A 56,416-nucleotide genomic window follows, 5' to 3' on the forward strand; every position below is an offset into this window, starting at 1 on the left:
AATCTCCTCTTTCACGCTCGGCCGTTCAGTGCGCCTCCGAGAGGAACCGCCGTCCTTCAGAGCGTCTCCATCGGGTATTGGGCTGCAGATCGCCGATGCCTTCGTCGAAACTCCGGTAGGTCTTCAAGGGCACGGGTTTCAGCGCACACTCTTGATGTCGGCGCTCACGGTTCTCTCTGCTCGTACGCGAAGCACCGACGGTAGCCAGATGTTTCTCGCGATCGAAGAGCCCGAGTTGTTCCAGCATCCGACGCAGGCGAGGGCATTTGCCTCCGTATTGCGGAAACTCGCCGAAACTCCCGAGAACCTCACTCAAGTCGCCTATGCCACTCACAGTGCCTACTTCGTGGAGCCTCGATTCTTCGACCAGATTCGGCGCGTTTCTGCGACGACTCCGGACGGTCAACGCTGTATGTCGACGCGCATCGCCGCTGCAAACCTGGATGCTGTGGAAGCGAGGCTTGCGGGCTACGTAACCTCCGACGCCCTCAGGAGACGTCTCGAACAAGTTTGTCTCAAGCGTCTTCCAGACGCACTTTTCGCCGAATCCGTGATTCTGGTTGAGGGCGACGAGGACGCGGCAGTCCTTGAAGGCATCGCCGGGGAGGTGAACGAATTGGCAGTCGCAGGGATCTGCGTTGCTCCTGTGGCGGGCAAGAGCAACATGATGATCCCATTTGCGATATTGGAGCTCCTGGGCGTGCCTGCGTTGATGGTCGTCGACAATGATTCCGGAGCGGGCGGCAGGATGCGACTACAGGGCAAGACTTCTGAACTGATCACTCAGGCCGAGGAGAAGAACAAGAAGGACAATCGTGCGTTTTGTCGTTTCGTCGGCGCGACCGAGGTCGACTATCCCGTGGGTGCGATCCATAGATCGTTGGCCTTCGTACCAGACACGATGGAAACTCTGCTTGCGAGCGATCTTCCCGGTTGGGACCTCACTCGACGTCGGCTGATCGACGAAGGGCGCGGCGTAGATGGTAAGAACGCTGCTACGTACGAGATTGCCGCTCGCGAATGCGAAGATCAGCCAGGCGAGAACCTGAGCACGCTCCTCAACCTGATCGCTGGTGCCGCCGCCTGAGGCTGGTCAGCGAACGAGAGTACCGACGGCACCCGCCTTATGCTGGGCTCGTGAGCCCGTTCCAGCCTCCTCGTCCATGGGTCGCCAGCTACGCCGCCGGTGTTCCCGAAGACCTCGCTCCCGTCGAGGGATCGCTGATCGACATCGTCGCGGCATCCGCCAGGGACTACCCCGAGGCCCCTGCTCTGCAGTTCTTCGGCAGAGAGACGACGTACGCCGAGCTGCAGGATGCGATCGACAGAGCCGCAGCCGGGCTTCGCGATCTGGGCGTGCGGGCCGGCGATCCGGTCGCGATCGTGCTACCCAACTGCCCGCAGCACATCGTCGCCTTCTATGCGGTGCTCCGCCTCGGTGCCGTGGTGGTCGAGCACAACCCGCTCTACACCCCGCGGGAGCTGCGCAAGCAGTTCGAGGACCACGGCGCGAAGCATGCGATCGTCTGGAACAAGGTCGTCGCCACGGTCCAGGAGTTCCCCACCGACCTCGCCGTCACGAACCTCATCTCGGTCGACGTGACACGGGCGATGCCGTTCCTCACCCGCTTCGCCCTGCGACTGCCGGTCGCGAAAGCGCGGGAGTCCCGCGCCGCGCTCACCGAGAAGGTACGCGGCACCGTCACCTGGGACTCGCTGGTGGCCTCCGCGCCCGTCCCCGCGTCGCACCCGAAGCCGTCCACCGACGACCTGGCCATCATCCAGTACACGTCCGGGACCACCGGCACGCCCAAGGGCGCCTCGCTCACCCACCGGAATCTGCTCGCGAACGCGGCGCAGGCGCAGGCGTGGGTCCCGTCGATCCAGCGCGGCAAGGGCTGCGTCGTGTACGCGGTGCTGCCGATGTTCCACGCGTACGGCCTCACGCTCTGCCTGACCTTCGCGATGTCGATGGGTGCCCGGCTCGTGCTCTTCCCCAAGTTCGATCCCGACCTCGTACTCGATGTGGTCAAGAAGCACCCCGCGACCTTCCTGCCGCTGGTGCCGCCGATCGCCGACCGCCTCCTCACGGCCGCGAAGGAGAAGGGTGTCTCCCTCGAAGGTATCGAGGTGGCGATCTCCGGCGCGATGGCGCTGCCGCATGAACTCGTCGTCCCGTTCGAGAAGGCCACGCACGGCTATCTGGTCGAGGGCTACGGCCTCAGCGAGTGCTCTCCGGTGCTGATGGCCAACCCCGTCGCCGAGCACCGGGTGCCCGGGACTGTCGGGCTCCCCCTGCCCGGGACCGAATGCCGCGTCGTCGATCCGGAGAACCCGACCGTCGACGTCCCCGATGGGACCGCCGGTGAGCTCGTCGTCCGCGGACCGCAGGTCTTCTCCGGGTACTACGGCAAGCCCGAGGAGACCGAGGCGGTCTTCGTCGACGGCTGGTTCCGCACCGGCGACATCGTCACGATCGACGACGCAGGTTTCATCCGCATCGTCGACCGCATCAAGGAGCTCATCATCACCGGCGGGTTCAACGTCGCGCCCACCGAGGTGGAGAACGCGTTGCGACAGCATCCTCAGGTGGCGGATGCCGCGGTGGTCGGACTCGCGAGCGAGCACTCCGGCGAAGAGGTCGTCGCGGCGATCGTCGTCGACAGCGGAGCGGACGTGGATGTCGAGGCGATCCGCGAGTTCGCCCGCGGCATCCTCACCCCCTACAAGGTGCCACGACGCATCTTCGTGGTCGACGAGCTCCCGAAGTCGCTCATCGGAAAGGTGCTCCGCCGGCAGGTGAAGGAGAAGCTCGTCGCGCTGACGACGGGCTCCTGAGGACGCCCTCACAGGCGCCGACATCTTCGGGGCGCTACCCTTGGGAAGTGACTCCTGAAGATGCAGTGCTGACCGACGCCCCCGAGGACTCCCCCGCGACCCCCGGATTCGAGGAACTCGGCATCACCGGGCCCGTCCTCAAAGCCATCAAGGATCTCGGATACGAGACCCCTTCTCCGATCCAGGCCGCGACGATCCCGACCCTGTTGTCGGGACGCGATGTCGTCGGCATGGCGCAGACCGGAACCGGCAAGACCGCCGCGTTCGCGCTGCCCGTGCTGGAGCGACTCGACGTGTCGCAGAAGATCCCCCAGGCCCTGGTGCTGGCCCCGACGCGAGAGCTCGCGCTGCAGGTCTGCGAAGCCTTCGAGTCCTACGCCTCGAAGATGAAGGGCGTCCACGTCCTCCCCGTCTACGGCGGTCAGGGCTACGGCGTGCAGCTGTCCGCGCTCCGCCGCGGTGTGCACGTGATCGTCGGCACGCCCGGCCGCATCATGGACCACCTCGCCAAGGGAACCCTCGATCTGTCCGAGCTGAAGTACCTCGTGCTCGACGAGGCCGACGAGATGCTGAAGATGGGCTTCGCGGAAGACGTGGAGCAGATCCTCGCTCAGACGCCCGCCGAGAAGCAGGTCGCCCTCTTCTCGGCGACGATGCCGCCCCAGATCCGTCGCCTCGCGCAGAAGTACCTGCAGGACGCCGAGGAGATCAGCATCACCTCGAAGACCGCGACCGGCACCAACATCACGCAGCGCTACCTCGTGGTGTCGTACGCGCAGAAGGTCGATGCGCTCACGCGCATCCTCGAGGTCGAGAACTTCGACGGCATGATCGTCTTCGTCCGCACGAAGAACGAGACCGAGACCCTCGCCGAGAAGCTGCGAGCCCGTGGATACTCCGCCGCCGCGATCAACGGCGACGTGCCGCAGGTGCAGCGCGAACGCAGCGTGAACCAGCTGAAGGACGGCAAGCTCGACATCCTCGTCGCCACCGACGTCGCCGCCCGCGGGCTCGACGTGGAGCGCATCAGCCACGTCATCAACTTCGACATCCCCACCGACACCGAGTCGTACGTGCACCGCATCGGCCGCACCGGACGCGCAGGCCGCTCGGGCGATGCGATCAGCTTCATCACCCCGCGCGAGCGCTACCTGCTCAAGCACATCGAGAAGGCCACCCGTCAGCAGCCGGCGCAGATGCAGCTGCCGAGCACCGAGGACGTGAACACCACGCGCCTCAACCGCTTCGACGACGCGATCACCACGGCGCTGTCCGAGACCGGTCGCATCGAGGCCTTCCGCGACATCGTCGCGCACTACGTGCGCCATCACGATGTTCCCGAGGGCGACGTCGCAGCGGCACTCGCGGTCGTGGCGCAGGGCGACAAGCCGCTGCTGCTCGACCCGGCCAACGACCCGCTGACGCGGGCGGTGGAGGCCGACAACCGTCCGCCGCGCGAGCGCGCCGGACGCGATGCCCGGGAGCCGCGCACCGAGCGTCGCGGTCGCGGGGACTACACCGCGTATCGCATCGAGGTGGGCCGACGTCATCGGGTCGAGCCGCGTCAGATCGTCGGCGCGCTCGCGAACGAGGGCGGCCTCGGTCGTGACGACTTCGGCGTGATCAACATCCGCCCCGACTTCTCGACGGTCGAACTGCCTTCCAACCTCAGCCCCGCCGTGCTGGAGAAGCTGCGCGACACGCGCATCTCGGGACGCCTGATCGAGATCAAGCCCGATCGGGGCCCCGCGGGCCGTCGCAACAGCGGTCCTCGCGAGGGCGGTTACGAGCGCCGTGATCGCGACGACCGCCCCGCGCGCAGCGACCGCGAGGACAAGCCGTTCCGCAAGCCGCGCCACAAGGGCTGAGCGACGGTACCTCTCAGCATCGCCCGAGAACGCCGCACGGATCACGCCGATCCGTGCGGCGTTCCGGCGTCCGGTCGATACCGGCACCGCCGGCGCTACACCGATTCGCGGGCGAGCTGTGCGGCGATGTCGATCAGCGGCTCAGGATGCGCGAGCAGGGCACGCTGCTCCGGATTCGCGATCAGATGCGCGAGCAGACGATGCGCGCCGTCGACCGTGGGCGCCCAGTAACCTCCGACGTGGTGGCGACTCAGCGGCATGACCTGCTCTTCTCCGTCGACGGTCAGCGTCAGGGCTCCATCATCGGGGTCGACTCCGAGGTCGGAGAGCGCGACCGCGGTCAGCGCCCCGAGCACGATCGTGCCGACGAGACCGGGGAGCCGGAATCGCGTGGTCGGCACATCCAGCTCGATACGCTCCACCCGCGACCACGGCACGATGCCCCGACTGTCGACCCCCTCCCGGAGGATCACCGCATCCGGCGTGAGTCGCAGGTGGTTCCGCCCGGGGTCGCCGACGGCCAGCGCATCGGGGACGGCGATCAACGGTCCGTAGCGCTTCATACGAGGGCGTCAGGACCCTCGGTCACGAGGATGTGGAACTGCGCCGCGTCGAGGATGCGGATGCCGAGCTCCTCGGCCTTCCCGAGCTTCGAGCCGGCGCCGGGGCCGGCCGCGACGAAGTCGGTCTTCTTCGAGACGCTCGAGGCGGCCTTGCCGCCCGCGTTGATGATGGCCTCCTGGGCGCCGTCGCGCGTGTAGCCGTCGAGGGAACCCGTCGCGACGATCGTGAGCCCTTCGAGCACACCGCCGGCAGCGACCGCAGCGCCGGGACCAGGATGCCCGGGAGTCGCCCACTGCACACCCGCCTCGGCCCACTGCCGCACGATCTCCTGGTGCCAGTCCACATCGAACCAGGCGAGCAGCGAATCCGCGATGATCCCGCCCACTCCCTCGACCGATGCCAGCTCATCGCGGGAGGCGGCGCGGATCGCATCGAGTGAGCCGAACCACTGCGCCAGCGCCCGTGCGGCGACAGGACCGACGTGACGGATGTTCAGCGAGACGAGCAGCCGCCAGAGTTCCTTCGTCTTGGCCTTCTCGAGCTCAGCCAGCAGGGTGACGGCCTGCGACGACGGCTGCGGACCCTCGGCTCCGGCCTTCTTCTCGGCCGCGGTGGGGTTGCGCCGGAACGGCGAGCGGGTCTTGACGAGGCCGTCGTCGTCTTCCTTCGGGAGCCCGGTCTCGGCGTCGCGGACGAAGAGCTCGATGGGCACGAGCTGGTCGATCGTGAGAGCGAACAGCCCTGCCTCGGTCTCGAGAGGAGGCACGGCAGGCGACGTGGGTTGCGTCAGCGCGGCGGCGGTCACCTCGCCGAGCGCCTCGACGTCGAGCGCGCCGCGAGACCCGATGTGCTCGACACGACCGCGCACCTGCGCAGGGCAGGAGCGCGCGTTCGGGCAGCGGAGGTCGATGTCGCCCTCCTTCATCGCCCGCAGCGGTGTTCCGCACTCCGGGCACTCGACCGGCATCACGAACTCGCGCTCGGTCCCGTCGCGCTTCTCGACCACCGGTCCGAGCACCTCGGGGATCACGTCGCCGGCCTTGCGCAGCACGACCGTGTCGCCGATCAGCACGCCCTTGGCCTTCACCACATCCTTGTTGTGCAGCGTCGCCTGGCGCACCACGGAACCGGCGACCTGCGCCGGGGCCATCACGGCGAACGGCGTCGCACGACCGGTGCGGCCGACCGAGACGACGATGTCGAGAAGCTTCGTCTGCACCTCCTCGGGCGGGTACTTGTACGCGATCGCCCAGCGCGGCGCACGGCTCGTGGCGCCGAGTTCGTCGTGCAGCTCGAGCTCGTCGACCTTCACGACGATGCCGTCGAGCTCGTGCTCGATGTCGTGCCGGTGCTCTCCGAAGTACTCGACGAACGAGGCGACCTCGTCGATCGAGGCGCACACCTTCGTGTGCGGGCTCGTCGGCAGGCCCCACCCGGCCAGCAGGTCGTAGACCTCGCTCTGCGCCCCGACCGGCGGATTCGCCCAGGCGCCGACGCCGTGCACGTAGAGGGCGAGCGACTCGATGCGCAGGAGCCCGGCCTCGAGCTCGAGCCCGTCCTTCTTGTCGATCTGCTGCCGGAGGCCGCCGCTCGCCGCGTTCCGCGGGTTCGCGAAGGACGGGAACCGCCGTGCGGCCGCGGTGCGGGCCTTCTCCTCATCGAAGGGCTTCTTGGCGCCGCCACGCGCCTCCCAGCGCGCGAGCGCGTCGCCGTACGCCCGGTCGCGGAACGCCGCCTGCGCGGCGTTGAGTCGCTCGAACGCCGCGACGGGGATGAAGACCTCACCGCGCACCTCGACGATCTCCGGGTGCCCCTCCCCGCTGAGCCGCTCGGGGATCTCGGGAAGCCGGAGCGCGTTCTCGGTGACGATCTCGCCCACGCGCCCGTCTCCTCGCGTCGCCGCAGAGGTGAGCACGCCGTTCTCGTAGCGCAGGTTGATGGCGAGCCCGTCGATCTTCAGCTCGGTGAGCCAGGCGACCTTCCGTCCCGCAGAGGCCTGGGTCTTGGCCGCCCACTCGCGCAGCTCTTCGATCGAGAAGACGTTGTCGAGGCTCAGCATGCGCTCGGCATGCTCGATCGTGGCGAGGCCCGTCGCCTCGGCGGCGCCGACCATCTGCGTCGGAGAGTCCTGCCCCTGCAGCTCGGGATGCAGTCGCTCGAGCTCCTCGAGGCGATGCATCCAGCCGTCGTACGTGAAGTCGTCGACGACGGAGGTGTCTCGCCCGTAATAGGCGTCTTTCGCCTCGAGGATGCGAGTGGTCAGCTCTTCGGCTTCGGTTCGGGCGTCTTCCAGCGAGATGTTCTCCGGCACCCCGTCAGTCTACGAGCGGGCGCCGACATCCAGCGAGAGCTACGCGCCGACGGGAACAGCCGACACCGTGGTGTCGATCGTGAACTGACCGAGCACGCGGGTCCCCACGTAGAGCACCGCGGTCTGCCCCGGCGCGACGCCGTCGAGCGGGATCTCCGGCACGACGCGCACGCCGTCGTCCGACACGGTGGCGACGGCCGCGACGGGCTCGGAATGCGCCCGGATCTGCACGTGGCAGTCGAAAGACGACTCGACGGGCCCCGCACCTGCCCAGCTGAACCGCTCCCCTGCGATCTCCGCGATCGCGAGGGCCTCCTTCGGGCCGACGACGACCGTGTTCGACACCGGGCGCACCTCCAGCACGAACCGCGGCTTGCCGTCGGCTGCCGGCACGCCGAGCTTGAGTCCTCGGCGCTGTCCGACCGTGAAGCCGTGCGCCCCCTCGTGCGAACCCACGACGGCGCCGGAGCGGTCGACGATCTCACCGGTGGCGGTGCCGACCTTCTCGGCCAGCCAGCCCCGGGTGTCGCCGTCGGGGATGAAGCAGATGTCGTGGCTGTCGGGCTTCTGCGCCACCGTGAGGCCGCGGGTCTCCGCTTCGGCGCGCACGATCGCCTTCGAGGGGGTCGTGCCGAGCGGGAAGTAGGTGTGCGCGAGCTGCTCGGCCGTCAGCACCCCCAGCACATAGGACTGATCCTTCGCGTTGTCCGAGGCCCGATGCAGCTCCAGTCCCTGCTCGCCGTCGATCAGGGTGGCGTAGTGCCCGGTGCACACCGCGTCGAAGCCGAGCTCGATGGCCCGCTCCAGAAGAGCGGCGAACTTGATCTTCTCGTTGCAGCGCATGCAGGGGTTCGGGGTGCGTCCGGCCTGGTACTCGGCGATGAAGTCATCGATCACGTCGTCGCGGAAGCGCTCCGAGAAGTCCCAGACGTAGAACGGGATGCCCAGCAGGTCGGCGGCGCGGCGCGCGTCCAGGGCGTCCTCGATCGTGCAGCATCCGCGGCTTCCGGTGCGCAGGGTGCCGCCGGCTCGCGAGAGCGCCAGGTGCACGCCCACGACGTCGTGCCCCGCCTCCACGGCACGTGCGGCCGCGACGGCGGAGTCCACTCCACCGCTCATGGCTGCAAGGATCCGCATGAGACCAGTCTACGAGCGCGCGCCTGTGCCGGACCCGGATGCCCGATCGTAGGCATCGGCGATCGCGGCGAGCACCGCGTCGACATCGGCATCCGTCGACGTCCGCCCGAGCGAGAACCGCAGCACGCTGCGCGCATCGCGCTCGCTCCGCCCCATGGCCATCACCACGTGCGACGGCTCCGCGACTCCCGCCTGGCAGGCGGAGCCGGTGGATGCCGCGACACCCGCGACGTCGAGGAGGAACAGCAGACTCTCCCCCACGGCTCCGGGGAACAGGATGTGCGCGTTGCCCGGAAGCCGGCGGACCGGATCGCCGAGGAGCTCGGCTGCGGGGACGGCCGAGCGGATGCCCGCGACGAGACGGTCGCGCAGTGCCGACAGCCGGACGGCCTCGCCGGCGCGCTCCGTCTCGGCGAGCTCCAGGGCGGTCGTGAAGGCCGCTGCCCCGGCCACGTCCTGCGTCCCGGCACGGAGTCCGCGCTGCTGCGCGCCACCGCGGAGCATCGCCGTCAGCCGGGCCGTCCTCGCCGCGACCAGGATGCCGACGCCGACCGGCGCGCCGATCTTGTGACCGGCCAGGCTCAGTGCGACGAGCCCGACGCCGGGGGCCGCATCCGCCCGCAGCCCACGGAAGGAGAGGGGAAGATGGCCGAGGGCGGCGACCGCGTCGAGATGGAGCGGCACTCCGGCGGACGCGCTCGACGAGGAGAGCACCGCCGCATCGTTGACGGTGCCCGCCTCGTTGTTCGCGACGAGGGCCGTGGCGAGGGCTGCTCCGGGGAGCTGCTGAGCGAACGCGTCGACGTCGATGCCGGCCAGCGCGGTCACGCCGACGCTCCGCACCCGCGCGCCCTCGTCGATCAGGGCAGCGACGGTGTCCATCGTGGCGTGGTGCTCGGCATCCGGCAGCACGATCGCCTCCGTGCCGTCGAGACGCGAACGCCACAGTCCCTGCAGCGCGAGGTTGATCGACTCGGTGCCGCCCGAGGTGAAGACGATCTCGATCGGATCGGCATCCAGGACGGCGGCCACGCGCTCGCGCGACTCCTCGAGCAGACGCCGGGCGTCCTGCCCCGCGCCGTGCGTCGACGACGCGTTGCCGACCGTCTCGGTGGCAGCCAGCCACGCATCGCGCGCCTCAGGCCGCAGAGGCGCGGTCGCCGCGTGGTCCAGGTAGTGCCGCATCCCTCGATTCTCTCGCGAATCGGCGCGGCAGAGGCGACTGCGCGATGGAACCGACTGCGATCTGTCATGGGACTGCAACACATCCCGCCTATGGTGTACTCATGCCCGAGTCCCGAGACTTCACCGCGCCCGGCGGTCCAGCCCTCGACAACCTCGGCGTCCGTCTGCACGACGGCGTCGGGACCCTCCGTATCTGGTCGCAGAACGCCTCCTCCGTGGAGCTGGTCGTCTTCGACGCGACCGACCTCGACTGGGCGACCGACGAGGTCCCGCTCGAGCGACACCCCGGCGGCATCTGGGAGGTCACCACGCCGCTCCTGCAGCCCGGCGTCCGCTACGCGATCCGCGTCGGCGGTCCGCACGGCCCCGGCAACACGTTCAACCCGGAGAGCCTGCTGCTCGATCCCTACGCGCGGGGCCTCGCCCAGGGCGACGGCTACGAGGAATGGCGCTCTGTCGTCATCGTCGACGGCTTCGACTGGGGCGACTCGCAGAAGCCGCGCGTCCCCCTCGACCGGACCGTGATCTACGAAGGCCACCTCAAGGGCCTCACCAAGAGGCACCCCGACGTGCCTCCGGCTCTGCACGGGACGTATGCCGGACTCGCCCACCCGGCGATGATCGAGCACCTCCACTCGCTCGGGGTCACCTCGGTCGAGCTCCTCCCCGTGCACGCGTTCGTCCCCGAGCCGCGCCTGCTGGAGCGCGGCCTGACCAACTACTGGGGCTACAACACCCTCAACTTCTTCACCCCCCACACCGCGTACGCCACCGAGGAGGCCCGCAAGGAGGGCCCTGAGGCCGTGCTCGCCGAGTTCAAGGGCATGGTGCGCCTGCTGCACGAGGCCGGGCTCGAGGTGATCCTCGACGTCGTGTACAACCACACCTCGGAGGAGGGCATCGGCGGTCCCCGTTCGAGCCTGCGCGGCATCGACAACGCGAGCTACTACCGTCAGGACGAGACGGGCAGGTACATCGACACGACCGGCTGCGGCAACACGCTGAACACCTCGACGGATGCCGGGGCGCGGCTGGTCCTCGACTCGCTCCGCTACTGGGCTCAGGAGATGCAGATCGACGGCTTCCGCTTCGATCTGGCCGCCGCGATCGCCCGGGACGGCGCGCACACCTACACGCCGGAGCATCCGCTCCTGACGGCGATCGCCAACGACCCGGTCCTCGCCGAGACGAAGCTGATCGCCGAGCCGTGGGACGTCGGAATGGGCGGCTGGCAGACCGGGAACTTCCCGGCGGGGTGGCATGAGTGGAACGATCGCTACCGCGACCGGGTCCGCAACTTCTGGCTCAGCGACATCGACTACGCGCGGCGGGCCTCCGCCCCTGTCGGCATCGGCGGCTTCGCCACCCGGCTCGCCGGGTCGTCCAACACCTTCAGCGAGGCGCGTGGTCCCCTGGCCAGCGTGAACTTCGTCACCGCCCATGACGGTTTCACCCTGCATGACCTCGTCGCCTACGACGTCAAGCACAACGAGGCGAACGGCGAGCAGAACCGCGACGGCGCCGACATGAACCGTGCCTTCAACCACGGTGTCGAAGGGCCCACCGACGATCCGACCATCCTGGCGGCCCGCCGCAAGGCGATGCGCAACCTCCTCGGCACCCTGCTCCTCTCCGCGGGCATCCCGATGCTCACCGCCGGGGACGAGGTCGGACGGACACAGCGCGGCAACAACAACGCCTACGCGCAGGACTCCGCCATGACTTGGCTCGCCTGGGAGTTCGAACCCTGGCAGAAGGATCTCCGCGCGCACGTGGCGCGGTTGATCAGCCTGCGCGCCGAGAACCCCGCGCTGCGCCCGAGCAAGTACGCGCGGCTCGGCGAGCACATCCCGAACGCCTCCGTCATGGACTGGTTCGATCAGAACGGCGAGACGATGGAGAGCGCCCAGTGGGCGGACCCGCGGAACCGCACGCTCCAGTACGTCGCGGCTTCCACGCCCGACAAGGAGGCGGCCAACCGGATCCTGCTGATCGTCCATGGAACCGAATCGCCCATCGATGTGCGTCTCCCCGACGAGATCGAGGACGCGACGCGTTTCGTCTCGCTGTGGTCGAGCGCCGAGGAGCGCCCGTCGGATGCCGCGGAGGTGTTCGCCCCTGGTGACGTCCTGCCCATCCCCGGCACCTCCATGCGCCTGTTCCGGGTCGAATGACATCGGTCTCCGACCCACCCCGGTGATCGCTTCCCGCGACTACCGCTGGGCGGTACGTTGAGGGGGTGGCTGCACGTGGTGGTACTCGGTCCTCGGCTCTCCGGAGCCCCGCTCAGATCCCGACGCGCCCCGGTGACGCCGTCACGATCGCGGAGGACACGCGCACGCCGCGCCTCCCGCTCCTGAACGGCTCGCCCGCGGTGCCTGGCGGGTTCCCCGCGAAGGCGTTCGTCGGCGAGGTGGTCCCGTTCAGCGTGGTGTCGTTCCGCGAGGGACACGACATCATCGGCGTGCATGTGCGGCTGACTGCTCCCGACGGGGAGGAGACCCTGCATCGGCTGTCCCCGCGGCTCGACGGCACCGATATCTGGTCCACCGAGATCGCACTCGATCTCCAGGGTCGGTGGAGCTATCGGTTCGAGGCCTTCTCCGACGACTTCGCCACCTGGGCCCATGCCGCAGAGCTGAAGGTCGCCGCCGGCGTGGACGTGCCGATCATGGCGGCCCTCGGAGCACAGCTCCTCACGAGGGCGGCGGCAGAGAAGGATCGACCCGCCGCGCAGCGCAAGCGACTGCAGGCCGACGCCGCGTCGCTGGGCGGTGGCGACGCCGCGACGACGATCGCGCTGTCGACGGATGCCGCTCTCGCGCAGATCTTCGCGGATCGGCCACTCGCGAGCCTCCGCTCCGTCTCGGCACCGCAGACCCTGCTCGTCGATCGCGTCACCGCGGGCGTCGGCGCCTGGTACGAGTTCTTCCCCCGCTCGGAGGGCGCGCGCCGTCTGAAGGACGGCAGCGTCAGGACCGGCACGTTCCGCACGGCTGCGAAGAGACTTCCGGGCGTCGCGCAGATGGGTTTCGACGTCCTCTACCTGGTCCCCATCCATCCGATCGGGACGACGAACCGCAAGGGGCGCAACAACACCCTGGTCGCGGAGCCGTCCGACCCCGGATCGCCCTATGCGATCGGCGCCGCGGAAGGCGGGCACGACGCGATCCACCCGGATCTGGGCACGGCCCAGGACTTCCGCGCATTCGTCCGCGCCGCCCGGAAGGAAGGGCTCGAGGTCGCGCTCGATCTCGCCCTGCAGGCGTCGCCGGACCACCCGTGGGTCGCCGAGCATCCCGAGTGGTTCACCACGCTCCCCGACGGCACCATCGCCTACGCCGAGAACCCCCCGAAGAAGTACCAGGACATCTACCCGCTGAACTTCGACAACGATCCGGCCGGCATCTACGCCGAGATGCTGCGCATCGTCCGGCACTGGGTCGCGCAGGGCGTGAAGATCTTCCGGGTCGACAACCCGCACACCAAGCCGCTGCAGTTCTGGGAATGGCTCATCGGGACCGTGAACGCCGAGGACCCCGACGTCATCTTCCTGGCCGAGGCGTTCACCCGCCCGGCGGTCATGCGCGCGCTCGCCGCCGTCGGCTTCCAGCAGAGCTACAGCTACTTCACATGGCGGAACACCAAGGCGGAGCTGGAGGAGTTCCTCACCTCGGTGTCGCACGAGACCAGCGACTACATGCGCCCGAACCTCTTCGTGAACACGCATGACATCCTCACCGAGTACCTGCAGTTCGGCGGCAGGGCCGCATACCGGATCCGCGCGTGCATCGCGGCCACGGCAGCGCCGATCTACGGCGTGTACGCCGGGTACGAGCTGTTCGAGAACGTCGCTCGACCGGGCTCAGAGGAGAACATCGACAACGAGAAGTACGAGTTCAAGGTGCGGGACTGGGCGGGTGCGGAGGCGCGCGGCGAGTCGCTCGCCCCGCTGCTGCGTCGACTCAACGAGATCCGGTCCGCTCATCCTGCGCTGCGGCAGCTCCGCAACTTCGAGACGCACTGGAGCGACGACGACTCTGTCCTCGTCTACAGCAAGCACCTGGACGCGGCGTTCACCGGCACAGGCGCGGCCGACACGATCATCGTCGTGGCCAACGTCGATCCGCACTCGGTGCGTGAGACGACCGTCCATCTCGACACGACGCGCTGGGGCGTGCCCCTCGGCGAGTCCTTCGAGGTGGAGGACCTGCTGACGGGGGCCGTCTGGACGTGGAGCGATCACAACTACGTGCGGCTCGACGCCTTCGCCGAACCGGTGCACATCCTGAAGGTGAAGGAGCGATCATGAGCTACGTGGAAGACGCGACAGCGTCCGCCGACTGGGAGGCCATCGCCTCGGCAGAGCACCACGATCCGCACTCCGTGCTCGGCGCGCATCCGGTCAAGGATGCCGCCGACCGCACGGTCACCGTCGTGCGCGCCCGCCGTCCCCTCGCCGCATCCGTCGACGCGGTGTTCGGCGACGGGAGCCGCCTCGCGCTCTCGCACGTGGCCCACGGCATCTGGGAGGCCCAGCACGCCGGCCCGCCGCTCTCCTACCGCCTCGCCACCGCCTACGGCGACGACGAGGAAACCGTCCAGGGCGATCCGTACCGGCACTCCCCCGCGCTCGGAGACATCGACCTGCACCTGATCGCGGAGGGGCGCCACGAGCGGCTGTGGGAGGTTCTCGGCGCCCATCCCCGCACTCTCGACGGCGAGCAGGGCGTCTCCTTCGCCGTCTGGGCGCCGAACGCCTCGGCCGTCCGCGTCGTGGGAGACCACAACGGCTGGAACGGCGAGACGCACGCGATGCGTTCCATGGGCGTCAGCGGCGTCTGGGAGTTGTTCATCCCGGATCTTCCCGAGGGCACGAAGTACAAGTACCAGATCCGCACCCGGGACGGCGCCTGGATCCTCAAGGCCGACCCGATGGCGCTCGCCGCCGAGGTGCCGCCCAACACGGCATCCGTCGTCACGTCGTCGTCGTACGTCTGGACGGACGGCGCATGGATGACCCGACGGGCGGCGACGCACGCGGTCGCGCAGCCGCTGTCGGTCTACGAGGTGCATCTCGGGTCCTGGCGACATGGTCTGGGCTATCGCGACATCGCCGAACCGCTCATCCGGCACGTCACGGATGCCGGCTTCACGCACGTCGAGTTCATGCCGCTCGCCGAGCATCCCTTCGGGGGCTCCTGGGGCTACCAGGTCAGCGGGTACTACGCGCCGACCAGCCGATTCGGATCCCCCGACGACCTGCGATACCTGATCGACCGGCTGCACCAGGCGGGCATCGGCGTGATCATGGACTGGGTGCCCGGCCATTTCCCCAAGGACGCCTTCGCGCTCGCGCGATTCGACGGGCAGCCTCTGTACGAGCACCCCGACCCTCGGCGCGGCGAGCACCAGGACTGGGGCACGCTCATCTTCGACTACGGCCGGAACGAGGTGCGCAACTTCCTGGTCGCGAACGCCCTCTACTGGTTCAGCGAGTTCCACGTCGACGGTCTGCGTGTCGACGCGGTCGCCTCGATGCTGTACCTGGACTATTCGCGGAACGCCGGCGAGTGGGAGCCGAACATCCATGGCGGTCGAGAGAACCTCGAGGCCATCCGCTTCCTGCAGGAGGTCAACGCGACCGCCTATCGTCTGCACCCGGGCATCCTGATGATCGCCGAGGAGTCGACGAGCTTCCCCGGCGTGACGGCGCCCACCGACCACGCCGGTCTCGGCTTCGGCTTCAAGTGGAACATGGGGTGGATGAACGACTCCCTCCAGTACATCGAGCGCGACCCGATGTACCGCTCCCACCACGAGGGCGAGATGACGTTCTCGTTCGTGTACGCCTTCGGCGAGAACTATCTGCTGCCGATCAGCCATGACGAGGTCGTGCACGGCAAGGGCAGCCTGCTGGCGAAGATGCCGGGCGACCACTGGCACAAGCTCGCCAACGTCCGCGCCTACCTCGCGTACATGTGGGGGCACCCGGGCAAGAAGCTGCTGTTCATGGGACAGGAGTTCGGGCAGATCGCCGAGTGGTCCGAGGGCCGCGAGCTCGACTGGTGGCTGCTGGACCAGCCCTCGCACGTGCAGCTGCAGAGCTTCGTCGGGGCGCTCAACCACACCTACCGGGCCCAGGCGCCGTTGTGGGAGCGGGACAACGACGGATCGTCGTTCTCGCGGCTCGGTGCACCGGCGTGGGAGCCGACGGTGATCGCGTTCGAGCGTCGCGACGCGCATGGCGGCAGGCTCGTCGTCGTCAGCAATTTCGCCGGCGTCGAGCGCACCGGCCACCGCCTGGTGCTGCCGCGCGAGGGCGTCTGGCAGGAGATCCTCAACACGGATGCCGCGGACTACGGCGGCCGAGGCTCAGGGAACCTCGGCATGGTCATCGCCCACGCCGAGGGCGACGGTGCGCCGACGGCCACGATCACGCTCCCGGCGCTGTCGACGCTCTGGCTGCGTCACCAGCCGGAGCCTCACGTGCCGACGATCACGAACGGCTGAGCGAGGGAGCGCTCCTTCCGATCGGGATCGTCCCGGTCGTGACTCAGCCGCTCAGAAGAGCAGCGACGACAGGCGGTTGCGCGCGGTGATCACCCGCGGGTCTGCCGCGCCGATCAGCCCGAACAGCTCGACCAGACGCTCCCGCACGGGCGTACGCTCGTCGGAGGGAAGCTGCGCGAAAAGATCGAGCAGACGACCGAACGCGTCCTCGACGTGGCCTCCGGCGAGATCGAGATCCGCGACCGCGAACTGCGCCTGGACGTCCAAGGGCGCATCGGCGGCAGCGGCACGCGCCGCCTGGAGATCGAGGCCCTGCACACGATCGAGCAGGCGGACCTGTCCCAGACCTGCCAGCGCATCCTCGTCGCGCGGGTTCTCCGCGAGCGCCTGCTCGTAGGCGCGGATGGCGGCTGCGTAGTCCCCCGTCTCGATCGCCGCGAACGCCTCGGCGTGCAGCGGAGGCAGCGGCGGCTCCTCGGCCGGTTCCGCGTCTCCGGCGTCTTCTCCGACGGAGAGCGAACCCGTCACGCCGTTCTGGGCGGCGACCTGGAGCAGCTGGGCGAAGACGTCGCGCACCTGCTGCTCGGGGACGGCACCGGTGAACATCGGGACCGGCTGACCGGCGATGAGCGCGACCACCATCGGGATCGACTGCGCCCGGAAGCTCTGCGCGAGCTGCGGGTTGGCATCGACGTCGACCTTGGCGAGCAGCACGCGGCCGCCGAGCTCCCTGGTCACCTTCTCGATGATGGGACTCAGCTGCTTGCAGGGTCCGCACCACTCGGCCCAGAGGTCCACGACGACGGGCACCGTGCGGGAGAGCTCGAGGATCTGGCCGAAAGTCTCGTCGGTGGCATCCACGACGACGTCGACGACAGCGGGTGCCGGAGCGCCGGCCGGCGCAGGAGCCGGTCGGTTGCGGAGGCTGGACAGGTCGACGGCGCCGCGCAGGGCGGCGGGCGAGATCTCACTCATTCGATCACCTTCACGGACAGCAGGTCCTGGCGGACGGCCAGAAGCTTGATCTGCTCCGTCGATCCCTGCGCCGGGACCGAGAAGAACAGCTGGAACTCGTACGTCGTCTCGACGCCTTTCGCGGACTCCGACACACCGGTCAGCGCCTTGGCCTGGGCGTTCTCGCCGAAGCGGATGACGGCATCCGTCGTTGTCGGCGTGACGCTCTCGGTATCGGTCAGGGACACGGCCACGATCGCGCCGCTGTCGAGCGTCGTCATCGACACGGGCACCGAGGTGGTCGGCGCCATGTCGAACGCCGCCTGCGACGTCGCGGACGCCCCGTTGTCGGCGAGCGTCTGCACGACCGCCTGACGGCTGTCGACGATGGACTTCGCCAGGTTCAGCGACAGGTCGTCGAAGAGGCCGTAGGAGGCGCTCTTGTCACCGGAGTCGACGACGTCGGCGAAGGCGGCGGACAGCTCGCCGGGCGCGACGCGCAGGAACGCGGAGTCCTGCGGGACGAGAGAGGTGCCCAGCCACGCGGCTGCCACGTCCGGGAAGACGGCGTCGGCCGACATCTCCGCCATATCGGTGACCTTGTAGTTCGACCACGGGTCGGCCTGGGTCATCGTGAGGATGACGGGCGGGACGGTGTCGTCGCTCGCTCCCTTGGAGAGCATGAGAACCGTGCGGGGCCAGCGGTCGGTCGCTTCGGGGAGCACGACCTCGACCTCGTCGGTCGGGATGACGGACGGGAGCGGCGAGTCGGTGATCTGCGTGCGCAGCGCGTACTCCGTGGTCCGCGCCGCGAGGGCCGGTCCGTCCAGACGGGTCGACGCCAGATCGATGTCGAGAGCGGTGTCGGCCTCTTCGAGTGTGCCGGAGATCGTCTGCAGGATCCGTGTGGCCTGCGCCTCTGTGACGGCGGGCGGCTTCTGATTCTCCGGCGCGATCACGGTCGGGCTCGGCGACGGCGACGGCGCGCCCTCGTCGAACTGCGGCCACGAATCCGAAGAGCAGCCCGCGACGAGTAGAGCCGTCACACCGAGAGCCGGGAGCGCCAGCATGCGGCGCCGACGGGCAGGGCGTGCGGCGCGCATCTGGTTCCTCGCACCCGGATCCTTGCCTTCGTCCACGATCTCCGCGTCTTCGATCTTCTTCTCCTCGGACGCGTCCGTCGGCGCAGCGGGCTCGGTCGACTCGATCGCCTCCCGCTCGGCCGGAGGCAGCGCGGCGACATCGATCGGCTGCGTGACCGGAAGCGGGCCGGGGCCCTTGCGACGGGGACCGCGCCCGCGACGCTGGTGCCGGATCCCGAGAACGTAGAGGATGAGCCCGACCAGGAGCACGGCACCGCCGGCGGCCATGAGCGGTCCGGCCCACGGCGTGGAGGTGTCGAGCGGCCAGGAGACCGCGATGTCGTCGGGTGCGTCCTTCGTGCCGTCGTAGGCGATCAGGACGCTGGTGCCCTCCGGGAGCTGCATGTTGTCCGCGATGAGCGCGTTCTCGTCGCCGAAGGAGTCCAGCCAGAGATCGGATCCCGCCGGGTTGCGGCCCGAGGACTCCTCGGTCGTCGCGTCGGAGCCATCCGTCCCCGCCTCGGGAGCGGTGGTCTCCTCGGGCACGGGCGTCTCCTCGGGCGCAGGGGTGGCATCCGAGTCATCCGATGCGGCCGCTGCCTCGACGTGCTCGACGTCGAGCGTGCCGTCCTTCGCCACCGTGACGTGGTTGTAGTCCGAGTCGGCCAGCCACGCCTCCATGTCGGGCGTGCGCCCGTAGCTCGCGAAGATCTCTCCCTCGCCCCGGACGAGCAGCGTCTGGGCACCGGGGTTGGTCCGGAGCACATCGCCGTCGAGGAGCACGAACGGCGCCGGTTCCGCGATCTCCACCTGGGTCTGCTGCGACGGCGGTCCCAGGAAGATGGTTCGCTGGGCGATCCCTGCCCCGATCAGCACCGCGGCCAGCACGAAGGCCACGACGGCCCATACGAAACGCACGAATAGTCTCCTCACGCATCCCGGATATCCACCCGAGACGCAACACTCGACATTTCAGACTAGCGAAACCTCCTGTGTGTTGCCCACGAGCAGCTCCGCTCCATGTCCGACCGGCACGTCGCACGGTCCGCCGAGACGCGGCTCGATAATCTGAGGCCACACGTTCCGAGGAGCCGAGATGAAGATCCACAATCCCTTCCGCACCGCCCTGGTGGCGACGCTCGGCGTGGGGCTCGGCATCCTGCTGATCGGCAGCGTCGAGACGCTGTCGACCGTGCTCCTGTATCTCGGCACCGCCCTGTTCCTCAGCCTCGGCCTCGATCCTCTCGTGTCGTATCTCGAGCGCCGTCGACTCCCCCGCTGGCTTGCCGTGCTGGTCACGATCCTCGCGGTGCTCGCGATCTTCGTCGGCATCGTGCTCATCGTCCTTCCTGTGCTCGTGAACCAGATCTCCCAGCTGATCGCCCAGATCTCGGCGATCGTCCAGCGGGGAACCGCGATCGACGATCTGAAGGACTGGATGAAGGGCGCCTTCCCGAACCTTCGCGTCGACGACGTCTTCAGCTACGTAGAGGAGTGGCTCAACACGAACCTCACGGAGATCGGCGGCTCGATCGGTCAGGGAGTCCTCGTGGCGAGCGGCGCCGTGCTCAGCGGCCTCTTCGGCGCGTTCATCGTGCTCATCCTCACGATCTACCTCACGGCCTCCACGCCCTCCCTCAAGCGCGCCGTCTACCAGCTGGCCCCGGCGTCGAAGCGCGACCGATTCATCGACCTGGCCGACCAGATCACCGACTCGGTCGGCTACTACGTCATGGGGCAGGTCACCCAGGGCGTTATCAACGGCGTGCTCAGCGCGGTGTATCTGTCGATCATCAAGGCGCCGTTCCCCGCCGTGCTCGCCGTGGTCGCCTTCTTCTTCTCGCTGATCCCGCTCGTGGGCACGCTGACGGGCTCGACGATCATCGTGCTGGCGTGCCTGATCCCGGGACTGGGCTCGCCCGCCACGGCGATAGCCGCGGGCATCTACTACCTGATCTACATGCAGATCGAGGCGTACATCATCTCGCCGCGCATCATGAGCCGAGCCGTGTCCGTGCCCGGCGCCGTGGTCGTGGTCGCGGCTCTCGCCGGCGGCAGCCTGCTGGGCCTGCTCGGCGCACTCATCGCGATCCCCGTCGCGGCGAGCATCCTGATCATCTACCGACAGGTGCTCATCCCGCGCATGAACGAGCTCTGACGTCCGCTCAGGCCGGCGGCCAGTGGGTCGCCAGAGGCAGTGCGGACGCGTTCACCGCGGCCACGATCTCCGTGAGGACGCGTCGCGTCTGCGTCTCGCCGACCCAGAGGTGCTTGCCCCCGTCCACGGCGATGAGCTGCGCCTGCGGGATCGATGCGAAACGCTGTCGGGCTTCTTCCGGGCGGAGGTAGTCGTCCAGCTCGGGCACCAGGACGACGACGGGCAGATCCGTGCTCGCCCAGGCCGCCACTTCCTCTTCGGTCGCGCGGTGCAACGGGGGCGAGAGCAGGATGATGCCCTCGATCTCGTGCTCACGGCCGTACTTCAGCGCCAGCTCGGTCCCGAACGACCACCCCAGCAGCCAGGGGCGGGGAAGGCCGCGTTCGTGGACGAAGTCCATGGCGGCAGCCACATCGAACTGCTCGGCGGCGCCGCCGTCGAACCCGCCCTCGCTCGTGCCGCGGGGGGAGGTCGTGCCGCGGGTGTTGAACCGCAGCACGGCCAGGTCCGCGAGAGCCGGGAGGCGGGCTGCGGCCTTGCGAAGGATGTGGGAGTCCATGAACCCCCCGGCGGTGGGAAGCGGGTGCAGCGTCACGAGAGTGGCGACCGGTGCGGTGTGCTCCGGTTGGGAGAGCTCCCCCACGAGCGTCAGCCCGTCGGCCGTCTGCAGCTCGATCTCGTCACGTCGGGCGGGGAGCTCCAGCGGCCCCCGGATCTCGATGCTCAAGCGACCCTCCAGCAATGCGTGTGCCAATGACGTCGTGCCGCGAGGTCCGCGGCATCTCCCAGAACTCCGTCAGCGCGCCACGCCACCAGGTGCGGCGTGCCGGGCTCGATGTCCTGCGCGCACCCGGGGCAGCGATAGGCCTTCTGCGCCTGGGGGGCGGAGACGGGCTGCACCGTCCACTCGCTGCCGCGTCGGACTTCCGTGCGCTTCCAGCCGGCGAGCAGGCGCTCGAGGGAATCCTCGGCGTCAGGGCGCGCCGGACGGCGGCGGTGGGAGCGTGGCACGATGCCGGCTCACCACCAGTGGTTGTTCGTCCAGAAGGCGTGCGCGCCGGCCCAGCTGCCGTAGCGCCCCGTCGCGTAGCCGTTGGCCCAGCGCAGATTGTCCACGGGGTCGTAGCCGTTGCCCGGCACCTTGCTGCACGGCAGCGCCTGAACGAGACCGCAGGCCCCCGACGACGAGTTCGTCGCGTTGGGGTTCCAGCCGCTCTCCTTGGACACGATGTAGTCGACGTAGCCCCAGTCGCTCTCGGCGATGCCTGCGGCGGCCATCCACTCGGCCGGTGCTCCCCCGCCGGTGTAGTACAGGGGCCCGCTGCCCGACGACTCGTCACTCGAACCGGATGCCGCGGCGGGCACCGGGACGGGGACCGGCTTGGGCTTGACGTACACCTCGAACGTGCCGCGCACGGCCGGGGTGATGGGCGTTCCCTCGACCGTGACGGTGAGGTTCTGCGTGTCGGCGAGGGCGACGGAGTATGCCGAGTCCGGGGTCTCCTCCTGCACCGGCTCAGCCAGTGCCACTCCCGTGGGAGCGACCAGCGCGCCGGCGAATGCGACGACGGCGAGAGCACTGAAGACGCCGACGACCCCGCGGCGGCGTGACCACCGACGAGTGCCCTTGCGCGCGGAATTGACCGTCGCTGCGGGCACCAGCGACGAGTCGTTTCGTTCGAGTGTCATGTCGTTTCGGGAGTTCACGATGAGTGACAGTCTACGCAGACCTTGCTGAGACGGCCATCAGAAACGTCAACGAACGGCGAGGATGACGTCGATCGCCGCGTCGAGGAGGGCATCGACCTGCTCTTCGCGGTATCCCCCGCGCTGCATACGGAACGCGGCCGACCTGAGCTGCTCAGCGGTCAGACCCTCGCCGTCGCGGAGGTAGCGCACGATCCTCGTGGTCACGTGATCGACCTCGTCGATCCGGTAGCCGAAGGTGAGCAGACCGGTGCGCGCGAAGCGGTGACGACGGGGGCGAGCGAGATGATCCAGGATGAGCTGGGCGTCTTCTCGTGCCTGCTCCACCCACGCCCCCGCTCCGCGCGAGCGCACGACCTGCTCGCGCTCGCGCGCGGCGAACGCGTCCTCGACACGGCCCAGCGCGGCGTCCACGTCGGCGACGACGTACCCGCCCTTCACGAGCGGGAAGGACACGGTGCGCACGTCGACTGCGCCCATCTCGTCACGACCCGTCTCGAAGGCGCGTCGAGCCGATGCGAGGAAGGTGTCGACCGCCACGCGGTGATAGCCGCGCGTGCGACCCGTCGTCAGAGCGAACGCCGGCGGCGCCTGCGGCGCCGTCTGCTCGTCGATCCGGTCTTCAGTCATCAGAGAACCACCCAGGGAGAGAGAAGGAAGTACAGGCCCAGCGCGGGGATGGTCGACGGCAGGATGCTGTCCAGCCGGTCGAGCAGGCCGCCGTGCCCCGGCAGCCACGAGCTCATGTCCTTGATGCCGAGGTCCCGCTTGAGCATGGATTCGCCGAGGTCGCCGAGCGTCGCCGTGAGCAGGATCGATGCTCCGAAGATCAGCCCGGCCCACCACGGGAGGTCGAGGAGGAAGATCGCCAGCAGGACACCGGCGGCGAGAGAGGCGAGCACGGCGCCTCCGAAACCCTCCCACGTCTTCTTCGGGCTGATCTTGGGCGCCATCGGGTGACGACCGAACGCCAACCCCGCCGCGTACGCGCCCGTGTCGGCGGCGACCGCGATCGCGATGAAGCTCAGGACCCACCACTGGCCGCCCTCCTGCTCGAGCAGGATGAGAGCGACACCCGCGAGGAACGGCACGTAGATCTGCACGAAGCCGCTGATGACGGCATCCGCCAGCACTTCGCCGTAGGTGCGGCCGTCCTTCACGACCATCTGGCCGACGAGGCGCCACACGATCACGAACGCCACCGCGACGAAGACCATCACCCAGCAGAGCCAGGGCTCGGCGAAGTACGCGGAGAGCACGAGGAACGTCGCCGCGATCAGCTGCGGCACGACGTCGACGCGGCGACCGGAGGCGCGCAACGCGCGCGACAGCTCGTACACGCCGAGGAGAGCCGCGGCCAGAGCGAAAGGCACGAAGAGAGCCTTGATGAACAGCAGCGAGCCTAGCAGTGCGGCACCGAACGCGAGTCCGATCAGGGTCGCCAGGATCAGGTCCCGACCGGTGCGCTCCTTGATGCGCTCGTTCGCCTGGTCGATCTGATCCCGCGCGTGGGAGACGTGGCTGTTCAGCTCGTCTCTCCGCACGCGCCACTGCTCCCTGATCGCGTTGTGATCCGCGGTGTCCAGGGGGCCTGCGCCGGCGAGAGCCGCCTCGACGGGCGGCAGCGGCGGACGCGGCGGGACGGTCGCGGCGTCGAACGACGGGAAGGCCGCGTCGACGAGCGGAACGCCGTCGTCGGGGGTCACCGCATCGCCTGTCTCACCGTGCGTCGGCGATCGCCCCTCCTCGCCGCGTCTCGTGTCGTCGGACATCCGGACTACACCTCGAGGAGTTCGGCCTCTTTGCGCTTGAGAGCGTCGTCGATGAGGTCGACGTGCTGACGAGTCAGAGCATCGAGCTCCTTCTCGCCCCGCGCGAGTTCGTCCTCGCCGATCTCGCTCTTCAGCGCGTCGAGCTCGTCCTTCGCCTTGCGACGGATGCCGCGGACGTGCACCTTCGCGTCCTCGCCTTTGGACTTGACGAGCTTGACGTACTCCTTGCGGCGCTCCGCAGTCAGCTCCGGCATCGTGACGCGGACCAGGTTGCCGTCGTTCGTCGGGTTCGCGCCCAGATTCGGCATGTCGCGAACAGCCTGCTCGATCGCCTTGAGGGCCGACTTGTCATAGGGGGTGATGATGAGGGTGCGCGCCTCCTGGTTGGCCAGCGATGCGAGCTGGGCCAGCGGGGTCGGCGTTCCGTAGTAGTCCACGAGCAGCTTCTGGAACAGCTGCGGGTTCGCACGGCCGGTGCGCACCGTGGAGAAGTCCTCCTTGGCAGCCTCGACCGCCCGCGACATACGGGAGGTGGTTTCAGCGAGGACATCCGCGATCACGGTGACTCCTATCGTCGGGGTGTTCTGGAAATTCTATCGGGCGAAGGCCACTCCACCCGCTCTGGCACTCAGGCGGTGACGAGTGTCCCGATGGGCTCGCCCAGCAGCGCCCGTGTGACGTTGCCTGCGGGCTCCATCCCGAAGACGCGCATGTCCATGCTGTTGTCCATGCAGAGGCTGAACGCGGTCGAGTCGACGACCTTGAGGCCGCGCTGCAGGGCGTCGCGGTAGGTGACCCGCTCGATGCGCTCGGCGTCGGCGTGCTTGTTGGGGTCGGCCGTGTAGATGGCGTCGACGCCGTTCTTGGCGACGAGCACCTCCTGCGCGCCGATCTCCAGCGCGCGCTGGGCGGCGACGGTGTCCGTCGAGAAGTACGGGAGGCCGGCACCCGCTCCGAAGATCACGACGCGCCCCTTCTCGAGGTGGCGCTCCGCACGACGCGGGATGTACGGCTCCGCGACCTGCGTCATCGAGATGGCGGACTGCACGCGCGTCGCGGCCCCTGCCTGCTCGAGGAAGTCCTGCAGGGCGAGCGCGTTCATGACGGTGCCCAGCATGCCCATGTAGTCGGCACGGCCGCGGTCCATGCCGCGCTGGCTGAGCTCGGCGCCGCGGAAGAAGTTCCCTCCACCGACGACGATGGCGACCTCGACGCGATCGACGGCAGCGGCGATGTCGCGCGCGATCTGCGAGACCACATCGGGGCTGACGCCCAGCTGACCGGCCCCGAAAGCCTCACCGGAGAGCTTGAGAAGGACGCGGCGGCGTCCAGTGCGTTCAGTCATGTGTGGGGTGTCCTCTCGTCCCGATTCAAGATAGTGCCTCGTGGGCACGAAGAAGGGGTTCGGATCGCGATGATCCGAACCCCTTCGACAGTGTTACGCGCCGACCTTGAAGCGCGCGAAGTCGGTCACCGTGATACCGGCGTCCTTCGCGACCTGGGCGACGGAGAGCTTGTTGTCCTTCGCGTAGTCCTGCTCGAGCAGGGCGACCTGCTTGATGAACGCGGACACACGGCCCTCGACGATCTTGGGCAGCGCCGCTTCCGGCTTGCCCTCGTTGCGGGAGATCTCGGTGACGATCTCGCGCTCCTTCTCGACCGCGTCAGCCGGGACGTCCTCGCGAGCGAGGTACGACGGGTTGGCGAACGAGATGTGCTGGGCGATGCTGCGCGCGGTCTCGGCGTCGTCACCCGAGTAGGCGACGACGACGCCGATCTGCGGCGGCAGGTCCTTGCTGGTGCGGTGCAGGTAGACCTCGACCTTGTCGCCCGAGATCGTGCGCACGCGACGCAGTTCGACCTTCTCGCCGATGATCGCCGCCTCTTCCGAGATCAGCTGCTCGACGGTCTGCGATCCCGCAGCGGCAGCGAGGCCGGCCTCGACCGAGTCGGCCTTGACCGCTGCGACAGCGTCCGCGACCTTGTCGGCGAGCGTGATGAAGCGGTCGTTCTTGGCGACGAAGTCGGTCTCGCAGGCGAGCTCGATGAGCGTCACGGCGCCGTCCTGCTCGCGAGCGACGATCAGTCCCTCGCTGGTGGAACGGTCGGCGCGCTTCGCGTTGCCCTTCGCACCCTTCAGACGCAGGATCTCGGTGGCCTTCTCGACGTCTCCGTCAGCCTCCTCGAGCGCCTTCTTGGTGTCGACCATTCCCGTGCCGAGCTGCTCGCGCAGCGCCTTGAGGTCGGCGATGGTGAAGTTGGCCATGTGTGGTGGCTCCTTGCTTCGTTATGTATGTGTGTGAACGAGGGGATTACTTGGCGTCTGCGGCCTCGGCTGCGGCGACCTCAGCGGTCTCCTCACCGGAAGCGGCGGCGATCGCCTCGTCGTGCGCCTCGGCACCGGCCTCGTCGGCCGCGGTCTCGTCAGCAGCGGGCGTCTCGACGACAGCAGCCTCATCGGCGGTCGGCTCGACCGCAGCCGCGTCAGCGGACTCCTCGACGACGGGAGCGTCGGCGGGGGTCTCGAGAAGCTCCTTCTCCCACTCAGCCAGCGGCTCAGCGTCGCCCGACTCCGGGTTGTGCTTCTGCTGCAGGCCCTCGGCCGCGGCGTCGGCGATGATACGCGTCAGCAGCGAGACGGAGCGGATCGCGTCGTCGTTGCCGGGGATCGGGTACTGGAAGTCGTCCGGGTCGGCGTTGGTGTCGAGGATGCCGATCACCGGGATGCCGAGCTTCTTGGCCTCGTCGATGGCGAGGTGCTCGCGCTTGGCGTCGACGACCCAGATCGCCGACGGCGTCTTCGTGAGGTTGCGGATACCGCCGAGCGACTTGTGCAGCTTGTCGAGCTCGCGCTTCTTGAGAAGGAGCTCCTTCTTCGTGAAGCCGCTGTTCGCTGGGACCTCGTAGTCGAGCTCCTCGAGTTCCTTCATGCGAGCGAGACGCTTGGAGATCGTCTGGAAGTTGGTGAGGAGTCCACCGAGCCAGCGCTGGTTCACGAAGGGCTGGCCGACGCGCGTGGCCTGCTCGGCGAGGATCTCCTGCGCCTGCTTCTTGGTGCCGACGAAGAGGATCGTGCCGCCGTGGGCGACGGTCTCCTTGACGAAGTCGTAGGCCTTGTCGATGTAGCCGAGCGACTGCTGGAGGTCGATGATGTGGATGCCGCTGCGCTCGGTGAGGATGAAGCGCTTCACCTTCGGGTTCCACCGACGGGTCTGGTGTCCGAAGTGCACGCCGCTGTCGAGCAGCTGGCGGATGGTGACCACAGCCATGGTCGTCTCCTGGTTCTGACGCGATTCTGCGCCGTTGAGGTTGTCTGCCGATCTTCTGATCGGACTTCCTGGTGCCCGGCGCACTCCCGCCCGCTCGTGGAGCGGGACCTGTGGGAATGGATGCCGCGACCTCTGTCTCTGCAGACGCCGGTCGCTGTGGGCACGCGTAGTCACCCCGATATCGAGGTGCTCCTCCAGCATACAGGATGCGGCGGTCCGACTCGCGCTGCACCCCGCGGGGCTCGCACCTGCTTCTCCCCCATGACCGCGCCTCCGGCGCAGGACAGGAGCGGACCCCGCCGCCGTCGACCAGGATGCCGGGAATGCGCACCTCATCACGACTCGTGTCCGGGATCGCCCTGATCCTCCTCTCGCTGCTGTTCTCCCCTGCGCAGGTCGCAGCCGTCCCGCCTCCCGGAGCCGACGAAGTCCAGTGGCTCTGGCCGCTCGACGGCGTCCGCCAGGTGGTCGAGCCGTATCGCGCCCCCGCGCACGCCTACGGAGCGGGTCACCGCGGTGTCGATCTGGCAGCGCCCGCGGGAACGGTCGTCCTCGCTCCCGCCGCCGGGGTGATCGCGTTCCAGGGCACCGTCGTCGACCGCCCGCTGCTCACGATCGAGCATCACGGGGGCCTCGTCTCGACATTCGAGCCTCTTCAGTCGACGCTCCGGCCGGGCGATGCGGTCTCGGCCGGCGATGCGATCGGGGTGGTCGCCGTCGGCGGACACGCGACACCCGGGACGCTCCATCTGGGCGTGCGGCTCGACGGGGCCTACATCAACCCGATGATCCTGTTCGGCGATGTGCCGCGCGCGGTGCTGCTGCCGTGCTGCGACCCGGTCTGAGAACGTGCGGGCGCGCCGCAGCGAAGGTCATGCGCGCGGATGCGCCAGCCGGTAGGTCGCGGTCAGACGCTCGGCCGACACGTGGGTGTAGATCTGGGTGGTGCCGAGGCTGGCGTGGCCGAGGATCTCCTGCACGGCGCGCAGATCGGCGCCGCCGTCGAGGAGGTGGGTCGCCGCCGTATGCCGCAGAGCATGCGGGCCGACCGTCTCCGCTCCGACGATCGGCGCGAGCACGCGCGCGACGAGTGTGTAGACCGTGCGGGGTCCGATGCGCGCACCACGGCTGCCCAGCATCACGGCCGGGGTGGCCGCCACGGCGCGGACCATCAGCGCCGGTCTCCCCCTGGTCAGATAGGCGCGCACGGCATCGCGTGCCGGTGCACCGAAGGGGACGACGCGCTCCTTGGAGCCCTTGCCGAGGACCCGAGCCGTGCCACGGTCCAGATCGAGGTCGTCGATGTCCAAGCCGCAGAGCTCCGAGACGCGGATGCCTGATCCGTACAGCAGCTCGAGGATCGCATGGTCCCGCAGCGCGAGAGGGTCCCCGGAGTCCGCGGCGGTGCGGTGGGCGTCGAGAAGCTCCGACATCGAATCGCGCGAGGCCACCGTCGGCAGCGTGCGTCCCCTCTTCGGGGCGATCAGCCGCAGACTCGGGTCGTGCGCAACGAATCCCTGCTCCTGGGCCCAACTGAAGAACGACCGGGCGGCGGCGGCTCGTCGCGCCAGGGTCGACCTCGCGTCCCCGCGTTGCGTCGCCCGCCAGAGCCAGTCCCGCAGCACTTCGAGGTCGACATCTTCCAGAGCGATCGGGCCCGCTGATGCTCCGAGATCCCGCAGGTCCGAGCGATACGCCTTGACCGTCGCCGGCGACAGCCGACGCACCCGCTCGAGGTGATCGGCGAACGCCTCGGCAGCGACCGCGAGTTCCATGGACCCAGTCTGCCCGCGTTCTCGCGGCGGTGGCCGAAGCCCCGCCGTGACGGCGACGACGCGCGTCTCATGCGGGGGCTGTCGCCCGCAGGCGTCGCCAGCCCCTGTCATCGCGACGGACCTCCTCCTCGAGCTCGAGCAGGCCGAGCTGCGCGCGGACGCGGTCGGGCGGCAGCCCCGACCGGCGTACGAGCTCGTCGACGGATACGCGTGCCCTCGTGCTCATCGCGTCGAGCAGACGGATCCGATCCGGATCGACGGCTGGCACGTGCGACGATGTTCCGACGCCCATCCCCCAGAGCTCCCGCACCTCCGCAGCCGATGTCACGCACTGCGCGTCGTACTCGCGCAGCAGTCGATGACAGCCCGCGGATGCCGCCGAGGTCACCGGGCCCGGCACGGCACCGAGCGGACGCCCGAGCGCGGCGGCGTGCCCCGCCGTGTTCAGCGAACCGCTGCGCCACCCTGCTTCGATCACCACCGTCGCGTGCCCGAGCGCTGCGATCAGGCGATTGCGCGCGAGGAACCGCCACTTGGTGGGCGCCGCGCCGCAGGGCGGCTCGCTGACCACAGCACCTCGAGCGGCGATCTGCCCGATCAGATGCTGGTGACCTGCCGGGTAGGCACGATCGACGCCGCCGGCCAGGAACGCGACCGTCGCGCCGCTCACGCCGAGTGCCGCCCGATGCGCCGCCCCGTCGATGCCGTAGGCGCCTCCCGACACGATGACCGTGCCGGTGGCGGCGAGATCTCCCGCGAGCTCCGCCGCCACGTGTTCGCCATACCCGCTGGAGGCCCGCGCCCCGACGAGAGATGCCCGAGGCTCGGCGACCAGAAGCTCCGCCCTGCCCCGCACCCAGAGCGCCGTCGGCGCATTGGCTCCGAGGTCGTCGAGCGACGCCGGCCAGCACGCATCACCGGGGAGCAGCAGCGTCGCGTCGATGTCGTGCGCGCCCCGCAGCGCATCACGCACGGCGCGCGGATCGGCGCGCGGCATCCACCGCTTGCGCGCCTCGCTCAGAGCGCGCTGTCCGGTGCCGGCGACGTCCAGGAGCGCGAACGCGCCCTGCCGCGAGCCTCCGACGGCGACGGCCAGCGCATCGACCGCTCCGAGCTCGCCGATCAGCGTCCCCGCCACGGCATCGCCGGGCTCCGCGACGACGCTCCAGGCGACCCGCGCCAGAGCCTCGGCGACCTCATCCTCCCGTCGCAGCCGACGTGCGGCATCGACGATCTCGGCATCGCCGAGCAGCCTCTCGATCATGGAGTCAGTCCTCTCTTCAGGTGCAGCGCCCGGCCGATCTCGTCGAGGCCCGGACTCTCGAGATCCGCGAGGTCGGCCATCGTCCAGGCCAGCCGGAGCACGCGGTCGTATCCGCGCAGCGTGAGAGAGCCGCGTTCGAGTGCACGGTCCAGCGCGGCGCGGGTCGCCGGCGGAAGCCGCAGCGCGCCCTGACGCAGCCAGGTCCCCGGAACGTCGGCGTTGCGTCGCCACGGTGTGCTCCGCCATCGATCGGCCGCGCGTGCGCGCGCCGTCTCCACGCGCTCCCGGGCTCGCGCCGTCGTCACCTCGGAGCGGCCGCCGGCCGTCGCCCGGGATGCCGCGACCCGGGTCACCGACAGGTCGATGTCGACGCGATCCCGCAGCGGCCCGGACAGGCGCATCGCGTACCGCCTGATGCCGGCGGGAGGGCATACGCACTCCGCCCCTCGCACGCCGTAGTTTCCGCACGGACACGGATTCATGGCCAGGAGTAGCTGGAACCCGGCAGGGAATCTCGCCGTGAAGCCCGCCCTGTGGACGTCGATCACGCCGGATTCGAGCGGTTGCCGCAGCGCGTCGAGCGCGGCGCGCGAGAATTCGGCGGCCTCATCGAGGAAGAGCACCCCACGATGCGCCCTGGCTATCGCGCCGGGCCGGGCCACGCGCGAGCCGCCGCCCACCAGGGCGGCGACGGACGCGCTGTGGTGCGGTGCTTCGAGCGGAGGGAGCGGGTCGAGGGCCGTCACCGTCTCGCCGCTGAGCGACCGGATGGAGGCGACTTCGAGCGCCTCCTGCTCCCCCAGGGCGGGGAGGATCCCGGGAAGGCGCCGGGCGAGCATCGTCTTCCCTGCACCCGGCGGCCCGCTCAACAGGAGATGATGACCGCCGGCCGCGGCCACGACGAGGGCCTCGACCGCCTCCTCCTGTCCGACCACGTCGGCAAGGTCGAGAGCCGCTTCGCGCACCGACGACGCACGGCCGACGGCGACGGCATCGACGTCCGGCACCTCGACGTCCGCACCGTGCCAGACCGCGACCTCGGCGAGGGAGGCGGCGGCCCGCACCTCGACGCCCGGCACCAGCCGGGCCTCGGCCTCGTTCCCCCTCGGCACGATGATGCGCTGGAAGCCCGCTCCGGCGGCAGCGAACACCGCGGGCAGGACTCCGGGGACCGGCCGGATGCGCCCGTCGAGCCCCAGCTCGCCGATGTGGACGGTGTCCGCGATCGAACGGCGTCCGATCGCGCCGCCCGCGGCCAGGGTCGAGACCGCGATCCCGAGGTCGAATCCCGCGCCGTGCTTCGGCAGGCTCGCCGGTGAGAGGTTGACCGTGAGACGGCGGCGCGGGAGGTCGAGGCCCGCGTTCTTGCACGCGTTGTGCACGCGTTGGACCGCTTCACCGAGCGACTTGTCGGGGAGCCCGATGATCTTGAAGTCCGGGGTCTGGTTCGAGAGATCGGCCTCGATCTCGACCATGTGCCCGTCGACGCCGGTGAGGGCGACGGCCCAGGTACGCGCGGTGCTCACGAGATGTCCACGAGATGCTCGAGCACACCGACGGCCGGGTCGCCACCGATGATGCCGATCGCCTCGATGCGCAGGTCGAGTCCGCGGGCGAGCTCCGGGTGCGCGGCCCTCCAGGCGAACGCCAGCCCCCAGAGGCGCCGTCTCTTCCGCTCATCGATGGCCTCGAACGGGTGGCCGAAGGCCGCTGAGCGTCGTGTCTTCACCTCGATGACGGCCAGGTGCGCTCCCCGCGCGGCGACGATATCGATCTCGCCCTGCGCACACCGCCAGTTGCGATCCAGCACGGTGTAGCCGTGCCGCGTCAGGTGCTGCGCTGCGCGCTCTTCACCGGCTCTTCCGAGTTCGTCCTTCGCTGCCATGCCGACAGCATCGCGCCCGGTCGCGACACGAGGCGGCGAGGATCAGGGGAGCTCCTGACGACTCGGGAGAAGATCCTCGACCCGAGATCTGTGGAGAGAGGGTGTCACTCGCCGTCGAGCGAGAGCTCCTGCGGCAGCTCGAACTCGCGACGCTGGAGTTCCTCGACGTTGACGTCCTTGAAGGTGAGCACCCGCACGGCCTTGACGAAGCGGTCGGCGCGATAGATGTCCCACACCCACACGTCGCTCATCGAGATCTCGAAGTAGAAGTCGTGCTCGGTGTCGCGTCGCACGACGTTGACCTCGTTCGCCAGGTAGAACCGGCGCTCGGTCTCGACGACGTACTGGAACTGGGACACGACGTCCCGGTACTCACGGAACAGAGCCAGCTCGAGCTCGCGGTCGTAGTCGTCGAAGGCTTCCTCATCCATGATGTGTCCATCCTAGAGTCGCTCGCCGCCCTGCGCGGCATCCGCCGTGTCCGAGGTCGCCGCCGCCGGTCAGAACAGCGTGGGGGCGTCTGTGATGGCCCAGGAGGCCCGGTGGAACGGCGAGAGCCCGATCTCCCGGATCGCCTCCCGGTGCTCGAGGCTCGCGTAGCCCTTGTTGCGGTCCCACTGGTACGCGCTGTGGCTGCCGTGCAGCTCGGTCATCAGACCGTCGCGGGCCACCTTCGCGATGACGGATGCCGCCGACACCGAGGCGCAGTCGCGGTCGGCCTTGATGACGGGACGCACACGCAGCGGCACCGGGTGCACCTTAGACACGTAGTCGTGGTTTCCGTCGAGCAGGACGAGGGCGTTCTCGAGAACAGCACCCTGGTCGACGACGGACTGCACGGCGCGGGATGCCGCGAGCCCCAGGGCGCGCATGATCCCGACCTCATCGATCTCCGCCGCGCTCGCCCAGCCGACGGCGGAGGCCTGCACCCACGCTGCCGCGCGCGCCGCGACCTCGGGTCGGCGCTTCTCCGTGACGAGCTTCGAGTCGCGGAGTCCTTCGGGCACACGTCGGCGGGCGCCGGCGGCGTCCATGACCGCCGCGCCGACGGCGACGGGGCCGGCCAGCGCACCCCGACCCACCTCGTCGAGCGAGATGATCAGCTCGCACTCGCCCAGGAGCCTGCGCTCCAGGGTCAGTCTCGGCGTGGCGACGGTCATTCCGGATCGGGGACGCCGTTGAAGATCTGGTGGTGACCGTCGATGGCCCCCAGCCGATCGAGGGGCCAGGTGGTGAGGAAGGCCTTGCCCACGACGTTCGCCAAGGGGACGAATCCGCCGCTGGGCAGTTCCTGGTGCGCGCGCGAGTCGCGCGAGCGGTCGCGGTTGTCCCCCAGCAGCCACACGGAGTCCTCCGGGACGACGACGTCGAACGGCTCGTTGGAGGCCGCGGTGTCGCCCTCCGGCAGGTTCAGGTAGCTGAGCTCGTCGATCGGCGCCCCGTTGATCGTGATCTGGCCGAGCGCGTTGCAGCACACGACCCGGTCACCCGCGACGCCGATGACGCGCTTGACGAGATGGTCCTGCGAATCGGTCGCAGAGATGCCGACGAAGTTCAGCACCCAGTCGACGGCCTCGACGAGCGGCGGCTGCGCCGGCGTCTGCGGCTGGCCGTCGAGCCAGCCGCCCGGATCCTTGAAGACCACGACGTCGCCGCGCTCGTACCCGGTCCAGCGCGGCGTGAGCTCGTCGACGAGGATCCGGTCGTTGATGAGCAGCGTGCGCTCCATGGACGCGGAGGGGATGTAGAACGACCGCACGACGAAGGACTTGACCACGAACGAGACGAGTGCGGCGATCAGGATGATGACGAGCACGTCGCGGAGGAAGACGAGGAACCCCCGACGGCGTCGGGACGAGGACGCGGTCGCGGTCGGAGAGTCGGTCATGAGGTTCCTTCGCAGTGTTCACCGCCGAGATCACGGGCGTATCAAGGTTCGCACACCCGGGGCACAACAAAGCACCCCGGGACATCGTGTCCCGGGGTGCTGTGGAGTTGCTGCGACTCAGCGGTCGCGCTTCTCCTTGATCTTCGCCTTCTTGCCACGGAGCTGGCGGAGGTAGTAGAGCTTCGCGCGACGCACGTCACCGCGGGTGACGACCTCGATGTGGTCGATCACCGGGGAGTGCACCGGGAAGGTGCGCTCGACGCCCACCTGGAAGCTGATCTTGCGGACCGTGAAGGTCTCGCGCACGCCGTCGCCCTGGCGGCCGATGACGACGCCCTGGAAGACCTGGATACGAGAACGGTTGCCCTCGGTGATGTTCACGTGGACCTTCACGTTGTCACCGGGGTGGAAGACGGGGATGTCGGAACGGAGTGAAGCCGCGTCGACGGCGTCGAGGATCTGCATGATCGTCTCTCTCTGCACTCGCCACAGGTCGGATGCATGATTTCAGAAGGAACAAGAAAGGGATGTGCCGTACGGCGCTGACGCGTCCGCGGGCTCCCCTGAGGCAGAGCCGGACACGGCACAAAGAACCATTCTGCCACGGATGCAGTCCGCCGCCAAAACGACGCGTCAGTCGCGGCTGTCGGTCTCCCTGACCACGATGACCTCGTGCGCCCGCGTCGGCGGGGCCTGCTCGTCGGACGCGGGGATCGTCGACCAGGAGATCGTCTCGCGCAGCCGCGCACCGCTCCCCTTGGCCTCGTTCCACAGCTGCCACAGCTGCAGCCAGACGAGGCCGATCCCGACGACGATCGCGGCGGCCAGCAGCCATCCGAACGCGCCGTCGATGAAGAATCCCACGGCGATCGTCAGCCCGTGCCAGAGCGCGAATCCGGCGACGTCCCACCAGGAGACGGCGCGCTCGATCCGCACCGAGGGCCGGGAGCGCGTGAGCAGCGTGAGCACGAGCTGACCCACGAACACCGACGGCATCGCGATCAGCAGCACCCAGAGGATGGACCAGCCGCCCTGGAAGACGCCCCATCCGATCAGCAGCCACAGGGGCAGCAGGAACGCGGCCGGCACGAGCCAGCGGAAGAACGCCTGACGCAACCACATGCTCAGATCGTACGGCGCCGATCAGACGCCCGCCCCGGTGTTCGCTGTGAGCGCGCGAGGACCCGGGGCCGTCGCATCAGGGAGAATGGGAGGGACGAGAGGACACCCGATGATCGAACTGCGCACCCCCGCCGAGATCGACGAGATGCGCGCGGCCGGACGCTTCGTGGCCGAGACCCTGGCGACGCTGCGCGACGAGACGAAGGTGGGCACGAACCTGCTCTCCATCGACCGTCGGGCGCACGAGATGATCCGCAAGGCCGGTGCGGAGTCCTGCTACATCGACTACCACCCTTCCTTCGGCGCGAGCCCCTTCGGCAAGGTCATCTGCACCTCGGTGAACGACGCGGTCCTGCACGGGCTCCCCCACGACTACACGCTGCGCGACGGCGATCTCGTGACCCTCGACTTCGCCGTGTCCGTCGACGGCTGGGTCGCGGACTCGGCGGTCTCGTTCATCGTCGGCACACCTCGCGAAGAGGACCTGCGGCTCATCGACACGACAGAGCGCGCACTCGATGCCGCGATCGCGACGTCGGTCGTGGGCAACCGCATCGGCGACATCTCGGCCGCGGTCGCCGAGGTCGCGCATGGCGACGGCTACTCGATCAACACCGACTTCGGCGGCCACGGGGTCGGCCGCACCATGCACGGCGACCCGCACGTCCCGAACGACGGCCGCGCGGGCCGTGGCTTCCCGCTCCGCTCCGGCCTCGTCCTGGCCCTCGAGCCCTGGTTCCTCGCGACGACCGATGAGCTGGTGACGGATCCCGACGGCTGGACGCTGCGGAGCGTCGACGGCTCGCGGGGCGCGCACTCCGAGCACACCATCGCGATCACCGAGAACGGTCCGATCATCCTCACCGACCGCTCGTTCCTCGGCGTCGACTGACGGAGCGGGACGCCGGCGCGGAGCGTGTGCCATCCTGAGTCCATGATCCCGCAGGACCGTCACGTGCCGGAGCGTCTCTTCCTGGCACGGCACGGCCAGACCACATGGAATCTCGAGCACCGGCTGCAGGGGCAGCTCGACTCCCCGCTCACGGCCGACGGCATCGCCCAGGCGACGGCGATGGCCGAGCACCTCGTCGGCTCGGGAGTGGTGACGGTGTGCAGCAGCCCTCTCGGTCGAGCGCTGCGGACAGCCGTGATCATCGCCGAGCGCATCGGCGCCGATCTCATCGAGGTCCCTGAGCTGGCGGAGCTGCATCACGGCGAGCTGGCGGGGATGACGTGGGAGGAGATCGACCAGGAGTTCCCCGGAGCGCGAGAGGAGCGCGCCGACAATCGCTGGGGCTGGGCCTTCCCCGGTGGCGAGAGTTATGCCCAGGCGCGCGCCAGGGCGAGGAAGGCGCTGAGCAGCTGCGGGTGGGCCTCGAACGGCGTCCCGCTGCTGGTGAGCCACGAGATGATCGGGCGGATGCTGCGCGCCGAACTCCGCGGTCTCGACGCCACGGCCGCCCTCGGGCTGCGGCATCCGCAGGGCGTCATCTTCGAGATCGAGCGCGGTTCCGAGCGGATGCTCTGACCGACGCGGCCCGACGGCTCAGGACTCGGAGCCGTCCTCGTCGGGCAGCAGATCCGGCCGGCGGCGACGCGTGCGCTCGATCTGCTGGTCGCGGCGCCAGGAGGCGATGACGGCGTGGTTGCCGCTGAGGAGCACGTCGGGCACCGCGCGGTCGCGCCAGCTCGAGGGCTTCGTGTACGACGGGTACTCGAGAAGACCGTCCTCGTGACTCTCCTCGACGAGACTCTCGGGGTTTCCGACGACCCCGGGGATCAGGCGTCCGATGGCCTCGATCATCGCCATCGTGGCGACCTCTCCCCCGTTGAGCACGTAGTCGCCGAGACTGATCAGCCGCACCTCTCCGAGGTCGGCGGCGTACTCGAAGACGCGCTCGTCGATGCCCTCGTACCGGCCGCATCCGAAGATCAGGTGCTGCCGCGAGGACAGCTCACGGGCGGTCGACTGAGTGAAGACCTCGCCCGCAGGAGAGGGGAAGATGATCGTCGGGCGCTCGGCATCGGCCGAGGCGGACGGTGCCGCCAGTTCGTCGAGCGCGAGACCCCAGGGCTCCGGCTTCATCACCATGCCGGCACCACCGCCGTAGGGCGTGTCGTCGACCGTGCGATGGCGGTCGGAGGTCCAGTCGCGCAGGTCCCGGACGTGGAGGTCGAGGATGCCGGCGTCCCTGGCCTTGCCGAGAAGCGAGAGCGTCAGCCCGTCGAAGTACGACGGGAAGATCGAGAGGACGTCGATGCGCACGGGGGAACCGTATCAGCGCTCACTCGGACGCGTCGGCGTCCGCGGCGTCTTCCGACTCGGCATCCGGCAGTTCCTCGAAGAGCCCGGGAGGCGGCGTGACGATGACGCGGCCGCCCGCGACGTCGACGGTCGGCACGAGCGCCGCGACGAACGGGACCATGACCTCCCTCTCACCGGACTTGACGATGAGGAGATCCTGAGCCGGGAAGTGCTCGACGCGCGAGACACGTCCGACCACGACGTCGTCGCGGACGACGTCGAGACCGACGAGCTGGTGATCGAACCAGGCGTCGTCCTCGACCTCGTCGTCGTCCTGATCGATCCAGAGGATCGCCTTGACCAGGCTCTCGGCACCGTCACGGTCGTCGACGTCCTCGAAGAAGACGACGGGATTGCCGTTCATCACGCGGTACTCGCGGACGGTGATGTCCTTGCCATGCCACGGAGATGCCTCAGGCACCTGCAACGTGAACGCGGCCCCCGGAACGAAGCGTCGCTCCGGATTGTCTGTGTACAGCTCGAGCTTGAGGGCGCCCTTGAGGCCGTGGGCCTTGACGAGACGCCCGACCCGCAGCTGGTTCTTGCCCTGGTTCCGGTCCTTCGGCACCACGTCAGTCGTCCGCGACGTCGACGCGGACGCGACGCCCGTCGGCCAGAGCGCTGACGAGGGTGCGAAGGGCCTTGGCCGTGCGGCCGCCGCGCCCGATCACGCGTCCACGGTCATCGGGGTGCACGCGCACCTCGAGGAGGTCGCCTCGCGGCGATGTGGATTCGTTGATGCGGACATCCTCCGGGTGATCGACGATCCCCTTGACGATGTGTTCGAGCGCGGCGGCGAGCACGACGGATTACTCTGCGTCGGCGGCGGGAGCCTCGGCGGCCTCCGCGTCGGCGGCGGGAGCGGCGGGAGCCTCCTCAGCGGGAGCCTCTGCCTTCTTCTCGACCTTGGGCTTCACGACCGACTTCTTGGAGCCGTCGATCTCGAAGGCAGCCTTGGGCTCCTTGACCTTGACGGTCGACTTCGCGTCCTTGTCGCCCTTGAACTTGCCCCAGTCGCCCGTGAGCTTGAGGATGGCGGCGACCTGCTCGGTCGGCTGCGCGCCGACGGAGAGCCAGTACTGCGCCCGGTCGGAGTCGACCTCGATGAAGGAGGGCTCCTCGGTCGGGTGGTACTTGCCGATCTCCTCGATCACGCGACCATCGCGCTTGGTCTTCGAGTCGGCGACGACGATGCGGTAGTACGGCGCGCGGATCTTGCCCAGGCGCTTGAGACGAATCTTTACAGCCACGATTCTCCTGAATTGTGTGGAAGGAAGGAACTGATCGCCTGGAGAGTGGGGTGCACACCCGGCGGAAGCTCAGGGGGTGGACGTCTGCTGGATAGAGGGTCGAGCAGGTCGTCCGACCTTCTATTCTGCCAGATGCCCGCCCCCGGCGCGAAACGCGGGGAAACGGCGCTGATCGTGTCGCGGTGACTGCGTGTCAGACTGTGCTCGTGAAGCTCGAATTCGCCTCTTCTGCCCGATCCACCGTCGGCATCGAATGGGAGATCATGCTCGCGGACCCCGTGAGCGGTGACCTGGTCGGGCGCGCTCCCGAACTGCTCGCCGCACTGGAGGAGGAGAGCGCCGACGAGCGGCACACCGTGACCGGCGAACTCCTCACGAACACGATCGAGGTCACCAGCGGCATCGGCGACTCGGTCGCGCACGCGGTGGACGACATCGCCAACGCGATCGCCGCGGTCCGCTCGGCGACCGACCCCGCGGGCATCGAGCTCCTGTCGGCCGGGAGCCACCCGTTCGCGCAGTGGTTCGACCAGGAGGTGACGGACAAGACGCGGTACCACACCCTCATCGAGCGCACCCAGTGGTGGGGGCGCAACATGATGATCTGGGGCATCCACGTGCACATCGGCGTCGAGGACCAGCGCAAGGTGTTCCCGATCATCAACGCGCTGGCCGGGTACCTCCCGCACCTGCAGGCCCTGGCCGCCTCGAGTCCGTTCTGGGCGGGCGAGCGCACCGGCTACGCATCGAACCGCGCCCTCGTGTTCCAGCAGCTGCCGACAGCGGGCCTCCCCTGGCCTCTGCAGGACTGGTCGCAGTACGAGTCGTACCTCGACGACATGGTGCGCACCGGTGTCATGGCCGATGCCACCGAGGTGCGCTGGGACATCCGCCCTGCACCGCGCTGGGGAACCATCGAGGTGCGCGCCTGCGACGGCATGTCGACCCTGCCCGAGCTGGCCTCTGTCGCCGCTCTCGTGCAGGTGCTGGTGGAGGACTTCTCCCGGCAGCTCGACGAGGGGCGCACGCTCCCCCAGATGCCGGCCTGGTTCCATCGCGAGAACAAGTGGCGCGCCGCCCGGTACGGCATGGACGCGCGCGTGATCGTCGACGCGGCGGGGACCCAGCGCCCGGTGCGCGAGCACCTCGCCGAGACGCTGGAGGAACTGGCTCCGGTCGCGGTGGAGCTCGGGTGCGTCCGCGAGTTCGGCAGCATCGCGACCACCCTGGAAGACGGTGCGAGCTACGAGCGCCAGCTCACGATCGCCAACGCGACGGGCGGCGACCTCGGCGCCGTGGTGCAGCATCTGATCCGCGAGTTCCGGTCCGGCCCCGAGTCGTCGATCGAGGAGCCGTAGAGCTCAGTCCTCCACGAGCCGGCGCGCGAGCCCCTCGTCCAGGACGACATCGGTGATGAGCTCGGCCGCGATCGCGGCGTGCAGACTGACGAGCTTCGGGATGCCGGAGACCACGCAGACCCGCCGCGGCACACGACGGAGACGGTCCAGGCCCGGCCCGGTCGCCCGCGCGTTGACGCGGATGTCCCGCCACGTGCCGTCGGCCCGGAAGAACACCGTGGCCACGTCGCCGATCGCGTGGTCCTCACGGAGGCTCCGGTAGTCCTCGCGTCCGAGGTAGCCGCCGACGTACACGCGGCTGGGCACCTCGGCAGCGGGTGAGCCGAGGCTGAACACCGCGATGTCCATCTTCGCCTGGAGATCAAGGACGCGGCGCGTGCTCCGCTCCCTCCACATCGCCTCGCGGGTCGCCGGATCGTCGAAGAACGCCGGCACGGGGAACTGCTGAACCTGCGCGCCGAAAGCGCTGCCGAACCGCTGCAGGATGTCGCTGGAGTACTCGACGCCGCTGGTCTGCGTGTTACCCGCCCCGTTGAGCTGCACGAACGTCGTGTTGTGCGTCTCCTTCTGGGTGAGCCCTCGACTGACCGCGCTGATCGTCGATCCCCAGGCGACGCCGATGATCATGTTGGAGTCGACGAACTGGGACAGCAGGCGGCCGGCGGTCAGCGCGACCCGCTCCAGACGCTCGACCTCGCTGACGATCTCCGGCATCGGGACGACGTGCGCGGCGACGCGATACCGGTCGCGGATGCGCTGCTCCAGCATGCCGAGGCGCTCCAGCGGGGAGTTGATGCGGATGTCGACCAGTCCGCTCTCCCTGGCGAAGCTCAGCAGGCGCGAGACCGAGGATCGCGACGTGTGCAGCTCCTGCGCGATGACCTCCATGGTCTTGTCCTGCATGTAGTAGAGCTGTGCGGCGGTGAGCGCCGCGATCAGCTTCGCGTCGCGTGATTGCGCTCCGGGACCGGTCATGACATCCTCCTCGACCTCGATCCTTGCACATATGTGCAGTGGGGTTGCGCACGGTGGGCGCAGAGGTCGATGCTGGGGGCAAGCAAGGAAGAGAGTTCGAGAATGAACGATTCGACACACTCATCGGCGGAGCGGGCCGAGGTCCGCGACATCCGCGAATCCGGCACGACGAGCGTCCTCGTCATCGGCGGCGGGATCAACGGCATCTCGACGTTCCGGGACCTGGCCCTGCAGGGTGTGGACGTGCTCCTCGTCGAACGCGGCGATTTCGCCTCCGGCGCATCGGCGGCATCGAGCCACATGATCCACGGCGGCATCCGGTATCTGGAGAACGGCGAGTTCCGTCTCGTCCGCGAATCCGTCCAGGAGCGCAACGGCCTCCTGAAGATCGCTCCACACTACGTCAAGCCGCTCCAGACGACGATCCCGATCTACTCGACGTTCTCCGGCATCCTCTCCGCTCCCCTGCGCTTCCTCACGCACAAGAGCGGCAAGCCCCAGGAACGCGGCGCGTTCCTCATCAAGGTGGGCCTGACGATCTACGACACGTTCTCGCGTGACGGCGGCATGGTGCCGCGCCACCGCTTCCTCGGCCGTAAGCGCGCGCTGTCGGAGCTGCCTTCGCTCGACCCGAACATCAAGTACACCGCGACGTACTACGACGCCTCGATGCACGACCCGGAGCGGCTCGCGCTCGACGTCCTCCATGACGGCCTCGCCGCACACCCGGGAGCACACGCCCTCAACTACGTCGAGGCCGTGTCCCGCGACGGCGACAGGGTCGTGCTCCGCGATCGCGAGAGCGGCACCGAGTTCTCCGTGAAGGCCGACGTGGTCGTGAACGCCTCCGGTCCATGGACCGACCTGACCAACGACGCCCTCGGCGTCGACAGCCGCTTCATGGGCGGCACCAAGGGCTCGCACATCGTCCTCGATCACCCCGAGCTTCTCGAGGCGACACAGGGACGCGAGATCTTCTTCGAGCACTCCGACGGACGCATCGTCCTCATCTACCCGCTCAAGGGGCGGGTCCTGGTCGGCACCACCGACATCGACGCGGACCCGCGCGAGGTCGCGGTGTGCACCGACGAGGAGGTCGACTACTTCTTCGAGCTGGTCCACCACGTGTTCCCGAGCATCCCCGTCTCGCGGGAGCAGATCGTCTACAAGTTCTCCGGCATCCGTCCGCTGCCCCGTCACGAGGACACCGCGCCCGGCTTCGTGTCGCGCGACTACCGCATCGAGGTCGACGACAAGGGCTCCGTGCCGCTCGTCAGCCTCGTCGGCGGCAAGTGGACGACCTTCCGCGCTCTGGGGGAATCGCTCTCCGACGTCGTGCTCGGCCTCATCGACCGCACCCGCACCGTCTCGACGGCCGGGCGCGCCATCGGCGGCGGACGCGACTTCCCGCGCACCGAGAAGGCGAAGCGCATCTGGATCCAGGAGAACCTCCCGGGGGCAGGCGCCAGGGCCGAGCGGCTCCTCGCCCGGTACGGCACGCGCGCAGCTGAGGTCTGGGAGTACGTCGAGCAGGGATCGGATGCACCTCTCGCCGGCGGCGACCTCTCCACGCGCGAGCTGGAGTGGATGGTCGAGCACGAGATGGTCGCCCGCCTGGAGGACGTCATCCTCCGTCGCACGAGCATCGCCTTCATCGGGAACGCGGATGCCGACGTGCTCGACGAGATCGCCGACGCACTCGCCTCTCTCCTCGGGTGGGATCGCGCACGGCACGACGCCGAGCTCGAGCAGACCCGCGTGCTCCTGAACGAACGACATGGACTCCACATCTCGTCCCGCGCCCGCGGCTGACGAGAGATCCGACCGTCGCCCTCCTTGCGGCGAAACTCCCTCACCGTGTCGGGGCAGAGGGGCCCTGACACTCAAGAAAGGTCAATGAAGACATGGCTGATGTGAATCTCGGTCTCTACTTCCTGTCGGAGCTCGTCGGCACAGCGATGCTGATCCTCCTGGGTTGTGGTGTCGTCGCCAACGTCGCTCTCGCGAAGAACAAGGGCTTCGCCGGCGGCTTCCTGATGGTCAACTGGGGATGGGGCCTCGCCGTCTTCGCCGGTGTGCTCGTCTCCGCGTACTCCGGTGCGATCCTCAACCCCGCCGTCGGCATCGGCCTTCTGGTCGCCGGCAAGATCTCCTTCGTGATGTTCCTCGTCGCCACCGGTGCGGAACTCCTCGGAGCGATCATCGGTGCGATCCTCGTGTGGCTGGCATACAAGCAGCACTTCGACGAGGAGCCCGAGCCCGCCAACAAACTCGGCGTCTTCTCGACCGGCCCCGCGATCCGCTCGTACGGGTGGAACCTCATCACGGAGATCATCGGCACGTTCGTCCTGGTGTTCGTCATCTTCGCGTTCGCGGACTACGGCGACATCGAGGTCGGCACGCCCGGCGGCCTCGGCCCGCTCACGGCGCTTCCGGTGGCCCTGCTCGTCGTCGCTATCGGCGCCTCGCTCGGTGGACCGACCGGCTACGCGATCAACCCGGCACGTGACCTCGGTCCGCGCATCGCCCACGCGATCCTCCCCATCAAGGGCAAGGGCGCCAGCGACTGGTCCTACTCGTGGGTCCCTGTCGTCGGTCCCCTCATCGGTGGCGTGATCGCCGCCCTCGCCGCACCCGCGCTGCTCGGCCTCGCCGGCTGACGCTCGACGCATCCGCACAGCTATTCAAAGGAGAAGCACAGTGGCTGACTACATCATCGCCATCGACCAGGGAACGACCTCGAGCCGTGCCATCATCTTCGACAAGAAGGGCAGCATCGTCGAGTCCGGCCAGAAGGAGCACGAGCAGATCCTGCCGAAGGCCGGCTGGGTCGAGCACGACGCCGCCGAGATCTGGCGCAACGTCCAGGAGGTCATCGGGCTCGCACTGAGCCGCGCGGACCTCACGCGTCACGACATCGCCGCGATCGGCATCACCAACCAGCGCGAGACCGCGGTGGTCTGGGACCGGAAGACCGGCAAGCCGATCTACAACGCGATCGTCTGGCAGGACACGCGCACGCAGGAGATCGTCGACCGCCTCGCGGCGGACGGCGGCGGCGACCGCTTCAAGGACATCGTCGGCCTCCCGCTGGCGACGTACTTCTCCGGCACCAAGATCGCCTGGATCCTGGAGAACGTCGACGGCGCCCGCGAGAAGGCGGAGGCCGGAGACCTGGCCTTCGGCACCACCGACAGCTGGGTGCTGTGGAACCTCACCGGTGGCGTCGACGGCGGCGTGCACGCGACCGACGTCACGAACGCGTCGCGCACGATGTTCATGGACCTCGAGACGCTGGAGTGGCGCGACGACATCCTGGAGGCGTTCGGGGTGCCGCGCTCGATGATGCCCGAGATCCGCTCCTCCTCCGAGGTCTACGGCGCGGCGGAGGACTCGTCCCTGCTGCGCGAGACGCCGATCGCCGGCATCCTCGGCGATCAGCAGGCGGCGACGTTCGGACAGGCGGCCTTCAACACCGGTGAGAGCAAGAACACCTACGGCACGGGCTGCTTCCTGATCTTCAACACGGGCGAGGAGATCGTCCACTCGAAGAACGGGCTGCTCACCACCGTCGGGTACAAGCTCGGCGACGGCCCGACGCACTACGCGCTCGAGGGCTCGATCGCGGTCACGGGCTCGCTGATCCAGTGGCTGCGCGACCAGCTCGGCATCATCTCCTCGGCCCCCGAGGTCGAGAAGCTGGCCGAGCAGGTCGAGGACAACGGCGGCGTCTACATCGTGCCCGCGTTCTCCGGTCTGTTCGCGCCCTATTGGCGCCCGGACGCTCGCGGCGCGATCGTCGGTCTCACCCGGTACGCGAACAAGAACCACATCGCTCGCGCGGCACTCGAGGCCGTGGCGTTCCAGACCCGCGACGTGCTCGATGCGGTCAACGCCGACGCCGGTGTCGACCTCACCGAGCTCAAGGTCGACGGCGGAATGGTCGCGAACGACGCGCTCATGCAGTTCCAGGCCGATGTGCTCGGTGTTCCGGTCGTCCGACCGGTCGTCGCCGAGACCACGGCGCTGGGCGCGGCCTACGCTGCGGGCCTCGCGGTGGGCTTCTGGAACGGTCTGGACGACCTCTCCGCCAACTGGCAGGAGGACAAGCGCTGGGAGCCGACGATGGAAGACGGCGAACGCGACCGCCAGCTGCGCCTGTGGCGCAAGGCCGTCACGAAGTCGATGGATTGGGTCGACGAGGACGTGAAGTAGTCCGCATCATCCGGAAGCGGGTTCGGAGGTCTCCTCCGGACCCGCTTCCTGCTGTGCGGACCCGACGGCGGCGAGGACGTCGAGGAAGGCGCGGGCGGCGCTGCGCGGTCCCGTCCTGTCCCAGGCGACGTATTCGTCCCGGACGGGACCGTGCCGCAGGTCCACGGTGACCACGTCGGCGTTCGATCGGGCGACCACCCCGGGCGCCAGCAGAGTGACCGCGAGCCCTGCCGCGACCAATCCGAGGATGAGCTCGGCCGAGTCCGCCTCGAACGCCACATCGCGCGCCACATGCGCCCCGTCGAAGGCCGCGTCGCTCTGCGCGCGCCCGGAGGTGCCGGCCGGGAAGTCGGCGAACGTCATGTCCGCGAGGTCGCTGATCCGGACGGATGCCGATTCCGCCAGAGCATGCCCGGAGGGGACGACGGCCACGAGACCCTCGGAGGCGAGGAGCCTCGAGGCCACGCCGCTCGGCTGAACCTCTTCCCGGAGCCCCAGGAGCCCGACGTCGAGCTCACCGGCACGGATCGCCGCCATGAGCGCATCGCTGTTCCCCACCCGGAGTTCGACCCTCGCCGACGGGTGCGCCGCGCGATACGCGACGAGGAGGGAGGGAACATCCACGGCCGTCACGGTCGGGATGACGCCGAGCCGAAGCGTGCCGACGATCTCGCCGGCGGAGGCGGCGGCATCCTCCTTGGCCTGCTCCGTCGCGAGGAGAGCCGCCCTGGCGTGCGGGACGAACGCCTCACCCGCCTCGGTCAGGCGGACGCTGCGGCTCGAACGCACGAACAGACGCTGACCGAGCTCGCGCTCGAGCGCGGCGATCTGATGGCTGAGCGCCGACTGCGTGACGAAGCACCGTTCCGCCGCTCGGGTGAAACTCGATGTCGAGGCCACCTCGACGACGTAGCGCAGCTGCTGCAGGTCCATTCAGCCATGATCTCGCTTCATGCTTTGCGTGACAACTATGCGTTGGACTCATCCGAGCAGAGCGAGGAGGCTGAAACCATGAACCGACTGACCATCCTCCTGCTGACGGCGCTCGCCCCGATCGCGTGGGGCACGACCTACCTCGTCACCACCGAGCTCCTGCCCGCCGGACACCCGCTGTTCGCCGGTCTCCTCCGCTCCCTCCCCGCCGGGCTGCTCGCCGTGCTGATCAGTCGGCGGCTCCCCCATGGCGCGTGGTGGTGGAAGTCCCTCGCACTCGGAGCGCTCAACATCGGCGCGTTCTTCCCGCTGCTGTTCCTCGCGGCGGAGCGGCTCCCCGGAGGCGTCGCCGCAGCCGTGGCCGGCGCCCAGCCGCTCATCGTCCTCGCGCTCGGCGCCCTCGTCCTGCAGGAGCGCGTCCGTCCGACCACGGCGGCAGCAGCGGTCGCGGGAGCCGGAGGCGTGGCGCTCGTCGTCCTCGGGCCTGCAGCAGAACTCGACTTCTGGGGCATCCTCGCAGCGCTGGGCGGCGTCTCGGCCACCGGAGTCGGCATGATCCTGACAAAGCGGTGGGGCCGCCCGAGCGGTGTCGGTCCCGTCGCCTACGCAGGGTGGCAGCTCACAGCCGGAGGGCTTCTGCTCCTGCCCGTCACGCTGATCGTCGAGGGCGTCCCTGCGGTGATCGACGGGGGCGCGGTCCTCGGGTACCTGTGGCTCGGCACCGCCGGCGGGATCGTCGCGTACACGCTGTGGTTCCGCGGCATCCAGCAGCTGCCCGTGATCGCTCCCGGCCTGCTCGCGCTGCTCTCCCCCATCGTCGCGACGGTCCTGGGAACGCTCGTCGCCGGAGAGGCCTTCACGCCCATCCAGGCTCTCGGGTTCACCATCACCCTCGGCGCGCTGGTACTCGGCCAGGTCTTCGCCCGTCAGGCGAGGATCGTCGCACCGCCCGCCGAGCCGGCGGCGGCGCCGGCACTGGTCGCTCCGCGCTGAGAGGGGCTCAGCCCTTGCCGAAGAGCTTCTGGATCTCGGCGAGGTCGGCCTCGCTGGGAGCGGCCTGAGCTGCTCCCCCACCGAGGCCGAAACCCGACCCGGTCGGCGCCGACGTCGCGGCGATACCCGCATTCTCGGCCGCGCGCTTGGCCGGGTTCCCGGACCGCGAGCCCCCGGACGACTTGCCCTTCTTCCCGCGCTTCGACGAAGCTCCGGGACGACCCATGCCGGGCACCGCGCCCATGCCGGGGATGTTCGGGGTGCCGCCGCGAGCCACGGTCTTCATCATCTTCGCGGCCTGCTCGAAACGCTGCACGAGCTGGTTGACGTCGGTGACCGTCATGCCGGAGCCTCGCGCGATGCGCAGACGGCGCGAGCCGTTGAGCACCTTCGGGTTGCGCCGCTCGCCCGGGGTCATCGAGCGGATGATCGCCTCGGTGCGGTCGATCTCGCGCTCGTCGAAGTCCTCGAGCTGCTGCTTCATCTGGCCCATGCCCGGGAGCATCCCGAGCATCTTCTTCATCGAGCCCATCTTCTTCATCTGCTGAAGCTGGTCGAGGAAGTCCTCGAGCGTGAAGGCCTCGTTCGCGATCTTCTCGGCCATCTTCGTGGCCTCTTCCTCATCGAAGGCCTGCTGGGCCTGCTCGATGAGGGTGAGGATGTCGCCGAGGTCGAGGATACGGCTCGCCATGCGGTCGGGGTGGAACGGCTCGAGGTCTTCGAGACGCTCGCCCGTCGAGGCGAAGATGATCGGGCGGCCGGTGACCGAGGCCACGGACAGCGCAGCACCACCGCGGGCGTCGCCGTCGAGCTTGGACAGCACGACGCCGGTGAAGTCGACGCCCTCCTGGAAGGCCTTCGCGGTGTTGACCGCGTCCTGTCCGATCATCGCGTCGATGACGAAGAGGACCTCGTCGGGGTTGACCGCCTTGCGGATGTCGGCGGCCTGCTTCATGAGCTCGGCGTCGACGCCGAGTCGGCCGGCGGTGTCGATGATCACGACGTCGTGCTGCTGACGACGCGCGTGCTCGACGCCGTCCCGTGACACCCGCACCGGGTCTCCGACGCCGTTGCCCGGCTCCGGGGCGTACACCGCGGCTCCGGCCTGCTGCGCGACGACCTGGAGCTGATTGACGGCGTTGGGGCGCTGCAGGTCGGCGGCGACGAGCAGCGGGGTGTGCCCTTCGCCTTCGAGCTGCTTGGCGAGCTTGCCCGCGAACGTCGTCTTGCCCGAACCCTGGAGGCCGGCGAGCATGATGACTGTCGGCGCGGTCTTCGCGAACTGCAGACGCCGCTGCTCGCCGCCGAGGATCTGCACGAGCTCCTCGTTGACGATCTGCACGACCTGCTGCGCCGGGTTGAGCGCCTTGTTCACCTCGTCGCCGAGGGCGCGCTCACGCACCTTCGCGGTGAAGTCCTTCACCACGACGAGCGCGACGTCGGCGTCGAGCAGCGCGCGACGGATCTCGCGCACGGTGCCGTCGACGTCGGCCGCGGTGAGCTTCCCCTTCGTGCGCAGGTTGCGGAAGGTCTCGGTGAGCCGATCGGAGAGCGTGCCAAAGGTAGCCATGGTGCTGTCGATTCTACGCGAGCGGGCGGCCGCGCTCAGCGCGGGGCGGAGCCCGCCGTGCCCGAGGGGATCAGACCGCCCACGGAAGATCGTGGATCGTCCCGAGCGCGTCCAGCAGGACGGCCTCCGGCGTTCCCAGACCCGCTCCGTGCTCGGCCCACACGCGCAGCGATGACAGCACCGCGGCCGCGTGCGCCGCGCCGAGGATGTCCGCGCGGACGACGTCGACGCCCGACGCGCTCGCGGCACCGGACACGGCGGCGGCGAGCCGGGCGAGACGAAGACCCGTGTCGCGCACGAGCTCGTCCTGCAGCCCCATCGCGGCGGCGTTGCGGAGCGCCAGCGCCAGCGGGTCGGGTTCGAAATCGCGCACGACCAGCAGCAGGATGCCGCGTACGGCGTCTCCGGCCGCCGTTCTGCCCAGCGCCTCGAGGGAGGAGATCGCCTGGCCGATCCGCTCGTCCACACCGGACCACAGAACGTCGCTCTTGGATGTGAAGTAGTTGAAGAAGCTCGAGCGGCTCACCCCGGCGCGCTGGGTGATGTCCGCCACCGATGTCGCGTCGTAGCCGCGCTCGAGGAAGAGCTCGCACGCCGCTTCGGCGAGCGTCTCCCGCGACGACGCCTTGGGGCGACCTGCGCGACCGGTGGAGTTCATGCCTTCACGCTACCGCCCGGTGCGGCGCGCTGAGCCCGGCCCGGGCAATCAGGAGTATTGTTAGACGCGATCCAACTACCCCACGAAGGTGGCAACGATGCTCGACATCCTCACCCCCGGGTTCACACCGAACCCTGTTCCGTACACCGACGGGTGGGAGCTGCAGCGTCGCGTCCACGCCGACGTCGTCGACGGCACCCGTCACGACACGCTCATCCTGCTCGAACACGAGGCCGTGTACACGGCCGGCAAGCGCACCGAGCCCCACGAGCGACCGCAGGACGGCACGCCGGTGGTCGACGTCGATCGGGGAGGCAAGATCACCTGGCACGGGCCGGGTCAGCTCGTCGGCTACCCCATCGTCCGGCTGCCCGAGCCGATGGACGTCGTCGCGCACGTGCGCCGCCTGGAGCGGCTGCTGATCGACGTCCTGCGCCCGTTCGGCGTCGACGGCTACCAGGTGGACGGTCGGAGCGGCGTCTGGGTGCGCCGCCCGCTCTCCGAGGACAAGGTCGCGGCCATCGGCGTGCGCGTGCAGCAGGGCGTGACGATGCACGGCTTCGCGATCAACTGCGACAACTCGCTGGCCGGATTCCGCGGGATCATCCCCTGCGGGATCACGGATGCCGGTGTCACCACGGTGAGCGAGGTCGTCGGGCGGGCCGTGGCGCCCGCCGACATCGTCGAGTCCGTCATCACCGCCTTCACCGCCGACTACGCCGGAACCGACCTCGCAGGAGCACGCGCATGACCGCCGCACCCGAAGGGCGCAAGCTCCTCCGCCTCGAAATCCGCAACGCCGAGACCCCCATCGAGCGCAAGCCCGAGTGGATCAAGACCAAGGCGAAGATGGGCCCCGAGTACACCGCGCTGCACTCGCTCGTGAAGAGCGAGGACCTCCACACGGTGTGCCAGGAAGCCGGATGCCCGAACATCTTCGAGTGCTGGGAGGACCGCGAGGCGACGTTCCTCATCGGTGGATCCCAGTGCACGCGACGCTGCGACTTCTGCCAGATCGACACCGGCAAGCCGGACGCCTACGACACGGACGAACCGCGACGCGTCGCCGAGAGCGTCCAGCGGATGAACCTCCGCTACGCGACCGTGACGAGCGTCGCGCGCGACGATCTGCCCGACACGGGCGCCTGGCTCAACGCCGAGACCGTCCGGAAGATCCATGAGCTCAACCCGAACACCGGCGTCGAGCTGCTCGCGAACGAGCACAACGCCGATCCCGCGTTCCTCGGTCAGATCTTCGACGCGCGCCCCGAGGTCTTCGCACACAACGTCGAGACGGTGCCCCGCATCTTCAAGCGCATCCGTCCGGCGTTCAAGTACGAGCGGTCCCTCGACGTGCTCACGCAGGGCCGCAACGCCGGACTCATCACCAAGTCGAACCTGATCCTCGGCATGGGCGAAGAGCCGGAGGAGGTCGTCCAGGCTCTGCAGGATCTGCACGACGCCGGCTGCGACATCATCACGATCACGCAGTACCTGCGTCCCACACCGCGCCACCTTCCGGTCGCCCGCTGGGTCAAGCCGGCCGAGTTCGTCGAGTTCAAGGAGGAGGCGGAGCGCATCGGCTTCCTCGGCGTGCTCGCCGGTCCTCTCGTGCGCTCGTCCTACCGCGCGGGTCGGCTGTGGGCGCAGTCGATGGCATCGAAGGGGCGCGAGATCCCCGCGCACCTCGCCCACATCGCCGAGAGCGCGGATCTGGGCTTCGCTCAGGCCGTGTAGTCGAGCGTCGCGCGACAGGGAGTGCGCTCAGTCGGCGCTCATGACCGACTGTACGCTGCCGTCGGATCCCAGGTTCACGAGCAGGACGTCGTCGGTCGAACTGTCGTCGAGGGCGTACTCGAGGACGGCGAACGGCTCGGAACCGCCGTGCTCATCCGCCAGGATCGTCATGCTCATCAGTCGCAACGAGCGGATGATGTCGACTGCGGCGTCACCCGAGACGTCCACGAGCACGTCGGGCAGATCGTCGCCGTAGGTCTCCTGCTGCTGGAGGATGTACTCGGTCACCTCGCTCGTGCGATCGTCCACCTCGGAGAGCATTCCGCGACGAGCCGTGTCGTCCACATTCTCGAGACCGGCGATGAGCGCAGCGGCGATGTCGAGCGCGTCCGCGGACACGTCGTCCTGGTCAGGAGCCGTGAGATCGACGGTGACGCTCTGGTCGCCGAGTTCGACGGTCTCCGACCAGAAGATCGAGCCGTCGGGTCCTGACGAGAGGAGTCCGAAGTAGTCGTGTTCGATCGCCATAACGCTATGAAACCAGCCTCGTGCTCACTGCGGTAGCCCCGTCCTCAACCGACCAGCGACTGGACGAACACATGGGGGGTGAATCCGGTCAGATCGTCGATGCCCTCGCCCTGCCCGAGCAGCTTCACGGGGATGCCGGTGCGCTCCTGCACGGCGAGCACGAATCCGCCCTTCGCCGAGCCGTCGAGCTTCGTCAGGACGAGACCGGTGACGCCGGCATGCTCCAGGAACGACTCCGCCTGCATGACGCCGTTCTGCCCCGTCGTGGCGTCGAGGACGAGCAGCACCTCGCTGATCGGCGCCTGCTTCTCGATGACACGGCGGATCTTGCCGAGCTCATCCATGAGCCCGCCCTTGGTGTGCAGACGTCCGGCGGTGTCGATGATCGCGATCTCGATGCCTTCGCGCTTGGCGTAGTCGATGGTCTGGAAGGCGACGGATGCCGGATCCTGTCCCTCCTGCTGCGGGCGCACGATCGCCGCTCCCCCGCGCTGCGCCCAGGTGGCGAGCTGATCGACCGCTGCGGCACGGAAGGTGTCGGCCGCCCCGACCACGACGCTGCGCTGGTATCCGCGGAGGAACTTCGTGAACTTGCCGATCGTGGTCGTCTTCCCCACGCCGTTGACCCCGACCACCAGAACGACGGCAGGGCGCTCGGTGAGCTTCAGCGTGGTGTCGAACTTCGCGAAGTGCTCTTCCAGCGTCTCGCGCAGCATCCGCTGCAGATCCTGCGGATCGGTCGTGCGGAAGCGGTCCACCTTCTCGCGGAGCTCCTCGACGACGCGCTCGCTGATGTCGGGTCCGAAGTCCGCGGTGATGAGCGCGGTCTCGAGGTCCTCCCAGGTCGTCTCGTCGATGGTGGGCTTGACGAACATGCCGCGCAGTGCGCGACCGAGAGACCAGGACTTCTCCGCCATGAGTCCAGCCTACGGGTAGCATCCGGGGATGGAACGCGCGCCGGACCTGCATCGTCTGTACGTCCACGGCAGCGGCCGCCGAGGTGCCGACGCCTGGCCGCACGTGCGTGACTCCGCCGCGAGATTCTTGGCGTTCGCGCCCGACACGAAGATCGACGATCAGGTGGCCGCGCTGCTCGACGACGTCGGCGGTCGCAGATCTCTCGTGTTCGCGCATTCGATCGGCGCCGTGCCGGCGGTGCTCGCAGCGCAGCACGTCGATCTGGCCGGTCTCGTGCTGATCGAACCCGCCCTCTACGACATCGCACGGGGTGACGCGGCGATCGAACGCCACATCGCGATCGTCACGGAGGCGCGCGCCCTGGCATCCAGCGGCGATCTCCGCGGCTTCTGGGCGATCCTGCGCCCGCTGATGTTCGGCGGGCCCTTCGACTCCGCGCGCTGGCGGGAGGAGTCGCCGCTCGCCGAGCGGTGGGCGACCATCAACCTGCCCTGGGGGCACGGCGTGCGGGAGCGGATGCTCGACGGCACACCGAGCCTGGTGGTGACGGGGGGCTGGAACGACGAGTACGAAGCGATCGCGCAGGTCCTCGCCGATCGCGGAGCCACTCATCTCGTGCTGCCCGGCCACGAGCATCGCCCACACGACTCCGGCGGCTTCGTGCACGTCGTGGACGATTTCGTGGCCGCACTCGCATCCTGAGCACGACTTCGGAGTTCACGTCCGCCGCTCCGGCGGCGCCCGGGGCTTCCGCGGCGTGTCGCCGCGCGTTCTCCGAAGCGGTGCTCGCGGCGGAGCGGATCAGCTCGCGGCCGCGCGGTCGCCGACGCGCTGTCCGACCACCGCGGACACGCCGTCCTGGCGCATCGACACGCCGTACAGGGCGTCCGCGATCTCCATCGTGCGCTTCTGGTGGGTGATGACCAGCAGCTGCGAGCTCTCGCGCAGCTGTTCGAAGACCGTCAGGAGGCGTCCGAGATTGGCGTCGTCGAGGGCGGCCTCGACCTCGTCGAGGATGTAGAACGGACTCGGGCGCGCCTTGAAGATCGCGACGAGCAGAGCGACGGCCGCGAGAGAGCGCTCGCCGCCGGAGAGCAGAGACAGCCTCTCGATCTTCTTGCCGACCGGACGCACCGAGACCTCGATGCCCGTGGTCAGCATGTTGTCCGGATCGGTGAGGCTGATGCTTCCTGATCCACCGGGGAACAGCAGCGGGAACACCTGGCCGAAGGCTTCCTTCGTGTCTTCGAAGGCGCTCGCGAAGATCGTCTGCATGCGCTCGTCGAGGTCGCCGATGATCGTCAGCAGGTCCTGGCGCGTCTGTGTGAGATCGGCCAGCTGCTCGGTGAGGAAGGCATGCCGCTGCTCCAGCGCGGCGAACTCCTCGAGAGCGAGCGGGTTGACGCGCCCGAGCTGCGCGAGCTTGCGTTCGGCCTCACCGAGACGGCGCTGCTGGATACGTCGATCGAAGGGGATGGCCGTGTCGTCGATGAGCTCACCGTCGGCGGGCGCGACGCCGGGATCGCGAGGAACCAGCTGATCCGGTCCATATTCCGCAATGAGAATATCTTCGTCGAGGGCGAGTTCCGACGACACACGCTCGAGCAGGCTGTTGAGGTGCAGCTTCTTCTCGTGGATCTGGAGCTCGAGCCCGTGCACGCTCTCCGTGAGTCCGGCCAGCCGCTCCCGCAAGGACGTCTCCTGCGCGCGCAGCGCTACGAGCTCCTCGTTCTGAGCCGAGCGCGCGGACTCCGCCTCGCCGAGCGCGATACGCGCTTCGGTGACGGATCGATCGAGCGAGTCGAGGATGCGGGGCAGCTCCTCGGCGACACCGGATGCCGCCTCGCGCTGCGTGCGACGGATGACCGCTCTGCGTGCCGCCTCTGCGGCGGCGTCGCGCTCCTGTTCGCGCTGGCGCTCGAGGCTCGTCACCCGTGCCTGCGCGGCGCGCACCCGCTCGCGGAGCGTCTCGATCTCCAGTCGGGCACGGACCTCGTCCTCCCGAGCAGCCTCGAGTGCTTCGAGCAGGCCGTCGCGTGCCGTCGCGTCGAGGACCGGACGCGGCGCGGCGATCGCCGCGTCCACTTCGTCCTTGGCGGCCTGCGCCTTCGCCTCGGCATCGGCGACGGCCGCCTGCGCCTGGGCGAGCCCGGACTCGAGCCGCTCGCACTCCGCCACGGCCGATTCATGCCGCACCGTGATCCGGTTCACCTGCTCCGCGTGGCTTGCCAGGGCGGCGTCGTGCTCGCGAAGGGCCCGCAGCGCATCCTTCGCCTGACGACGGGTCGTCTCGACGGCTTCGTTCGCGTCTTCCCGCGCTTCCCGCAGAGAATCGACGACGATCTGGATCTCGGAGAGCCGCTCCTTCGCCGCATCGCGCTCGGCCGCGAGCTCCAGGCGAGACCTCTCGCCTCCCGATCCGGTCCGCAGGGTCTGCGCGGTGACCACGTCGCCACCGAGCGTGACGATGGTAGTCGTGACGTCGCCGGCGGTGTCCAGGGCTGCGCGCGCTGCTCGCGCTGCATCGAGATCGGCGGCGATGAGCACGTGCGACAGGATGCCCAGCACCCCGTCGGGAGCGGTGACGGTCTCGGTCGCCGGCGTGATCCCGTCGATCGCGGGCAGATCGACGATCGGACGCAGGGCGTCGGCCACGACGAAGTCCACGACGCCGCGACGCTGCTCGGCGGCCTCCGCGGCCGCCGCGAAGGCCTCGGCTGACGAGTCGATCAACACGCCTTCTGCGAGCGGACCGAGGACGGCCGCGATGGCCGCTTCGAAGCCGGAACGCACCTGCACCGCGTCGCCGACGAGTCCGCGCACGCCGGCTCCGCCGGCTTTGACGATCTCCGCCGCGCCACCGGACAGCGCGAGCGCGCTGCTCAGCGCCGCCGCCTTCGCCGTCAGCGAGTCGACCTCGCGCTCGGCGGCGTGGAGCCGCTCCCGCAGTGCCTCTCGCTCGGCCTCGGCCGTCGAGGAGGCCCGCTGCGCGCTGTCGTACGCGGCAGCATGCTCGACGGCGGTCCCCTCGGGAGCCTCGGCATCATCGATCGCCTCGAGCGCCTCCGTCGCCTCGCGACGTCGGACGTTCGCGGCCTCCAGCGCGTTCTCCTGCCGCAGCACCGCGCCTCGCACGGCCGCCAGCGCCGACGCCGCCGCATCCGCGGTACCGCGCAGCGTCGAGAGCCGCATGTCGTACTCCGAGACGAGAGCGCTCTGCTCCGCGATGTCGACGTCGAGTGTGTCCAGCTCGGCGCGGGCGTGCACAACCTCCCGGCTCGCCGCTGCAGCCGCGTCCTGCGCATCGCCGAGTCCGGCGGAGATCAGATCGATCTCCTCGCGCGCCTCGTCGATCGTGCTCTGCGTCACCGTCACCGCCGTGACGGCCGCATCGTCCTCCTCGGAGCCCAGCAACGCGAGGCGCTGGTTCGCGAGCGTGTAGAGACCGCGCATCCGCTCCTGGACCTGCTCGAGCCCGAAAGCCACACTCCGCGCCTGATCGACCGCGACGGAGTTCTGGTCCTGCTCGAGGCGGGCGATGCTCGCGCGCACGGTCTCGGCCTGGTCGGACAGCACCAGACGCTCCGTGTGGCGCTCGTGCTCAGTGCGCGTGTGGTCGGCCAGCGCCGTGCGCAGCGCGACGACGTCATCCGCGAAGATGCGTGCCTTCGCGTCGCGGACCAC

The 56,416-nt window shown here is 69.0% G+C and carries 53 protein-coding genes (1 of these 53 cut by a window edge); 18 read left to right on the forward strand and 35 right to left on the reverse strand.

Annotation, left to right across the window (positions count from 1 at the left end; genetic code table 11):
* Nucleotides 1-154: 154 nt before the first annotated feature.
* The 3 genes from LBN7_RS00005 to LBN7_RS00015 are packed head-to-tail and all read left to right on the forward strand — an operon-like array spanning nucleotide 155 to nucleotide 4,706.
* Nucleotides 155-1,087: an ATP-dependent nuclease gene (locus LBN7_RS00005; RefSeq protein WP_407361738.1), complete on the forward strand. Its 933-nt coding sequence runs from the start codon at nucleotides 155-157 to the stop codon at nucleotides 1,085-1,087.
* Nucleotides 1,088-1,137: 50 nt separating this feature from the next.
* Entirely contained in the window at nucleotides 1,138-2,838 is a 1,701-nt protein-coding gene (locus LBN7_RS00010) for a long-chain-fatty-acid--CoA ligase (RefSeq protein ID WP_407360609.1), read from the forward strand.
* 47 nt (nucleotides 2,839-2,885) lie between these two features.
* A complete protein-coding gene (locus LBN7_RS00015; RefSeq protein WP_407360610.1) occupies nucleotides 2,886-4,706 on the forward strand; it encodes a DEAD/DEAH box helicase in 1,821 nt (606 codons plus the stop codon).
* A 95-nt stretch (nucleotides 4,707-4,801) separates the two neighbouring features.
* Here the strand turns inward: LBN7_RS00015 and LBN7_RS00020 are convergent, their stop codons facing one another.
* From LBN7_RS00020 to LBN7_RS00035, 4 genes are read right to left on the reverse strand one after another with little or no spacing between them, the layout of a single operon-like run.
* Complete coding sequence (locus LBN7_RS00020; RefSeq protein WP_407360611.1) at nucleotides 4,802-5,269, reverse strand: hypothetical protein; 468 nt, start codon at nucleotides 5,267-5,269, stop codon at nucleotides 4,802-4,804.
* Entirely contained in the window at nucleotides 5,266-7,581 is a 2,316-nt protein-coding gene (gene ligA, locus LBN7_RS00025) for an NAD-dependent DNA ligase LigA (RefSeq protein WP_407360612.1), read from the reverse strand. The genes LBN7_RS00020 and ligA overlap by 4 nt, the downstream gene beginning before the upstream one ends.
* A gap of 39 nt (nucleotides 7,582-7,620) precedes the next feature.
* Nucleotides 7,621-8,718: a tRNA 2-thiouridine(34) synthase MnmA gene (mnmA, locus tag LBN7_RS00030; protein WP_407360613.1), complete on the reverse strand. Its 1,098-nt coding sequence runs from the start codon at nucleotides 8,716-8,718 to the stop codon at nucleotides 7,621-7,623.
* 9 nt (nucleotides 8,719-8,727) lie between these two features.
* A complete protein-coding gene (locus tag LBN7_RS00035; protein ID WP_407360614.1) occupies nucleotides 8,728-9,903 on the reverse strand; it encodes a cysteine desulfurase family protein in 1,176 nt (391 codons plus the stop codon).
* 101 nt (nucleotides 9,904-10,004) lie between these two features.
* On the opposite strand from LBN7_RS00035, the gene glgX reads away from it, so the two are divergent.
* The 3 genes from glgX to glgB all read left to right on the forward strand — a co-directional run bounded on the left by glgX (nucleotide 10,005) and on the right by glgB (nucleotide 16,416).
* Nucleotides 10,005-12,077: a glycogen debranching protein GlgX gene (glgX, locus tag LBN7_RS00040; RefSeq protein ID WP_407360615.1), complete on the forward strand. Its 2,073-nt coding sequence runs from the start codon at nucleotides 10,005-10,007 to the stop codon at nucleotides 12,075-12,077.
* 65 nt (nucleotides 12,078-12,142) lie between these two features.
* A complete protein-coding gene (locus LBN7_RS00045) occupies nucleotides 12,143-14,215 on the forward strand; it encodes an alpha-1,4-glucan--maltose-1-phosphate maltosyltransferase (protein WP_407360616.1) in 2,073 nt (690 codons plus the stop codon).
* Nucleotides 14,212-16,416: a 1,4-alpha-glucan branching protein GlgB gene (glgB, locus tag LBN7_RS00050; RefSeq protein ID WP_407360617.1), complete on the forward strand. Its 2,205-nt coding sequence runs from the start codon at nucleotides 14,212-14,214 to the stop codon at nucleotides 16,414-16,416. Before LBN7_RS00045 ends, glgB begins: the two co-directional genes overlap by 4 nt.
* A gap of 51 nt (nucleotides 16,417-16,467) precedes the next feature.
* Here the strand turns inward: glgB and LBN7_RS00055 are convergent, their stop codons facing one another.
* Nucleotides 16,468-17,391 (reverse strand): tetratricopeptide repeat protein, encoded by a 924-nt coding sequence (locus LBN7_RS00055; protein ID WP_341945473.1) that lies wholly within the window; start codon nucleotides 17,389-17,391, stop codon nucleotides 16,468-16,470.
* Nucleotides 17,388-19,370 (reverse strand): glycosyl transferase, encoded by a 1,983-nt coding sequence (locus LBN7_RS00060; RefSeq protein WP_407360618.1) that lies wholly within the window; start codon nucleotides 19,368-19,370, stop codon nucleotides 17,388-17,390. Before LBN7_RS00060 ends, LBN7_RS00055 begins: the two co-directional genes overlap by 4 nt.
* A 178-nt stretch (nucleotides 19,371-19,548) precedes the next feature.
* Between LBN7_RS00060 and LBN7_RS00065 the strand changes: the two genes are divergently transcribed.
* Entirely contained in the window at nucleotides 19,549-20,610 is a 1,062-nt protein-coding gene (locus LBN7_RS00065) for an AI-2E family transporter (protein WP_116635053.1), read from the forward strand.
* 7 nt (nucleotides 20,611-20,617) lie between these two features.
* On the opposite strand, the gene LBN7_RS00070 is transcribed toward LBN7_RS00065, so the two are convergent.
* The 9 genes from LBN7_RS00070 to rpsB form a co-directional block, all read right to left on the reverse strand.
* The gene (locus LBN7_RS00070) at nucleotides 20,618-21,331 is read right to left on the reverse strand and encodes an alpha/beta hydrolase (RefSeq protein WP_407361739.1); all 714 of its coding nucleotides are present in this window, start codon (nucleotides 21,329-21,331) and stop codon (nucleotides 20,618-20,620) included.
* 2 nt (nucleotides 21,332-21,333) lie between these two features.
* A complete protein-coding gene (locus LBN7_RS00075; RefSeq protein WP_116635054.1) occupies nucleotides 21,334-21,621 on the reverse strand; it encodes a hypothetical protein in 288 nt (95 codons plus the stop codon).
* Nucleotides 21,622-21,630: 9 nt separating this feature from the next.
* Complete coding sequence (locus LBN7_RS00080; protein WP_243408877.1) at nucleotides 21,631-22,299, reverse strand: transglycosylase SLT domain-containing protein; 669 nt, start codon at nucleotides 22,297-22,299, stop codon at nucleotides 21,631-21,633.
* A 66-nt stretch (nucleotides 22,300-22,365) separates the two neighbouring features.
* Nucleotides 22,366-22,947, reverse strand: a complete 582-nt coding sequence (locus LBN7_RS00085) for a DivIVA domain-containing protein (protein ID WP_407360619.1) — start codon at nucleotides 22,945-22,947, stop codon at nucleotides 22,366-22,368.
* The gene (locus LBN7_RS00090; protein ID WP_116635056.1) at nucleotides 22,947-24,089 is read right to left on the reverse strand and encodes a phosphatidate cytidylyltransferase; all 1,143 of its coding nucleotides are present in this window, start codon (nucleotides 24,087-24,089) and stop codon (nucleotides 22,947-22,949) included. Before LBN7_RS00090 ends, LBN7_RS00085 begins: the two co-directional genes overlap by 1 nt.
* A gap of 5 nt (nucleotides 24,090-24,094) precedes the next feature.
* Entirely contained in the window at nucleotides 24,095-24,649 is a 555-nt protein-coding gene (gene frr / locus LBN7_RS00095; protein WP_116635057.1) for a ribosome recycling factor, read from the reverse strand.
* Between the two features lie 68 nt (nucleotides 24,650-24,717).
* Entirely contained in the window at nucleotides 24,718-25,434 is a 717-nt protein-coding gene (pyrH, locus tag LBN7_RS00100) for a UMP kinase (RefSeq protein WP_017202017.1), read from the reverse strand.
* A gap of 93 nt (nucleotides 25,435-25,527) precedes the next feature.
* Nucleotides 25,528-26,355, reverse strand: a complete 828-nt coding sequence (gene tsf / locus LBN7_RS00105) for a translation elongation factor Ts (protein WP_116635058.1) — start codon at nucleotides 26,353-26,355, stop codon at nucleotides 25,528-25,530.
* A gap of 46 nt (nucleotides 26,356-26,401) precedes the next feature.
* The gene (gene rpsB, locus LBN7_RS00110) at nucleotides 26,402-27,358 is read right to left on the reverse strand and encodes a 30S ribosomal protein S2 (RefSeq protein WP_407360620.1); all 957 of its coding nucleotides are present in this window, start codon (nucleotides 27,356-27,358) and stop codon (nucleotides 26,402-26,404) included.
* A gap of 323 nt (nucleotides 27,359-27,681) precedes the next feature.
* Here rpsB and LBN7_RS00115 point away from each other — a divergent pair, with 323 nt between their 5' ends.
* On the forward strand, nucleotides 27,682-28,203 hold the full coding sequence (locus tag LBN7_RS00115) for a murein hydrolase activator EnvC family protein (RefSeq protein ID WP_407360621.1): 522 nt from the start codon (nucleotides 27,682-27,684) through the stop codon (nucleotides 28,201-28,203).
* A gap of 27 nt (nucleotides 28,204-28,230) precedes the next feature.
* Here LBN7_RS00115 and LBN7_RS00120 read toward each other — a convergent pair whose 3' ends face one another.
* The 9 genes from LBN7_RS00120 to LBN7_RS00160 form a co-directional block, all read right to left on the reverse strand.
* A complete protein-coding gene (locus LBN7_RS00120; protein ID WP_407360622.1) occupies nucleotides 28,231-29,133 on the reverse strand; it encodes a tyrosine recombinase XerC in 903 nt (300 codons plus the stop codon).
* A gap of 67 nt (nucleotides 29,134-29,200) precedes the next feature.
* Nucleotides 29,201-30,397 (reverse strand): DNA-processing protein DprA, encoded by a 1,197-nt coding sequence (gene dprA / locus LBN7_RS00125; protein WP_407360623.1) that lies wholly within the window; start codon nucleotides 30,395-30,397, stop codon nucleotides 29,201-29,203.
* Nucleotides 30,394-31,923, reverse strand: coding sequence for a YifB family Mg chelatase-like AAA ATPase (locus tag LBN7_RS00130; RefSeq protein WP_407360624.1), 1,530 nt, complete (start codon nucleotides 31,921-31,923; stop codon nucleotides 30,394-30,396). The genes dprA and LBN7_RS00130 overlap by 4 nt, the downstream gene beginning before the upstream one ends.
* Nucleotides 31,920-32,282 (reverse strand): YraN family protein, encoded by a 363-nt coding sequence (locus LBN7_RS00135; RefSeq protein WP_116635064.1) that lies wholly within the window; start codon nucleotides 32,280-32,282, stop codon nucleotides 31,920-31,922. The genes LBN7_RS00130 and LBN7_RS00135 overlap by 4 nt, the downstream gene beginning before the upstream one ends.
* Before the next feature lie 104 nt (nucleotides 32,283-32,386).
* Entirely contained in the window at nucleotides 32,387-32,713 is a 327-nt protein-coding gene (locus LBN7_RS00140) for a DUF2469 family protein (protein ID WP_017204525.1), read from the reverse strand.
* A gap of 69 nt (nucleotides 32,714-32,782) precedes the next feature.
* Nucleotides 32,783-33,442, reverse strand: a complete 660-nt coding sequence (locus tag LBN7_RS00145) for a ribonuclease HII (RefSeq protein WP_341945482.1) — start codon at nucleotides 33,440-33,442, stop codon at nucleotides 32,783-32,785.
* A complete protein-coding gene (lepB, locus tag LBN7_RS00150; RefSeq protein WP_407360625.1) occupies nucleotides 33,439-34,170 on the reverse strand; it encodes a signal peptidase I in 732 nt (243 codons plus the stop codon). Before lepB ends, LBN7_RS00145 begins: the two co-directional genes overlap by 4 nt.
* Nucleotides 34,171-34,287: 117 nt before the next feature.
* Nucleotides 34,288-34,635, reverse strand: a complete 348-nt coding sequence (gene rplS, locus LBN7_RS00155) for a 50S ribosomal protein L19 (protein WP_116635067.1) — start codon at nucleotides 34,633-34,635, stop codon at nucleotides 34,288-34,290.
* Between the two features lie 168 nt (nucleotides 34,636-34,803).
* A complete protein-coding gene (locus LBN7_RS00160; RefSeq protein WP_116635068.1) occupies nucleotides 34,804-35,292 on the reverse strand; it encodes an MFS transporter permease in 489 nt (162 codons plus the stop codon).
* Between the two features lie 109 nt (nucleotides 35,293-35,401).
* Between LBN7_RS00160 and map the strand changes: the two genes are divergently transcribed.
* Nucleotides 35,402-36,184: a type I methionyl aminopeptidase gene (gene map, locus LBN7_RS00165; protein WP_341945483.1), complete on the forward strand. Its 783-nt coding sequence runs from the start codon at nucleotides 35,402-35,404 to the stop codon at nucleotides 36,182-36,184.
* A 42-nt stretch (nucleotides 36,185-36,226) separates the two neighbouring features.
* On the forward strand, nucleotides 36,227-36,820 hold the full coding sequence (locus tag LBN7_RS00170; RefSeq protein WP_243408878.1) for a histidine phosphatase family protein: 594 nt from the start codon (nucleotides 36,227-36,229) through the stop codon (nucleotides 36,818-36,820).
* Nucleotides 36,821-36,838: 18 nt separating this feature from the next.
* Here LBN7_RS00170 and trmD read toward each other — a convergent pair whose 3' ends face one another.
* The 4 genes from trmD to rpsP are packed head-to-tail and all read right to left on the reverse strand — an operon-like array spanning nucleotide 36,839 to nucleotide 38,847.
* The gene (gene trmD / locus LBN7_RS00175; RefSeq protein WP_407360626.1) at nucleotides 36,839-37,558 is read right to left on the reverse strand and encodes a tRNA (guanosine(37)-N1)-methyltransferase TrmD; all 720 of its coding nucleotides are present in this window, start codon (nucleotides 37,556-37,558) and stop codon (nucleotides 36,839-36,841) included.
* A 19-nt stretch (nucleotides 37,559-37,577) separates the two neighbouring features.
* Nucleotides 37,578-38,168, reverse strand: coding sequence for a ribosome maturation factor RimM (rimM, locus tag LBN7_RS00180; RefSeq protein ID WP_116635071.1), 591 nt, complete (start codon nucleotides 38,166-38,168; stop codon nucleotides 37,578-37,580).
* A 1-nt stretch (nucleotide 38,169) separates the two neighbouring features.
* Entirely contained in the window at nucleotides 38,170-38,400 is a 231-nt protein-coding gene (locus tag LBN7_RS00185) for an RNA-binding protein (RefSeq protein WP_017830729.1), read from the reverse strand.
* A gap of 6 nt (nucleotides 38,401-38,406) precedes the next feature.
* Entirely contained in the window at nucleotides 38,407-38,847 is a 441-nt protein-coding gene (rpsP, locus tag LBN7_RS00190) for a 30S ribosomal protein S16 (protein WP_116635072.1), read from the reverse strand.
* 206 nt (nucleotides 38,848-39,053) lie between these two features.
* Here rpsP and LBN7_RS00195 point away from each other — a divergent pair, with 206 nt between their 5' ends.
* Nucleotides 39,054-40,205, forward strand: a complete 1,152-nt coding sequence (locus LBN7_RS00195) for a glutamate--cysteine ligase (RefSeq protein ID WP_341945486.1) — start codon at nucleotides 39,054-39,056, stop codon at nucleotides 40,203-40,205.
* Between the two features lie 3 nt (nucleotides 40,206-40,208).
* Here the strand turns inward: LBN7_RS00195 and LBN7_RS00200 are convergent, their stop codons facing one another.
* A complete protein-coding gene (locus tag LBN7_RS00200) occupies nucleotides 40,209-41,180 on the reverse strand; it encodes a sugar-binding transcriptional regulator (protein ID WP_116635073.1) in 972 nt (323 codons plus the stop codon).
* 102 nt (nucleotides 41,181-41,282) lie between these two features.
* Between LBN7_RS00200 and LBN7_RS00205 the strand changes: the two genes are divergently transcribed.
* The 3 genes from LBN7_RS00205 (at nucleotide 41,283) to glpK (ending at nucleotide 45,395) form a co-directional block, all read left to right on the forward strand.
* Nucleotides 41,283-42,992 (forward strand): FAD-dependent oxidoreductase, encoded by a 1,710-nt coding sequence (locus LBN7_RS00205; RefSeq protein ID WP_407360627.1) that lies wholly within the window; start codon nucleotides 41,283-41,285, stop codon nucleotides 42,990-42,992.
* A gap of 92 nt (nucleotides 42,993-43,084) precedes the next feature.
* On the forward strand, nucleotides 43,085-43,840 hold the full coding sequence (locus LBN7_RS00210; protein ID WP_116635075.1) for an MIP/aquaporin family protein: 756 nt from the start codon (nucleotides 43,085-43,087) through the stop codon (nucleotides 43,838-43,840).
* A 40-nt stretch (nucleotides 43,841-43,880) separates the two neighbouring features.
* A complete protein-coding gene (gene glpK, locus LBN7_RS00215; RefSeq protein ID WP_116635076.1) occupies nucleotides 43,881-45,395 on the forward strand; it encodes a glycerol kinase GlpK in 1,515 nt (504 codons plus the stop codon).
* 6 nt (nucleotides 45,396-45,401) lie between these two features.
* Here the strand turns inward: glpK and LBN7_RS00220 are convergent, their stop codons facing one another.
* Nucleotides 45,402-46,328, reverse strand: coding sequence for a LysR family transcriptional regulator (locus tag LBN7_RS00220; protein WP_407360628.1), 927 nt, complete (start codon nucleotides 46,326-46,328; stop codon nucleotides 45,402-45,404).
* A 78-nt stretch (nucleotides 46,329-46,406) separates the two neighbouring features.
* On the opposite strand from LBN7_RS00220, the gene LBN7_RS00225 reads away from it, so the two are divergent.
* Nucleotides 46,407-47,321, forward strand: coding sequence for an EamA family transporter (locus LBN7_RS00225; protein WP_341945490.1), 915 nt, complete (start codon nucleotides 46,407-46,409; stop codon nucleotides 47,319-47,321).
* A 7-nt stretch (nucleotides 47,322-47,328) separates the two neighbouring features.
* On the opposite strand, the gene ffh is transcribed toward LBN7_RS00225, so the two are convergent.
* Both ffh and LBN7_RS00235 read right to left on the reverse strand, forming a co-directional pair.
* The gene (ffh, locus tag LBN7_RS00230; RefSeq protein WP_116635079.1) at nucleotides 47,329-48,891 is read right to left on the reverse strand and encodes a signal recognition particle protein; all 1,563 of its coding nucleotides are present in this window, start codon (nucleotides 48,889-48,891) and stop codon (nucleotides 47,329-47,331) included.
* A gap of 70 nt (nucleotides 48,892-48,961) precedes the next feature.
* A complete protein-coding gene (locus tag LBN7_RS00235) occupies nucleotides 48,962-49,549 on the reverse strand; it encodes a TetR/AcrR family transcriptional regulator (RefSeq protein WP_341945491.1) in 588 nt (195 codons plus the stop codon).
* A 97-nt stretch (nucleotides 49,550-49,646) separates the two neighbouring features.
* Between LBN7_RS00235 and lipB the strand changes: the two genes are divergently transcribed.
* Both lipB and lipA read left to right on the forward strand, forming a co-directional pair.
* Complete coding sequence (gene lipB / locus LBN7_RS00240) at nucleotides 49,647-50,300, forward strand: lipoyl(octanoyl) transferase LipB (protein ID WP_407360629.1); 654 nt, start codon at nucleotides 49,647-49,649, stop codon at nucleotides 50,298-50,300.
* Nucleotides 50,297-51,286: a lipoyl synthase gene (lipA, locus tag LBN7_RS00245; RefSeq protein ID WP_116635081.1), complete on the forward strand. Its 990-nt coding sequence runs from the start codon at nucleotides 50,297-50,299 to the stop codon at nucleotides 51,284-51,286. The genes lipB and lipA overlap by 4 nt, the downstream gene beginning before the upstream one ends.
* A 27-nt stretch (nucleotides 51,287-51,313) precedes the next feature.
* Here lipA and LBN7_RS00250 read toward each other — a convergent pair whose 3' ends face one another.
* Together LBN7_RS00250 and ftsY are read right to left on the reverse strand one after the other, a co-directional pair.
* Nucleotides 51,314-51,814 (reverse strand): DUF2004 domain-containing protein, encoded by a 501-nt coding sequence (locus LBN7_RS00250; RefSeq protein WP_116635082.1) that lies wholly within the window; start codon nucleotides 51,812-51,814, stop codon nucleotides 51,314-51,316.
* A gap of 44 nt (nucleotides 51,815-51,858) precedes the next feature.
* Nucleotides 51,859-52,731, reverse strand: a complete 873-nt coding sequence (gene ftsY, locus LBN7_RS00255) for a signal recognition particle-docking protein FtsY (protein ID WP_116635083.1) — start codon at nucleotides 52,729-52,731, stop codon at nucleotides 51,859-51,861.
* Between the two features lie 28 nt (nucleotides 52,732-52,759).
* Here ftsY and LBN7_RS00260 point away from each other — a divergent pair, with 28 nt between their 5' ends.
* Complete coding sequence (locus tag LBN7_RS00260) at nucleotides 52,760-53,434, forward strand: hypothetical protein (protein ID WP_407360630.1); 675 nt, start codon at nucleotides 52,760-52,762, stop codon at nucleotides 53,432-53,434.
* A 99-nt stretch (nucleotides 53,435-53,533) separates the two neighbouring features.
* On the opposite strand, the gene smc is transcribed toward LBN7_RS00260, so the two are convergent.
* Nucleotides 53,534-56,416 carry the 3' portion of a chromosome segregation protein SMC gene (smc, locus tag LBN7_RS00265; protein WP_407360631.1) on the reverse strand. The gene runs 660 nt beyond the window's last position, so the window shows 2,883 of its 3,543 coding nt (coding positions 661-3,543); its start codon lies off the right edge, out of view; it ends in the stop codon at nucleotides 53,534-53,536.

Origin of the sequence: Microbacterium sp. LBN7, assembly GCF_045690345.1 — a bacterium.
Classification (GTDB): Bacteria; Actinomycetota; Actinomycetes; order Actinomycetales; family Microbacteriaceae; genus Microbacterium.

Excerpts from the sequence above, each read along its gene's own strand:
- LBN7_RS00005 (WP_407361738.1), top strand. The coding sequence starts at position 155 with ATGTCGGCGCTCACGGTTCTCTCTGCTCGTACGCGAAGCACCGACGGT.
- LBN7_RS00020 (WP_407360611.1), bottom strand. The coding sequence starts at position 5,269 with ATGAAGCGCTACGGACCGTTGATCGCCGTCCCCGATGCGCTGGCCGTC.
- mnmA (WP_407360613.1), bottom strand. The coding sequence starts at position 8,718 with ATGCGGATCCTTGCAGCCATGAGCGGTGGAGTGGACTCCGCCGTCGCG.
- LBN7_RS00035 (WP_407360614.1), bottom strand. The coding sequence starts at position 9,903 with ATGCGGCACTACCTGGACCACGCGGCGACCGCGCCTCTGCGGCCTGAG.
- glgX (WP_407360615.1), top strand. The coding sequence starts at position 10,005 with ATGCCCGAGTCCCGAGACTTCACCGCGCCCGGCGGTCCAGCCCTCGAC.
- glgB (WP_407360617.1), top strand. The coding sequence starts at position 14,212 with ATGAGCTACGTGGAAGACGCGACAGCGTCCGCCGACTGGGAGGCCATC.
- LBN7_RS00055 (WP_341945473.1), bottom strand. The coding sequence starts at position 17,391 with ATGAGTGAGATCTCGCCCGCCGCCCTGCGCGGCGCCGTCGACCTGTCC.
- LBN7_RS00065 (WP_116635053.1), top strand. The coding sequence starts at position 19,549 with ATGAAGATCCACAATCCCTTCCGCACCGCCCTGGTGGCGACGCTCGGC.
- LBN7_RS00080 (WP_243408877.1), bottom strand. The coding sequence starts at position 22,299 with ATGACACTCGAACGAAACGACTCGTCGCTGGTGCCCGCAGCGACGGTC.
- LBN7_RS00085 (WP_407360619.1), bottom strand. The coding sequence starts at position 22,947 with ATGACTGAAGACCGGATCGACGAGCAGACGGCGCCGCAGGCGCCGCCG.
- LBN7_RS00090 (WP_116635056.1), bottom strand. The coding sequence starts at position 24,089 with ATGTCCGACGACACGAGACGCGGCGAGGAGGGGCGATCGCCGACGCAC.
- pyrH (WP_017202017.1), bottom strand. The coding sequence starts at position 25,434 with ATGACTGAACGCACTGGACGCCGCCGCGTCCTTCTCAAGCTCTCCGGT.
- tsf (WP_116635058.1), bottom strand. The coding sequence starts at position 26,355 with ATGGCCAACTTCACCATCGCCGACCTCAAGGCGCTGCGCGAGCAGCTC.
- rpsB (WP_407360620.1), bottom strand. The coding sequence starts at position 27,358 with ATGGCTGTGGTCACCATCCGCCAGCTGCTCGACAGCGGCGTGCACTTC.
- LBN7_RS00115 (WP_407360621.1), top strand. The coding sequence starts at position 27,682 with ATGCGCACCTCATCACGACTCGTGTCCGGGATCGCCCTGATCCTCCTC.
- LBN7_RS00120 (WP_407360622.1), bottom strand. The coding sequence starts at position 29,133 with ATGGAACTCGCGGTCGCTGCCGAGGCGTTCGCCGATCACCTCGAGCGG.
- dprA (WP_407360623.1), bottom strand. The coding sequence starts at position 30,397 with ATGATCGAGAGGCTGCTCGGCGATGCCGAGATCGTCGATGCCGCACGT.
- LBN7_RS00135 (WP_116635064.1), bottom strand. The coding sequence starts at position 32,282 with ATGGCAGCGAAGGACGAACTCGGAAGAGCCGGTGAAGAGCGCGCAGCG.
- LBN7_RS00140 (WP_017204525.1), bottom strand. The coding sequence starts at position 32,713 with ATGGATGAGGAAGCCTTCGACGACTACGACCGCGAGCTCGAGCTGGCT.
- LBN7_RS00145 (WP_341945482.1), bottom strand. The coding sequence starts at position 33,442 with ATGACCGTCGCCACGCCGAGACTGACCCTGGAGCGCAGGCTCCTGGGC.
- lepB (WP_407360625.1), bottom strand. The coding sequence starts at position 34,170 with ATGACCGACTCTCCGACCGCGACCGCGTCCTCGTCCCGACGCCGTCGG.
- rplS (WP_116635067.1), bottom strand. The coding sequence starts at position 34,635 with ATGCAGATCCTCGACGCCGTCGACGCGGCTTCACTCCGTTCCGACATC.
- LBN7_RS00160 (WP_116635068.1), bottom strand. The coding sequence starts at position 35,292 with ATGTGGTTGCGTCAGGCGTTCTTCCGCTGGCTCGTGCCGGCCGCGTTC.
- map (WP_341945483.1), top strand. The coding sequence starts at position 35,402 with ATGATCGAACTGCGCACCCCCGCCGAGATCGACGAGATGCGCGCGGCC.
- LBN7_RS00170 (WP_243408878.1), top strand. The coding sequence starts at position 36,227 with ATGATCCCGCAGGACCGTCACGTGCCGGAGCGTCTCTTCCTGGCACGG.
- LBN7_RS00200 (WP_116635073.1), bottom strand. The coding sequence starts at position 41,180 with ATGACCGGTCCCGGAGCGCAATCACGCGACGCGAAGCTGATCGCGGCG.
- LBN7_RS00205 (WP_407360627.1), top strand. The coding sequence starts at position 41,283 with ATGAACGATTCGACACACTCATCGGCGGAGCGGGCCGAGGTCCGCGAC.
- LBN7_RS00210 (WP_116635075.1), top strand. The coding sequence starts at position 43,085 with ATGGCTGATGTGAATCTCGGTCTCTACTTCCTGTCGGAGCTCGTCGGC.
- LBN7_RS00220 (WP_407360628.1), bottom strand. The coding sequence starts at position 46,328 with ATGGACCTGCAGCAGCTGCGCTACGTCGTCGAGGTGGCCTCGACATCG.
- LBN7_RS00225 (WP_341945490.1), top strand. The coding sequence starts at position 46,407 with ATGAACCGACTGACCATCCTCCTGCTGACGGCGCTCGCCCCGATCGCG.
- ffh (WP_116635079.1), bottom strand. The coding sequence starts at position 48,891 with ATGGCTACCTTTGGCACGCTCTCCGATCGGCTCACCGAGACCTTCCGC.
- LBN7_RS00235 (WP_341945491.1), bottom strand. The coding sequence starts at position 49,549 with ATGAACTCCACCGGTCGCGCAGGTCGCCCCAAGGCGTCGTCGCGGGAG.
- lipB (WP_407360629.1), top strand. The coding sequence starts at position 49,647 with ATGCTCGACATCCTCACCCCCGGGTTCACACCGAACCCTGTTCCGTAC.
- lipA (WP_116635081.1), top strand. The coding sequence starts at position 50,297 with ATGACCGCCGCACCCGAAGGGCGCAAGCTCCTCCGCCTCGAAATCCGC.
- LBN7_RS00250 (WP_116635082.1), bottom strand. The coding sequence starts at position 51,814 with ATGGCGATCGAACACGACTACTTCGGACTCCTCTCGTCAGGACCCGAC.
- ftsY (WP_116635083.1), bottom strand. The coding sequence starts at position 52,731 with ATGGCGGAGAAGTCCTGGTCTCTCGGTCGCGCACTGCGCGGCATGTTC.
- LBN7_RS00260 (WP_407360630.1), top strand. The coding sequence starts at position 52,760 with ATGGAACGCGCGCCGGACCTGCATCGTCTGTACGTCCACGGCAGCGGC.